This is a genomic window from Nonomuraea sp. NPDC050404 (assembly GCF_040655495.1).
GTDB lineage: Bacteria > Actinomycetota > Actinomycetes > Streptosporangiales > Streptosporangiaceae > Nonomuraea.
Genome location: NZ_JBFAKB010000004.1, coordinates 454,655 through 512,325, shown reverse-complemented (window position 1 = coordinate 512,325; position 57,671 = coordinate 454,655). Strand labels below are relative to the sequence as shown.

47 protein-coding genes and 1 pseudogene (2 of these 48 running past the window's edge) are annotated in these 57,671 nt (G+C 70.9%); 25 read left to right on the top strand and 23 right to left on the bottom strand.

What is annotated here, in order from left to right:
• The 5 genes from egtE to egtA form a co-directional block, all read right to left on the bottom strand.
• A protein-coding gene (egtE, locus tag AB0I81_RS13775) for an ergothioneine biosynthesis PLP-dependent enzyme EgtE (RefSeq protein WP_360655208.1) crosses the window boundary here: on the bottom strand, nt 1-474 show its beginning. Its footprint begins 828 nt before the window's first position; only the first 474 of its 1,302 coding nucleotides appear in the window; the start codon lies at nt 472-474; its stop codon lies off the left edge, out of view.
• Entirely contained in the window at nt 471-1,451 is a 981-nt protein-coding gene (gene egtD / locus AB0I81_RS13770; protein ID WP_360655205.1) for an L-histidine N(alpha)-methyltransferase, read from the bottom strand. Before egtD ends, egtE begins: the two co-directional genes overlap by 4 nt.
• 20 nt (nt 1,452-1,471) lie before the next feature.
• A complete protein-coding gene (gene egtC, locus AB0I81_RS13765; RefSeq protein ID WP_360655202.1) occupies nt 1,472-2,179 on the bottom strand; it encodes an ergothioneine biosynthesis protein EgtC in 708 nt (235 codons plus the stop codon).
• Between the two features lies 1 nt (nt 2,180).
• Nucleotides 2,181-3,473 (bottom strand): ergothioneine biosynthesis protein EgtB, encoded by a 1,293-nt coding sequence (egtB, locus tag AB0I81_RS13760; RefSeq protein WP_360655199.1) that lies wholly within the window; start codon nt 3,471-3,473, stop codon nt 2,181-2,183.
• A 171-nt stretch (nt 3,474-3,644) separates the two neighbouring features.
• Entirely contained in the window at nt 3,645-4,985 is a 1,341-nt protein-coding gene (egtA, locus tag AB0I81_RS13755; protein ID WP_360655193.1) for an ergothioneine biosynthesis glutamate--cysteine ligase EgtA, read from the bottom strand.
• A 124-nt stretch (nt 4,986-5,109) separates the two neighbouring features.
• On the opposite strand from egtA, the gene AB0I81_RS13750 reads away from it, so the two are divergent.
• A complete protein-coding gene (locus AB0I81_RS13750) occupies nt 5,110-5,538 on the top strand; it encodes a zf-HC2 domain-containing protein (RefSeq protein WP_360655189.1) in 429 nt (142 codons plus the stop codon).
• On the opposite strand, the gene AB0I81_RS13745 is transcribed toward AB0I81_RS13750, so the two are convergent.
• From AB0I81_RS13745 to AB0I81_RS13735, 3 genes are all read right to left on the bottom strand, one after another.
• The gene (locus tag AB0I81_RS13745; protein WP_360655185.1) at nt 5,504-5,782 is read right to left on the bottom strand and encodes a zf-HC2 domain-containing protein; all 279 of its coding nucleotides are present in this window, start codon (nt 5,780-5,782) and stop codon (nt 5,504-5,506) included. The genes AB0I81_RS13750 and AB0I81_RS13745 overlap by 35 nt on opposite strands.
• Nucleotides 5,783-5,821: 39 nt before the next feature.
• Nucleotides 5,822-6,472: an RNA polymerase sigma factor gene (locus tag AB0I81_RS13740; RefSeq protein ID WP_360655182.1), complete on the bottom strand. Its 651-nt coding sequence runs from the start codon at nt 6,470-6,472 to the stop codon at nt 5,822-5,824.
• Nucleotides 6,473-6,684: 212 nt separating this feature from the next.
• Entirely contained in the window at nt 6,685-7,830 is a 1,146-nt protein-coding gene (locus AB0I81_RS13735) for a TerC/Alx family metal homeostasis membrane protein (RefSeq protein ID WP_360655179.1), read from the bottom strand.
• A 221-nt stretch (nt 7,831-8,051) separates the two neighbouring features.
• On the opposite strand from AB0I81_RS13735, the gene AB0I81_RS13730 reads away from it, so the two are divergent.
• Entirely contained in the window at nt 8,052-8,654 is a 603-nt protein-coding gene (locus AB0I81_RS13730; RefSeq protein WP_360655176.1) for a helix-turn-helix domain-containing protein, read from the top strand.
• 98 nt (nt 8,655-8,752) lie between these two features.
• Here AB0I81_RS13730 and AB0I81_RS13725 read toward each other — a convergent pair whose 3' ends face one another.
• On the bottom strand, nt 8,753-13,267 hold the full coding sequence (locus tag AB0I81_RS13725) for a glycoside hydrolase family 2 TIM barrel-domain containing protein (protein WP_360655173.1): 4,515 nt from the start codon (nt 13,265-13,267) through the stop codon (nt 8,753-8,755).
• Nucleotides 13,268-13,463: 196 nt separating this feature from the next.
• On the opposite strand from AB0I81_RS13725, the gene AB0I81_RS13720 reads away from it, so the two are divergent.
• The 7 genes from AB0I81_RS13720 (at nt 13,464) to AB0I81_RS13690 (ending at nt 21,519) form a co-directional block, all read left to right on the top strand.
• On the top strand, nt 13,464-15,377 hold the full coding sequence (locus tag AB0I81_RS13720) for a primary-amine oxidase (RefSeq protein ID WP_360655169.1): 1,914 nt from the start codon (nt 13,464-13,466) through the stop codon (nt 15,375-15,377).
• A gap of 615 nt (nt 15,378-15,992) precedes the next feature.
• Entirely contained in the window at nt 15,993-17,549 is a 1,557-nt protein-coding gene (locus tag AB0I81_RS13715) for a pyridoxal-dependent decarboxylase (protein WP_360655166.1), read from the top strand.
• Nucleotides 17,546-19,093, top strand: a complete 1,548-nt coding sequence (locus AB0I81_RS13710; RefSeq protein ID WP_360655162.1) for a hypothetical protein — start codon at nt 17,546-17,548, stop codon at nt 19,091-19,093. The genes AB0I81_RS13715 and AB0I81_RS13710 overlap by 4 nt, the downstream gene beginning before the upstream one ends.
• Before the next feature lie 19 nt (nt 19,094-19,112).
• Nucleotides 19,113-19,676: a hypothetical protein gene (locus AB0I81_RS13705; RefSeq protein WP_360655159.1), complete on the top strand. Its 564-nt coding sequence runs from the start codon at nt 19,113-19,115 to the stop codon at nt 19,674-19,676.
• Between the two features lie 18 nt (nt 19,677-19,694).
• Nucleotides 19,695-20,480: a hypothetical protein gene (locus AB0I81_RS13700; RefSeq protein ID WP_360655156.1), complete on the top strand. Its 786-nt coding sequence runs from the start codon at nt 19,695-19,697 to the stop codon at nt 20,478-20,480.
• Nucleotides 20,481-20,512: 32 nt separating this feature from the next.
• Nucleotides 20,513-20,941 (top strand): hypothetical protein, encoded by a 429-nt coding sequence (locus AB0I81_RS13695; protein WP_360655153.1) that lies wholly within the window; start codon nt 20,513-20,515, stop codon nt 20,939-20,941.
• A 14-nt stretch (nt 20,942-20,955) separates the two neighbouring features.
• Complete coding sequence (locus AB0I81_RS13690; protein WP_360655150.1) at nt 20,956-21,519, top strand: hypothetical protein; 564 nt, start codon at nt 20,956-20,958, stop codon at nt 21,517-21,519.
• Nucleotides 21,520-21,581: 62 nt separating this feature from the next.
• Here the strand turns inward: AB0I81_RS13690 and AB0I81_RS13685 are convergent, their stop codons facing one another.
• From AB0I81_RS13685 to AB0I81_RS13665, 5 genes and pseudogenes are all read right to left on the bottom strand, one after another.
• A complete protein-coding gene (locus tag AB0I81_RS13685; RefSeq protein ID WP_360655147.1) occupies nt 21,582-22,130 on the bottom strand; it encodes an isochorismatase family protein in 549 nt (182 codons plus the stop codon).
• Between the two features lie 94 nt (nt 22,131-22,224).
• A complete protein-coding gene (locus AB0I81_RS13680; protein ID WP_360655144.1) occupies nt 22,225-23,232 on the bottom strand; it encodes a LacI family DNA-binding transcriptional regulator in 1,008 nt (335 codons plus the stop codon).
• Between the two features lie 91 nt (nt 23,233-23,323).
• Nucleotides 23,324-23,839: a hypothetical protein gene (locus tag AB0I81_RS13675; protein ID WP_360655141.1), complete on the bottom strand. Its 516-nt coding sequence runs from the start codon at nt 23,837-23,839 to the stop codon at nt 23,324-23,326.
• Complete coding sequence (locus tag AB0I81_RS13670; RefSeq protein WP_360655537.1) at nt 23,836-24,405, bottom strand: hypothetical protein; 570 nt, start codon at nt 24,403-24,405, stop codon at nt 23,836-23,838. The genes AB0I81_RS13675 and AB0I81_RS13670 overlap by 4 nt, the downstream gene beginning before the upstream one ends.
• A gap of 13 nt (nt 24,406-24,418) precedes the next feature.
• Nucleotides 24,419-24,745, bottom strand: a pseudogene (locus tag AB0I81_RS13665) (sigma factor-like helix-turn-helix DNA-binding protein); the annotation flags it as partial.
• Between the two features lie 258 nt (nt 24,746-25,003).
• On the opposite strand from AB0I81_RS13665, the gene AB0I81_RS13660 reads away from it, so the two are divergent.
• The 3 genes from AB0I81_RS13660 to AB0I81_RS13650 all read left to right on the top strand — a co-directional run bounded on the left by AB0I81_RS13660 (nt 25,004) and on the right by AB0I81_RS13650 (nt 28,924).
• On the top strand, nt 25,004-25,573 hold the full coding sequence (locus tag AB0I81_RS13660; RefSeq protein WP_360655138.1) for a hypothetical protein: 570 nt from the start codon (nt 25,004-25,006) through the stop codon (nt 25,571-25,573).
• 116 nt (nt 25,574-25,689) lie between these two features.
• Entirely contained in the window at nt 25,690-26,835 is a 1,146-nt protein-coding gene (locus tag AB0I81_RS13655) for a beta-1,3-glucanase family protein (RefSeq protein ID WP_360655135.1), read from the top strand.
• A 76-nt stretch (nt 26,836-26,911) separates the two neighbouring features.
• Nucleotides 26,912-28,924, top strand: coding sequence for an alpha-glucuronidase (locus tag AB0I81_RS13650; RefSeq protein ID WP_360655132.1), 2,013 nt, complete (start codon nt 26,912-26,914; stop codon nt 28,922-28,924).
• Here AB0I81_RS13650 and AB0I81_RS13645 read toward each other — a convergent pair.
• From AB0I81_RS13645 to AB0I81_RS13620, 6 genes are all read right to left on the bottom strand, one after another.
• The gene (locus AB0I81_RS13645; protein WP_360655130.1) at nt 28,918-29,598 is read right to left on the bottom strand and encodes a YesL family protein; all 681 of its coding nucleotides are present in this window, start codon (nt 29,596-29,598) and stop codon (nt 28,918-28,920) included. The two genes, AB0I81_RS13650 and AB0I81_RS13645, sit on opposite strands and share 7 nt — an antisense overlap.
• Before the next feature lie 257 nt (nt 29,599-29,855).
• Nucleotides 29,856-31,502 (bottom strand): sugar ABC transporter substrate-binding protein, encoded by a 1,647-nt coding sequence (locus tag AB0I81_RS13640; protein WP_360655126.1) that lies wholly within the window; start codon nt 31,500-31,502, stop codon nt 29,856-29,858.
• Between the two features lie 38 nt (nt 31,503-31,540).
• Nucleotides 31,541-32,419 (bottom strand): carbohydrate ABC transporter permease, encoded by an 879-nt coding sequence (locus tag AB0I81_RS13635; protein WP_360655123.1) that lies wholly within the window; start codon nt 32,417-32,419, stop codon nt 31,541-31,543.
• Nucleotides 32,416-33,399, bottom strand: a complete 984-nt coding sequence (locus tag AB0I81_RS13630; protein ID WP_360655120.1) for an ABC transporter permease subunit — start codon at nt 33,397-33,399, stop codon at nt 32,416-32,418. Before AB0I81_RS13630 ends, AB0I81_RS13635 begins: the two co-directional genes overlap by 4 nt.
• Complete coding sequence (locus AB0I81_RS13625) at nt 33,396-35,789, bottom strand: glycoside hydrolase family 3 N-terminal domain-containing protein (protein ID WP_360655118.1); 2,394 nt, start codon at nt 35,787-35,789, stop codon at nt 33,396-33,398. The genes AB0I81_RS13630 and AB0I81_RS13625 overlap by 4 nt, the downstream gene beginning before the upstream one ends.
• 321 nt (nt 35,790-36,110) lie before the next feature.
• Complete coding sequence (locus AB0I81_RS13620; RefSeq protein ID WP_360655115.1) at nt 36,111-39,698, bottom strand: BTAD domain-containing putative transcriptional regulator; 3,588 nt, start codon at nt 39,696-39,698, stop codon at nt 36,111-36,113.
• Nucleotides 39,699-40,032: 334 nt separating this feature from the next.
• Here AB0I81_RS13620 and AB0I81_RS13615 point away from each other — a divergent pair, with 334 nt between their 5' ends.
• The 6 genes from AB0I81_RS13615 to AB0I81_RS13590 all read left to right on the top strand — a co-directional run bounded on the left by AB0I81_RS13615 (nt 40,033) and on the right by AB0I81_RS13590 (nt 45,325).
• Nucleotides 40,033-40,911, top strand: coding sequence for an alpha/beta hydrolase (locus AB0I81_RS13615; protein ID WP_360655112.1), 879 nt, complete (start codon nt 40,033-40,035; stop codon nt 40,909-40,911).
• Between the two features lie 103 nt (nt 40,912-41,014).
• A complete protein-coding gene (locus tag AB0I81_RS13610) occupies nt 41,015-41,839 on the top strand; it encodes an ABC transporter ATP-binding protein (protein WP_360655109.1) in 825 nt (274 codons plus the stop codon).
• On the top strand, nt 41,836-42,690 hold the full coding sequence (locus AB0I81_RS13605) for an ABC transporter permease (protein ID WP_360655106.1): 855 nt from the start codon (nt 41,836-41,838) through the stop codon (nt 42,688-42,690). Before AB0I81_RS13610 ends, AB0I81_RS13605 begins: the two co-directional genes overlap by 4 nt.
• Nucleotides 42,687-43,517, top strand: a complete 831-nt coding sequence (locus tag AB0I81_RS13600) for an ABC transporter permease (protein WP_360655103.1) — start codon at nt 42,687-42,689, stop codon at nt 43,515-43,517. Before AB0I81_RS13605 ends, AB0I81_RS13600 begins: the two co-directional genes overlap by 4 nt.
• 24 nt (nt 43,518-43,541) lie before the next feature.
• The gene (locus AB0I81_RS13595; protein WP_360655100.1) at nt 43,542-44,555 is read left to right on the top strand and encodes an ABC transporter substrate-binding protein; all 1,014 of its coding nucleotides are present in this window, start codon (nt 43,542-43,544) and stop codon (nt 44,553-44,555) included.
• A gap of 8 nt (nt 44,556-44,563) precedes the next feature.
• Nucleotides 44,564-45,325 (top strand): fumarylacetoacetate hydrolase family protein, encoded by a 762-nt coding sequence (locus tag AB0I81_RS13590; RefSeq protein ID WP_360655097.1) that lies wholly within the window; start codon nt 44,564-44,566, stop codon nt 45,323-45,325.
• 3 nt (nt 45,326-45,328) lie between these two features.
• Here AB0I81_RS13590 and AB0I81_RS13585 read toward each other — a convergent pair whose 3' ends face one another.
• Nucleotides 45,329-46,654 carry an MFS transporter gene (locus AB0I81_RS13585; RefSeq protein WP_360655094.1) on the bottom strand — a complete coding sequence of 442 codons (1,326 nt, stop codon included), beginning with the start codon at nt 46,652-46,654 and terminating at the stop codon, nt 45,329-45,331.
• Nucleotides 46,655-46,779: 125 nt separating this feature from the next.
• Between AB0I81_RS13585 and AB0I81_RS13580 the strand changes: the two genes are divergently transcribed.
• Nucleotides 46,780-47,241 carry a hypothetical protein gene (locus AB0I81_RS13580; protein WP_360655091.1) on the top strand — a complete coding sequence of 154 codons (462 nt, stop codon included), beginning with the start codon at nt 46,780-46,782 and terminating at the stop codon, nt 47,239-47,241.
• A 32-nt stretch (nt 47,242-47,273) separates the two neighbouring features.
• Here AB0I81_RS13580 and AB0I81_RS13575 read toward each other — a convergent pair whose 3' ends face one another.
• Nucleotides 47,274-47,984, bottom strand: a complete 711-nt coding sequence (locus tag AB0I81_RS13575) for an IclR family transcriptional regulator (RefSeq protein WP_360655088.1) — start codon at nt 47,982-47,984, stop codon at nt 47,274-47,276.
• Nucleotides 47,985-48,072: 88 nt separating this feature from the next.
• Between AB0I81_RS13575 and AB0I81_RS13570 the strand changes: the two genes are divergently transcribed.
• From AB0I81_RS13570 to AB0I81_RS13560, 3 genes are read left to right on the top strand one after another with little or no spacing between them, the layout of a single operon-like run.
• A complete protein-coding gene (locus AB0I81_RS13570; RefSeq protein WP_360655085.1) occupies nt 48,073-49,212 on the top strand; it encodes an aminotransferase class V-fold PLP-dependent enzyme in 1,140 nt (379 codons plus the stop codon).
• Nucleotides 49,209-52,007: an FAD-linked oxidase C-terminal domain-containing protein gene (locus AB0I81_RS13565; protein ID WP_360655082.1), complete on the top strand. Its 2,799-nt coding sequence runs from the start codon at nt 49,209-49,211 to the stop codon at nt 52,005-52,007. Before AB0I81_RS13570 ends, AB0I81_RS13565 begins: the two co-directional genes overlap by 4 nt.
• A 25-nt stretch (nt 52,008-52,032) precedes the next feature.
• Complete coding sequence (locus AB0I81_RS13560) at nt 52,033-53,505, top strand: SLC13 family permease (protein WP_360655079.1); 1,473 nt, start codon at nt 52,033-52,035, stop codon at nt 53,503-53,505.
• Nucleotides 53,506-53,523: 18 nt separating this feature from the next.
• On the opposite strand, the gene AB0I81_RS13555 is transcribed toward AB0I81_RS13560, so the two are convergent.
• On the bottom strand, nt 53,524-54,318 hold the full coding sequence (locus AB0I81_RS13555) for an SAM-dependent methyltransferase (protein ID WP_360655076.1): 795 nt from the start codon (nt 54,316-54,318) through the stop codon (nt 53,524-53,526).
• Nucleotides 54,319-54,380: 62 nt separating this feature from the next.
• On the opposite strand from AB0I81_RS13555, the gene AB0I81_RS13550 reads away from it, so the two are divergent.
• From AB0I81_RS13550 to AB0I81_RS13540, 3 genes are all read left to right on the top strand, one after another.
• A complete protein-coding gene (locus AB0I81_RS13550) occupies nt 54,381-55,721 on the top strand; it encodes an FAD-binding monooxygenase (protein WP_360655073.1) in 1,341 nt (446 codons plus the stop codon).
• 209 nt (nt 55,722-55,930) lie between these two features.
• Nucleotides 55,931-56,242 carry an EthD family reductase gene (locus tag AB0I81_RS13545; protein WP_360655070.1) on the top strand — a complete coding sequence of 104 codons (312 nt, stop codon included), beginning with the start codon at nt 55,931-55,933 and terminating at the stop codon, nt 56,240-56,242.
• Between the two features lie 208 nt (nt 56,243-56,450).
• Nucleotides 56,451-57,671: the 5' end (the start) of an NPCBM/NEW2 domain-containing protein gene (locus AB0I81_RS13540; protein WP_360655067.1), read on the top strand. Its footprint extends 1,278 nt past the window's final position; 1,221 of the gene's 2,499 nt are visible here — the first part of the coding sequence; it begins with the start codon at nt 56,451-56,453; the stop codon falls past the right edge of the window.

The following is a 57,671-nucleotide window of genomic DNA, read 5'->3' as shown; positions in this document are numbered from 1 at the left end:
GGCATCGGGGTCGATCCTGGCCGCGCCGTCCACCGGCAGGTCGATGAGCCGCCAGCCACGCCGGGCGGCCAGGCGGCGCAGCAGCATGAGCGTGCTGCCGTACTCGGTGCGGGCGCAAGCGACGCGGCTGCCCGGCCCGAGCCGCCACCCGCCCAGCAGCGCCGCCATCGCCGCCGTCCCGCTCTCCAGGAACGCCACCTCCCCCGGCCCGGCCCCGGCCAGGGCGGCCAGGGCCGTGCGGGCCGGGGTGAGGTCGGGGACGGCGCCGTAGCCGCCTCGTTCGCGTTCCAGCCGCAGGTGCCCCATGACCGCGTCTAGCACCTGGTCGCTGGGCACGTTGCAACCCGCCGCGTCGAAGTGACCGGGCGGCGACACGCTACGCCCCGCCCGCCACGCCTCCGCCACCCGGTCGCCCGATCCCACGCCGGACGACTCGGTCACCCGGCCGCGCGACCCCACGCCCACCTCACTCATGCCTCGGCGAGCACCAGCGTGAAGTCTCCCGCGGGGTCGGTGTAGCGGCGGCGTACCTTGAAGCCCGCCGCCTCCAGCTCGGCCCGCAGCCCCTCCGGCCGGAACTTGGCGCTGATCTCGGTACGCATCTCCTCACCCTCGGCGAACTCCACCGCCAGCCCGAGCACCCCGACCCGCACCCGCATGGCCCGGCCGGCCCGCAGCCGCATCTCGATCCACTCGTGCTGCTCGTCCCACACCGCCACGTGCTCGAACGCCTCCGGCTCGAAGTCGGCGTCCAGTTCGCGGTTGATCACGCGCAGCACGTTCCGGTTGAACTCGGCCGTCACCCCGGCCGCGTCGTCGTAGGCCGCGACCAGCCGCCCGGTGTCCTTCACCAGGTCCGCCCCCAGCAGGAACGTGTCCCCCGGCTGCAGCGTGGCCCGCAGTTCCTTCAGGAACACCGCGCGGACGGCCGGTTCGAGGTTGCCGATCGTGCCGCCGAGGAAGGCCACCATGCGCCGCCCGTCCCTGGGCAGCAGCGCCAGGTGCCGTTCGAAGTCGGCGCACACCCCCTGCACGGCCAGCCCGGGGTAACGCCCGGCCACCCGCCGCGCCGCGGCTTCGAGGGTGACCACGTCCACGTCCACCGGCGTGTAGCCGCGCAGCGTGCCGGCCGCCGACATCGCGTCCAGCAGCAGCACGGTCTTCTCGCTGGTGCCCGACCCCAGCTCGACCAGCGTGTCCGCGCCGCAGGCCGCGGCCACGTCGGCGGCCCGCGCGCGCAGGATCGTCAGCTCGCGGCGGGTCGGGTAGTACTCGGGCAACCGGGTGATACGGGAGAACAGCTCGCTGCCCGTGGCGTCGTAGAACCACTTGGGCGGCAGCCACTTGGGCGAGGACGTCAGGCCGCTCGTGACGTCGTGTTCGAGGGCCTGGCGCAGGTAGTCGTGGTCAAGGTGGTTGGTCACGCTCACGGTTGACTGGCTGACAGGCATGAAGCCTCCTGAGGTCGGATTCACAAGGGCTGGACGTGTACGTCGTCACGGGTGACGGTCAACAGGCTGCGCTCGGGCACGGCCTGCCAGCCCGGCAGGTCATCGAACGGCTCGCTGGCCACCAGCACGCCGTCGGGAAGCCGGTGATGGAACAGGGTGTCGCCCCAGACGGTGGCGACGATCGACGTGCCGTCGCAGGCGAGCAGGTTGAGGCGGGCGGCGGGGTCCTTCTCCCCGGCCCGCAGGACGACCTCCGACAGCGCCTCCCCCAGGCCGGCCCCGGCGCGCCCGCGCCGGAACACGCCGGCGGCCAGCCAGGCGGCGTCGCAGGTGCTCTCCGCGCTGTCGGCGAGATCCTTGACGGCGTCGCGGACGACCCGGCCGTTGTGGCTGAGCAGCCACGTGCGGTCGGTGAACGGCGCGGTGGCGCTCTCCTCGATCGGCATGCCCACGGTGGCCGAACGCACGGCGGCCAGCAGGCACGTCGAACGGGCCACCTCGGCCAGGCCGGGCAGGTTGGCGTCGGTCCAGATGGGGATGGAACGCCGGTAGCGCACCGGCTCGGGCCGGCCGGGGACGTACCAGCCCATGCCGTACCCGTCGGCGTTGACCAGGCCGGCCCGCTGGCGGCGCGGCGCGTACGACTGCGTGAGCAGCCCGTGCTCAGGCCCCTGGATCAACGTGGTGAGCGGGCGCTCGGCGCCCAGCCACGCGGCGTGCCTGCACACCTCAGACCAGCTCCGACCGGGCGCAGCGGAAGCCGGTGAAGATCTGCCTGCGGATCGGATAGTCCCAGTTTCTGAACGTGGTCCGCACCGCCGCCGGATCGGCCGCCCACGAACCGCCGCGCAGCACCCGGTACTCCTCGCCGAAGAACACCTCGCTGTACTCCTTGTACGGGAAGCTCCGGAACCCCGGATAGCCGTGGAACCAGGACCCGGTCCACTCCCACACGTCCCCGAGCATCTGCTCGGCCCCGTACGGGGAGGCCCCCTGCGGATAGGCGCCCAGCGGGGCGGGATGCGCGGCACGGTGGCCGAGATTCGCCACGGAGGGCCCGGGAAGGTCCTCGCCCCACGGGTACCGCCTGGCCCGCCGCGCCTGAGGGTCCCAGCCGCACGCCTTCTCCCACTCGGCCTCGGTGGGCAGCCGCTTGCCGGCCCAGCGGGCGTAGGCGTCGGCCTCGTACCAGCTCACGTGCTGCACGGGCTCGTCCATCGGCACGGGCTCGTGCCGGCCGAAGCGCAGCCGCGACCACGAGCCGCCGTCCCTGCTCCAGAACAGCGGGGCGGTGATGCCCTTGCGCTGCCGCCACTGCCAGCCCTCCGGCGTCCACCAGCGCGGATCGTCGTACCCGCCCTCCTCGATGAACGCGACGTAGGCGCGGTTGCCGACGGGCAGCCGGTCGATCCAGTAGCCGGGCACGTCCACCCAGGTGGCCGGGCGCTCGTTGTCGTAGGCCCAGGGCAGCGTGTCGGTGCCCATGAGGAACGGGCCCGCGGGCACGTGCACCTCCTCGGGCCCCTCGGTACGGCCGGGCGGCAGCTCTCCGTCGCGGACCAGGCCGGGCTGCCGGGAGAGCTGCAGGGTGGCGAGCATGGTCTCGTCGTGCTGGTGCTCGTGCTGGATCACCAGGCCGAACACGAAGCCGTCGCGGTGCAGCGGGGTGGGGGCGTCCAGGTCGATGGTGTCGAGTACGTCGAGGACGCGCCCGCGTACCCCCTCGATGTAGCGGCGGGCCTCGGCCGGGCGCAGGAACGGCAGGGTGGGGCGATCCTTCCGGGGGGTCTTGAACGCGTCGTAGATGTCGTCGATCTCGGGGCGCAGCGGCGTGATGCCGGCGGCGGCGCGCAGCACCCACAGTTCCTCGTAGTTGCCCACGTGCGCGAGGTCCCAGACGAGGGGAGACATGAGCGGCGAGTGCTGGTTGACCAGCAGGTCGTCCTCGGCCTCCGTGTAGGTCAGCGACCGGTCGCGCGCCGCGATGAGCTCGGCGGCGATGCGTTCCTTGATGTCGTTCATGCTTGTGCGTGTCCTTCGTCGTCGGAGTCCGATGTCGGGTCCGTGTCGCGTTTCGTCGTCGTCGCGTTCGTCGTCGCGTTCGTCGTCAGGTCGGTGGCCGGATCAGTCGTCGAGTCGGGTCGGTGGGTCTGGGGCCGGTGGCCGGTCCGTTTGCCGGGGACGGTGGCCGGATCAGTCGCCGGGTCCGTGGTCGAGCCAGGCCGGGGTGCCGTGTCGTGGCGCCGGGCTCAGCAGGTAGGCCGCCGGGGAGCGGCCGGTCGTCACGTGCCGGTCGGCGAACGCGGCCACCGCGCCGACCAGGCCGGAGTCGGCGCCGACCCGGGGCAACACCTCCAGCGCCGCCCGGAAGCACACCTCAGCGGCCTTCCGCAGACGCGGGTCGGCCAGCCCGCAGCGCGCCGCCCGCTCCCACACCTCCCGGTACGCCGCCCGGCACGACCCGCCGCCCGAGTTCGCACTCGGGTCGAGAGTTGCCTCGACGGCGGCCATCGCGGCGTCGGCGGCCCGGTCGTCGGTGATGAGGGCCTGTGTCACCGCCACCGCCACCGGCCAGACCTCCGGATGTTGCGCGTCCAGATAGCGGACCTCCAGCCATCCCCGGGGCCGTACGGGAGGAAAGAGGGTGGTGGCGTGATAGGCGAGGTCCTCGAAGGTCGGCCGCCGCCCGCCCCAGCCCTCCGGCCCGCCACCACGCAACGCAGCGTCGCCCGGCAGCACGCCACCGCCCCGCGCAGTCCCCCCTTCCAGCCAGTCGCGGAACGTCGAGCCGTCGCGGACGGGCCGGTAGCGGTCGGTGTCCTCGCGTACGAGCATGAGCCGGGCGTCCAGCAGATACTCGGCCCAGTCGGCGGCGGGGTCGTCGCCGACGGGCACGGGCAGGGTCCTGGTGGGGTCGAGGTTGTCCCAGACGTTCTGACGGCCCGACATCCACCCGCACGGCCGGCCACCGCTCAGCGGCGAGTTGGCGAAGGCCGCCAGCAGCACGGGCCCGAACGCGTGTGCGCGCTCCCACCGGACGGCGGGCCGATCCCCCAGATCCAGGTTGACCTGGATCGACGCGGTCGAGCACATCATCAGCGACCCGTACGGCACACCGAGGAACTGGGCCATCGCCTCGTAGCGTGGCTCGTCGAGCTGACGGCAGGCGGGGCGGATGGGGTCGAGCCCCACCCCGGCCAGCACCAGCCCGGCGTCGCGCAGGGCTTCCCGCACCACCCTCACGTCGGCCGTCATCCGGGCCACCGCTTCCGTCAGCGGCCCCGCACCCCCTGACAGCTCAAGCTGGCCGCCGGGTTCAAAAGTGACTTTGCTGCCACCGGGCAGTTCCGCGGGCAGGGCGCGCCGGGCCCTGCCCATCGGGACGTGCCTGGCGGCGTCCGTACGGTCGAAGACCAAGAACTCCAGCTCGACGCCCACCTGGTCGTGGGCGGCGGGTCGGAAGCAGCGGCGCGCGTAGTCGGCCACCTCCGTGGCGTCGTGCAGCGGCGTGCTCTCGGCCGTAAGCCCGATCATCGTCTTCCCTTCGCCGGCGCCGCAGGCGTGCGCGGATGCGCACGGGACTACAGATCCGGCAGGCGCGAGATCGTTACAGACGAATTTCCGTGTAACGGATGAGGCCCGGCGGGCACTAGGTGTCATGGAGCAGGGATCTCTGGGCTGCGCCGAGGTGCTGGCGCTGCTCACGGACTATCTGGAGGAGGCGCTCCCGGCCGGTCGGCACCGGGTCGTCGCGCGACACCTGGGCGGCTGCCCGGCGTGTTCGGCCTGGCTGGCGCAGTTGCTCGCGACGATCGCCGCCCTGAGCTGCCTGCGGGGAGGCGCGATCTCACCGCCGGTGCTGGCGGCGCTGCGCGAGAGCTTCGGACGGCGGGACGGCGCGGGCCACGAGTGTGGCGAGGGTGGCCAGAGTTACAGGTGTGGCGAGAGCTACGGGGGTGGCGAGGGTTACGGGGGTGGCGAGGGCGACACCAGCGGGGTGGAGGGCGGCACCATCCGGACAGGCGTCATGGGCATGGGCGGCCGGGCGGGGGTCAGGGGCGGCGGCGGGTGCGGAAGGCGGACATGAGGCGGTCGCGCACGTCGGCGGGCAACTTCTCGGGGGGCTGGTCACCGAGGACCCTGATGGTGGCGCGGAACTGGTCGAAGTAGCGGCCGCACCCCTCACAGCAGGTCAGATGCGCGTGCACGCCTGCGTGTGAAGGCTGGTCAAGGGCGTCTTCAAGGTACGCGGTGAGAAGTTCCGCCAGTTCGTCGCAGGTGAACCGCTTCACGACGTTGACCGCCCTCGTCTCTGGGATGAACCGTTTCACTCATTGTCGCCGCTGTACGGGCCGAATGGACCCGCTGACTTATTCCGGCTGTTTGACGGATTCGTAGTAGTCGGCCAGCCAGCCCCGTACCGCCGTACGGGCGCGGTGCAGCAGCACCCGCTGGTTGGCCGGAGTGATCTCCAGGATGTCGCAAACCTCGTCGGAGGTGCACCCCTCCACATCACGCAGACTGATCACGACCCGCTGCCGGGGTGGCAGCCGGGCCAGTGCCCCGGCGATGAGCGCGCGCACCTCCCCCGCCAGCGCCTCGCCCTCGGGCGTCGGCCAGGCCGCGGCCGGCTGCGCCCGGCCGTCCCGCGCGGGGCCGGCCAGGCCCCGGAACAGGGCGCCGTCCGGAAACGGCGCCCCGTCCTGCTCGAACGCGCTCCACGGCAGGGTGCGGCTCTCCCGCACGCCACGCTTCTTCGCGGTGTTGACCAGGATGCGGAACACCCAGGTCTTGACCGAGGACCGTTCCTCGAAGGCGTCGATCCCGTCGACCACCGCCAGCCACGTGTCCTGGACGACCTCCTCGGCGGAGTGGTCGGTGGACACGTAGGACCTGGCGACCCGCAGCATGCCTCTGGACCAGGTGTCGAGCAGCGCCGCGAACATCGCCTCATCGCCGGCGCGCAGGGCCCTGACAACGACGTCATCCGGGGGCAGCGCACCGCCCACGAAAGACCCCACGATCGCTCCCCCTCCGGTCGAACGCTGGGACATCACTCCCAGAAGCCGGGCCCGGGCCCGGTGCCGTCCCGGCTTGGGACGGCACGGCCCAGGTTAGGCCTCCCCACTGACGTTTCCCCGAGGCGACGGGGCATAGCCATGTCAGATGCGTATTCTCGGCAAAGCGGTCCATAAGGTAAGCGGGACCTCACATCAGGGCGAACGCGTCAGGGCTAGCGCGATTCGTCGGCTGTCCTCCGCGCTGGACCACCGCGATCGTCCTCATCCGGAGAGTCCGCACGCGAGGAGTCCGCACCCGAGGGGTCCGTGCCTGAAGGGCCCTCGCTCAAGGAATCCGCGCCCAGGGAATCCGCGCCCGGGGAGTCGCCGCGCAGGCTGTCGCGTCGGTTGGCGAGCAGGCTGGTGATCGTGACGAGGGTCAGTACTCCCACGATCACCCCGAGCGAGGCCAGCGTGGGAATCTCCGGCACCCCGGGCCAGACGCCGTGCGCCCAGTGCAGGATCAGCTTGATCCCGATGAAGGCCAGGATGACGCTGAGCCCGTGGTTGAGGTGACGCAGCTTGGTCAGCACGCCCTGTAGCACGAAGTACAGAGCCCGCAGGCCGAGCAGGGCGAAGGCGTTGGTGGCGAACACGAGGAACGGGTCGTCGGTGACCCCGTACACGGCGGGCACGGAGTCCACGGCGAACACGATGTCGGTGCCCAGGATCGCGACCGCCGCCAGCGCCAGCGGGGTGAGCGCCAGCCGGCCGTTCTCGCGTACGGTCAGCCGGGAGCCACGGTAGTCGTCGGTGACCGGGACGAAGCGGCGCACCAGCCGTACCGTGCGCATGGGGGAGATGTCCACCTCCTGCTCATGGCCGCCCAGCACGTCCTTGAGGATCTTCCCGGCGGTCACGATCAGGATCCCGCCGAACAGCAGGAACGCCCACGTGCCGCTCTGCAGCGCCGCGGCGCCCAGGAAGATGAAGATCACGCGCAGGACGAGCGCCCCGACGATGCCGTACAGCAGCACCTGCCTGGCCAGGTCCTTCGGCACCGCGAAGGCCGTGAGCAGCAGCATGAACACGAACAGGTTGTCCACCGACAACGACTTCTCCACCACGAACCCGGTGAGGAACTCGACCGCGGCGACGTTGCCGTGGCCGGCCCACAGGTAGACGCAGAAGAGCACGGGCAGCAGCAGGTAGAAGACCGACCAGCCGACCGCCTCACGCATCCGCTCCTCGCGCTTGCGGCGGGTGAGCATGAGGTCGAGCAACAGCAGCAGCGCCAGGCCCGCCACCGTGACGCCCCAGAGGGTCGGAGACGCGATGGAACGCAGATCGGCGGCATACGAAAATGTCCCCGCGGACATGGGAAACCTCCCTCGAACGAATCAATCCCGTTCGAGGTCTCCTTCGCCCGTGCGGGCGGCCGTCCGGGGACGCGCGGGACGTCCGTACTGACCGGGCCGGCTCTTGGGAAGTACTCCCCTCGTTGCTTCAGACTAGGGCAAAGGGGGATATATCCCGACATCAGGGGTGCGGGGTGGGCCCGCGCTTGACGATTCTTTTGAACAGATTTTTAAATTCGCTCATGGGACGCATCGCTGGAGTCACCGCCGCCGAGACGCGTGAGCGGCTGCTGCGCGCCGCCGCCGACACCTTCGCCGAGCGCGGGTACGACGGCACGCGCGTGGCCGACATCGCCGCGGCGGCGGGGGTGAGCAACGGCGCCCTGTACGCGCACTTCGGCTCCAAGGCCGACCTGCTCCTGGCCGCGCTGCGGGAGCACGGCAGGCACCACCTCGCCAGCCTGCTCGCCGCCGATCCCGACCGGTCGGCCACGGACCTGCTGCTCGCCCTCGGCCGCAACCTGACCCGCCGCCGCGATCCCAGCGGCTATCTCGTCGTCGAGGCGCTGGTCGCGGCCCGCAGGGACGAGGACGTGGCCGGTCCGATGCGCGACTACGTGAGCGAGCGCGCCGGCTGGATCGCCGACCTCGTACGCGTCGCGCAGGCCGACAGCGAGATCGACCCGGAGCTGTCGGCGGACGCGGTGGCCCACTTCTGCCTCCTGCTCGGAATGGGCAGCGCACTGGTCACCCCGGACCTGCACGGAGCGGGCGACGAGGAGTGGGCCACGCTGCTCACCCGCGTCGTCACCGCCCTCGCCCCACCCCCCGCCACCCCCACCTAAACCGCCCTCGCCCCGCAACCCGAAACCCCAACCTAAACCGCCCTCGCCCCGCGACCCGAAACCCCAATCTGAGTCGCCCTCGCCCCGCGACCCGAAACCTAAGCGGGGGTGCAGGCGAGGCGGGCGGCGGCCCAGTCGCCGTGGTCGGCGCCGTTGCCGTTGCCGCCGTCCGTGATCCGCAGCTCCAGCAGTTCGCCGCCGGTCAGGTCGGCCGACACGGCCTCCGCGCCACCCGCCCCGGTCAGTACGCCGGTGACCGCGCGCCGCTGCCCGTCCACCCACACCTCGAAGGCCACGGACCCGCTGCCGCCCATCTCGTCGTCAACCCCGGCGTCGGCGCGGAACGTCGTGCACCGCCCGCCCAGCTCGATGGCCACCCGCGAAGGGGCGTGCGCGCCAATGCCCTTGGCGTAGGTCCGGCCGCCGATGGACAACGTCCTGCCGTCCCCGGCGGGCTGCTCGCCGTTGCTGCGGTCCCGTTCCACCGGCCCCCAGCCGTTCTCCTCCGCCACGAACGGCAGGTCGCTGGCCCAGACGCTGCCCGCGGGCAGCGGGGTGCGCAGCGCGGTGACGGCCCGCGCGGTGACGGGGAAGCCCGAGGAGGTGGCCGTGACGGTGGCGGTCAGCTCGTGCTCGCCGAAGTCGGCGTCCGCGGGCGGAGTGACGGTGAAGGCGGCCCGCGCGGGCGTGCCCTGGGCGATCCGGCCCAGGTCGGCCGTGGCGGGGGTGACCGTCCAGCCGCGCGGCACGGCCAGGGAGGCGCTCGCGCCGGTGAGCCCGTCCGCGCAGGCGGCCGCGACGGTCACGGTGATCTGCTCGGGCACGCCGGCCTCGGCGTTCCCGTCGCCGGTCGCGGTCACGTCCGGCGGGCAGGGCGCGCTCGCCTCGGAGTCCACCACGCCGCCGGCGGCGATCTCCCCGCCGGTGAGCGGGCGCAGCGTCAGCGTGTAGTCCTGCGTCCTGGTGGCGGGCACGCGGAACTCCTCAAGCACGGAGTTGGGCGTCTCGCCCATGCCGGTCTCGCCGATGGCGGCGTGCAGGGTGATCCAGTCGTCGTTGCGCACGAGGGGGAGCTGGAAGTCGTACTCGGCGCGGTCCAGCTCGTCGTACCGGGTGGCGCTGACGTCGATGCCGCCCTCGGCACGGCCGACGAGCAGCCCGGCGGCGCGGCCGTCGTTGAGGCTCAGCCAGCGCGAGCCGGTGTGGTTGCCGTGGGCCTGGGGGCGGGAGTAGCGCACGTACTCGTCATCCACCTTGCCGCGCCACACGCCGGTGAACGCGCCGCTGGAGCGGTCGTTGTACGTCTCGTGCGGCCCCTTGCCGTAGTAGGCCAGCTCGCGCATCGAGTCCGGCACCTTGACCTGGACGCCGACGCGCGGCAGGTACGGCAGCGTGGTCAGGCGGGACCCGCTCGGGTCCACGCGGTGCCGCAGGGTGATGGTGCCGCGCCCGTCGATGCGGTACGTCATGCTCTGCTCGAACGACAGCAGGCTCTCCATCCCGGGAGCGGCGGCCTTGCTGGTTACCTCGACAACGGCCGTGTCCCCGTCCATGGACGAGCGCACGCCGGTGATCTCCGTGCGCAGCCGGTCGAGCCCGGCCCGGTGCCAGACGTCGCGGTCGGCGGTGCCCCAGTCGTAGGTCTCGTTGCTGGTGGGCGGCCGGTAGACGTCGAGCGTCGGACCCTCGCGCAGCAGCTCGCGACCACCGGAGCGCATGGAGGCCAAGGTGCCCGCGTCGAAGCGGTAGCGCCAGCCATCACCCGCGACGGTCACGGTGTCGCCGTCGGCGCGCAGCGAGGGCGTGCCGGCGGGCGGCCCGGCGATGCCGGGCACGACCCGGCCGCCGAGAGCGAACTGCCGCCACCCGTACCGCCAGCCCTTGGGCGCCCAGGCGGGCGGGTCGGCGGCGACGGCCTCCAGGTTGAGCAGGCGCTGCCGGTCCGACGGGTTGGCGGGCGCGGCCCCGAGGTCGAGGTCGACGCTCGCCCCCGGGTCCAGCCGCAGGTCGCGGATGCCGGAGCGGAGCGTGCGGTCCACCTCGTCCAGGGACCAGCGCACCTTGACGCGCAGGGCGCCGGCGGGCTGCTCGTTGGTGACCCTGACCTTGCCCGTGGCGGGGTCGGCGGAGGTGAAGCGGACGGGGGCGTGCGCCCAGGCCATCTCGGTCGTCTCCGGCTGGAGGTAGCGGTCGGAGCCGACCAGGCCGTCCGTGCCCGACAGGCTCAGGCCGAGGCTGAGGAAGTCGCCGCGCCGCTCGTAGCGGTCGAAGACCAGGGCCAGCAGCGGGTCGCCGCCCGCCCCGAGCACGCGTACGTCGTCGATGAGGCCGCGGGCCAGCCTGGCGGGGGTGTTGTCCTGCTGGGTCTCGGCGTTGCGGCCGATGTTGACCTCGTACAGGCCGGGAGTGATCTTGCCGGTCTGGTCGGCGGTGGCGACGCGCGTGCCGTCGATGGACAGGCTCAGGCGCGTGCCGTCGTAGACGCCGGTGACGCGGTGCCAGGCGCCGTACCAGTCGTCGGGCACCTCGGCCGCGGCCACCGCACGGCCCGCGCCCGTGGTGACGCCGAACTCCAGGGTGCCGGAGTCGCGCATCTGCAGCCCGTACGCCTGCCCCTTGGTCACGATGGGGAAGCTGCCCGCCCACCGGCCCGGCTTGACCCAGGCGTCCAGCGTCACCGCCTCGCCGGTGAGGTCCAGCCTGCGGTCCCTGAAGACGCTCACGAAGTCGTCCAGGCTGGACAACTCGACGGCCTGCCCGCGACGGCCCTCGGCGGCGCGCGGTTTGCCGACGAGGAAGGTCTGGATGCGGTTGCCGGAGGAGTCGGGCGTGAACACCAGCGGCTGGCGCAGGTTGGCCTCGGCCCAGTCCCAGATGAAGCCGCCCTGCAACGACGGATGGCGGCGGATCAGCTCCCAGAAGCGGTCGAAGTTGCCCAGGCTGTTGCCCATCGCGTGGGCGTACTCGCCGAACACGACCGGGCGCGTGGTGGTCGTGCCGATGGAGCTCACGTAGCCGGGGGTGGGGTAGCGCGGGCCCCACACGTCGGCGTACGGGGCGTCGCCGTTGGGGTTGTTGGACTGGTGGTAGAGCAGGCGGGTGGGCTCGTTGGCGTCGGCCCAGCGCGCCATCGCGTAGTGGGCCGCGCCGAGCCCGGCCTCGTTGCCGGTGTCCCAGATGATGACGCTGGGGTGGTTCCTGTCCCTGGCGACCATGGCCCGGAAGCGGTCGGCGAAGGCGGCCTGCCACTCGGGGCGGTCGGCCAGGCAGTCGCGGGGGCACGACTCGCGCGAGTGGGTCTCGATGTCGACCTCGTCGGCGATCCACAGGCCCTGGCGGTCGGCCAGGTCGTACAGGTAAGGGTCGGAGGGGTAGTGCGAGGTGCGTACGGCGTTGATGTGCAGGCTCTTCATGAGTTCCACGTCGCGGCGCTGGGCCTGGCGGGTGACGTGGCGGCCGGTGTCCGGGTCGGTCTCGGCGCGGTTGGTGCCCTTGATGAGGATGCGTTCGCCGTTGACGAGCATCTGGCGGTCGCGCACCTCCACCTCGCGGAACCCGACGGCCTGGGCCGTGATGTGCAGCGGCCTGCCATCGGGGCCGAGGAGTTCCAGGGCCAGGGCGTACAGGGTGGGTGAGTCCGCGCTCCACTTGGCCGGGCCGGCCACCCGCGTGGTGAGCGTGGCGAGCCCGTCGGCGTCCACGGGCCCGGTGAGCGTGGCGACCTGCCTGCCGCGCGGGTCGGTCAGCGTGCCGCGCACACTGTGTCCGGCGGACGCGCCCGCGACCTGGACCTTCGCGGTCAGGGTGGCGTCGCGGTAGGCGGCGTCCAGGTCGGTGCTGATGTGCGCGTCGCGCAGCAGGGTCCGCGGGGTGGCGTACATCCAGACGTCGCGGAAGATGCCGCTGTAGCGCCACTGGTCGAAGTCCTCCAGGTACGAGCCCGCGCCCCAGCGGTGCACCTGCACGGCCACCCGGTTGGCCCCCGGGCGCAGGGCGTCGGTGACCTCGAACTCGGCGGGGGTGTAGCCGCCCTGGTCGTAGCCGACGTACTCGCCGTTGACCCAGACGAAGTAGCCGCTGGTGACGCCCTCGAACCGGAGGAACACGCGGCGGTCCGACCAGGTCTTCGGAACGTCGATCTGCCGGACGTACGCGCCGGTCGGGTTCACGTCGCGGGGCACCTTGGGCGGCTCGTCCGGCCAGACCTCCTCGGTGATGTTGCGGAACATCGGGTGGTCGGTGAAGTCGGACTGCCAGGTGTGCGGCACCTTGGCCACCGGCCAGCGCGAGACGTCGTGGCCTGCGGTGTGGAAGCCCTCGGGCACCTCCTCGGGCCGCTGGGCGAGGTTCAGCCGCCATTCGCCGTTCAGGGTGGCGATCCAGGGCGATCGGGCCTCGTGCCTGGCCACGTCCGACGCGGCCGTGCGCGCGTCGGCGTACGGCCGCAGCACGGCGTGCGGCGCCTGCTGGCCCTCCGCCACCATCCCGGGATCCTCCAGGTAGCGGTAGACGTCCACCGCCGCCCGCGCCGGGAGCACTGTCAGGAACGGGGTCAGGAGGGCCGCGACCGCGACCACGAGACGGATGAGCCTGGGTAACCACGCGTGGGACATCGCCGCTCCTGGTAAGAGGCGTGCTGAAGATGCTGCTGGCGCGCACTGACAAGAGGGTTGACTCGGGTTATGTCTAACATCACGCCGCACCGATGACAATCGATCGCCGATCTACTCCCGTACCCGGCCACCCTGGAAATCACCGCTCCCGTGGTGTTCGCTGACGGTGCCCCCGCCCCCGGCTTAGGGAGAGACCATGAGCATCACACCGCACCCCCTGGACCAGCTGTCCGCCGGTGAGATCGCGGCCGCCCGCAGCCTGCTCGCCGCCGCCGGGCTGGTCACGGAGTCCACCCGCTTCGCCTACGCCGGCCTGGAGGAGCCGGGCAAGGAGGAGCAGTTCGCGTACGTGCCCGGCGGGCCGATCGACCGCAGGCTGCGGGTCCTGCTGCTCGATCTGGCCGGCGCGCCGTCCCGCGACGTGATCGTCTCGGTCACCCGGGGGACGATCGACGCGAACCGGGTCCTGGACCCCGCCAGGGACGGCCAGCCGCCGGTGCTGGAGTCGGAGTTCGGGATCGTGGAGGAGGTGCTGGCCACCGACGAGCGGTGGATCGCCGCGCTCAAGACCCGAGGCCTGGACGTCTCCCAGGTCAGGGTCGCGCCGCTGTCGGCCGGCGTGTACGCGGGCGAGTACCCCGGCGAGTCGGGCCGCCGCATCCTGCGCGGGCTGGCCTTCGTGCAGGAGCACGAGCGGGACCACGCGTGGGCGCATCCGGTGGACGGCCTGGTCGCCTACGTGGACGTGCTCAACCGGGCCGTGGACCAGGTACTCGACTTCGGCGCGATGCCGGTGCCGGCCGCGCTGGGCAACTACGACGACCCCGCCGTCGCCGGGCCCGCGCGCACCACGCAGCGGCCCATCGAGATCGCCCAGCCGGACGGGCCCAGCTTCAGCCTCGAAGGCAACCTGCTGCGCTGGGAGAACTGGTCGCTGCGGATCGGGTTCGACGTCCGCGAGGGGTTGATCCTGCACCAGGTGGCCTTCGACGACCGGGACGCGGGCCGCGAGCGGCCGATCATCCACCGCGCCTCGATCGCCGAGATGGTGGTGCCCTACGCCGACCCGTCCCCGGTGCGCTCCTGGCAGAACTACTTCGACGTCGGCGAGTACCTCGTCGGCCAGTACGCCAACGCCCTGGAAGCGGGCTGCGACTGTGTCGGGGAGATCACCTACCTCGACGCCGTCATCGCCGACGAGCGCGGCGAGGCCCGTACCCTGCGCAACGCGATCTGCCTGCACGAGGAGGACTACGGCATCCTGTGGAAGCACACGGACCTGTGGGCCCGCTCCGCGGAGGTGCGCCGCCAGCGCCGCCTGGTGTTGTCCTTCTTCACCACGGTCGGCAACTACGACTACGGCTTCTACTGGTACCTCTACCTCGACGGCACCATCGCGTTCGAGGCCAAGGCCACCGGCGTGGTGTTCACCTCCGCCTACCCGGCCGGCGGGTCCGCGCACGCGGCGCAGGTCGCGCCGGGGCTGGGCGCGCCCTACCACCAGCACCTGTTCTGCGCCCGCCTGGACATGGCGGTGGACGGCCCGGTCAACCGGGTGGAGGAGGTCGAGGCGGCCCGGGTGCCGATGGGCCCGGGTAATTCGCGCGGCAACGCCTACACCTACCGCCGCACCCCGCTGACCAGCGAGAGCCAGGCCCGGCGTCTGGCCGACGCGAGCGTGGACCGCGTCTGGCACATCACGAACCCGGGCTCGCGCAACGCCCTGGGCGACCCGGTGGCATACGTGCTGCGCCCCGAGGGCAAGCCCGTGCTGCTGGCCGACCCGGACTCCTCGATCGCCCAGCGGGCCGCGTTCGCCACCCGGCACCTGTGGGTGACGGCCTACGACCCGGACGAGCGTTATCCGGCCGGCGACTTCGTCAACCAGCATCCGGGCGGCGCCGGGCTGCCGGCTTTCGCCGCCGCCGATCGCGATCTCGACGGCCGTTCCCTGGTCGTCTGGCACGTTTTCGGGCTCACCCACGCTCCCAGGCCGGAGGACTGGCCGATCATGCCGGTGGACCACACGGGCTTCACGCTCAAGCCGGTCGGCTTCTTCGACCGCAACCCGACGCTGGACGTTCCCGCCCACCACGGGCACGGCGAATGATCAGCGGATGATCGGCGCCGGCTGATCGTTTGCTCAGAAAAGGCCGAAACAACCGAAAAAACTCCGGGCCAGAGCGGACCGCGCACTTTCGGTCCGCCCTGGCCCGTGTTTTATTCATCCGGCCGGTCGCGGCACGCCCATCGGGAAATGTCGCACGCCGAAAATAACCTTCACGAATCCGCTGATCGCGGCACCTCCCGGCAATGGCAAACGTAAGGGCGTGACCAATGCGGGGGTATGCGGGCTTGATATTATCCTGGTCTGCCGCAGTCATCCGACGCCTATTGCGCTGGTGCCGGATCCATGTTTTGATCCCGGTTGTTTGCTCTTATGCCGGCCGCAACACCCCCCTCCACCGGGCCGGGTCACGGTAAGGATGCACAAAACTTCCTGACTGTAAAACCCGGACCTCCGCCCGGGGGAAATGGAGGAACCCCTTCGCATGCGGATCGCAGCATGGTCGCGAGCGCCCCGAGCCTGTTAGCCGACCATTAACACCGTTTTCATCCGAGGTATGAGAACGGCACGCCAGATTTCCACCTGTCACGTGGGGCCCGTTCGCCGTGCACAGAAAATCCATGCCCGAAAGTCAGGAAATATTCAACGGAGGCTGCCTTGACACAATCTCGGCCGCAGGAGCCGGAGCCCTCCCCCTGGTCCGCCGATCGGGGCGGGCTATCGCTCAAACCGTTCGATGTCCAGTTGTTCCGGGAGAGCTCCGAGACAACCGTGGCCAAGCTCGAGAAACATCTGGCCGACCTGTCCATCAAAGGACTGGCGCTGACAGAGCCCGCGGCGCTGTCGCGGGCGGCCAGGGCCCTGATGACGACGGAGCAGGAGAGCATCGCGCACTACGACGAGGAGAAGCTTTCCGCGATCATCGACCTGTACGTCCAGACCGGCATCCAGGTGCACTCCCCCGGCTACATGGGCCGGCAGTTCTCCAGCACCGTGCCGCTGGCCGGCGTCATCGACTTCGTCAGCTCGGTCGTGAACCAGCCGTCCTCGTTCTACGAGGCAGGCCAGCTCCCCAACGTGGTGGAGAAGATCATGGCCGACGAGCTCAACCGCTTCATCGGCTGGCCGCAGGACGGCTTCGCGATGATCACCACCTCCGGTGGCTCGCTGGCCAACCTGACCGCGATGCTGGCGGCCAGGAACGACAAGTTCCCCGGCTTCTGGTCGGAGGGCGGCGCGGCCTACCGGGGCCAGGCCCGTCCGGCCATCGCGGTGGGAGACGACGTGCACTACAGCGTCTCCCGTACGGCCGGCGTCATGGGCATCGGTGAGGCCCAGATCGTCCGGCTGCCGCTGAACGGCGCGCAGCAGATCGACATGAACCGGGTGCGGCCGGCGCTGGATGCCGCGGAGCGACGAGGGCTCCGCGTGTTCTGCCTGGTGGCGTCGGCGGGCACGACCTCGGTCGGCGCCTTCGACCCGATCGACAGGCTCGCCGAGGTCGCCCGGGAACGTGACATCTGGCTGCACGTGGACGGGGCGCACGGCGCGAGCCTGCTGGTGTCGGACAAGCTGCGGCACCGGTTGCGGGGCATCGACCAGGCCGACTCGCTGACCTGGGACGCGCACAAGATGATGTTCACGCCGGCGCCGTGCACGCTGCTGTTCTACCGGGAGAAGGACAAGAGCCGCCGCGCCTTCAAGCAGCGGGCCAGCTACGTGTTCGACGAGGAGCCGGACATCTACACCGCGCTGGACAGCGGCGGGAAGACCATCGAGTGCACCAAACGCCCGATGATCATGCCGCTGTGGGTCCTGTGGGCCATGTACGGCCGGGCCCTGTTCGCGGAGAAGATCGAGTACCTGTGCGGGCTGACCCGGGCGATCCACCGGATCCTCCAGGGCGAGCCCGACTTCGAGGCCGCGCACCAGCCGGAGTCGAACATCCTGTGCTTCCGCTACCGGCCCCGCTGGGTGCGCGAGCAGGACGTGCACCGCCTCCAGGTGGCCATCAGGGACCGGATCAAGCTCCGGGGCACCTTCTTCATCTCCAAGGTCGACGTGGACGGCGTCGCCGCGCTGCGCGTCGTCATGATGAACCACCTCATCACCGAAGAGCACTTCCGGATGCTGCTCGCCGAGATCAGGGCGGTGGGGCAGGAGCTGTCCGGCGACCGTAACGACACACACCAGCCAGTGGGGGGACGCCGATGAGCCCGAGGAACACCGCTACGACCCATGACCCGCACGAGCTGGCCGACCGGCTGATCCCGGACGACGAGCTGGCGCCGGGGTCGGTGGAGGCGGTGACCGGGCTGCCATCCTTCGCGGGCAAGATGGCCGCGTTCGAGCAGGCGTACCGGACACCGTACAGCGAGCTGCCCCACGAGGTGCAGGACGCTCTGGTGCTGCGCCGCCTGCGTCAGCTCGTCAACACCGTGCGGCTCAACCCCGCCTGGCGCGAGCGGCTGGAGGGCTGCGGCGTGGACGGGAGCGGCCCCCTGACGTTCGAGGACTGGCAGGCCGTCCCGCCGGCCGACAAGGACACCCAGCGCGATCTGTACATGGAGTCGCGGCCCGGCCTGGTCGTGCCGATCGACCGGGGCGGGTTCGAGGTCGTGGCGAGCGGCGGTACCAGCGGCGGCAGCCCGCTGGAGGTCGTCTACGCCCTGCGCGAGCTGCACGACACCTACCGGATCGCCGGCCGTTTCCTCGGCGACTACCAGCTCGCCGCCCACTTCGCGGACGACGGGGCGAAGTGGCTGTTCACCACGCTGGCCGACTACCAGATGTGGAGCAGCGGCACCATGGTGGGCGGCGTGTTGCAGCACGTGCCCGGCGTCAACTACATCGGCGCGGGCCCCGTCACCGCGGGCGTGCTGGAGCACATGTTCTCCTACCCGGGCCAGAAGGCGCTGATGGGCATCAGCGCCGGCATCGCGATCCTGAGCGATCTCGGCGCCGGGCTGAAGCGCGAGGCGAGGGAGAGCTTCCGGGTCGCGCTGTACGGCAGCGGCGTGCTGGCCCACCGCAAGCGGGCCGAGCTCAAGGCGGTCTACCCGAACCTGGTCATCCTCAGCTATTTCGCCGCGACCCAGGCCGAGACCATCGGCCTGCAACTCGCGGAGTCCGACCCGGCCCTGACGGCGGTGCCCGGCCTGCATCTCGTCGAGATCGTCGACGAGGACGGGCGCTGGGTCGGGGAGGACGAGGAAGGCGAACTGGTCGTCACGCGGCTGCACGCCCACGAGGCTCCGCTGCTGCGGCTCAAGCTGGGCGACCGGATGATCCGCCGGCCGGCGCTCGACGGCATTGGGCCGCGCGCCCAGCGGTTCGAGTTCGCCGGGCGTACCGGGGACGTGCTGCACATCGCCGACAGCCAGTACTCCGCCGCGCGGGCCTACGAGGCCGTACGCGAGGACCTGCGGCTGGCCACGCCGGTGGACCTGGACCAGGTGGCGCACGAGATCCAGTTCGTCAACCAGCGCGAGGACCGGGCGATCACGCTGATGGTGGCCGTGGACGACGTTCCCGCGATGACGTACATGACGGAGACCGCGCTCGGCCCCTACGGCGCGCACCACGTGTTCCTCAACGCGCTGCCGCGGTCGTTGTCGCTGTTCAACCAGGGAGAAGCCAATCCCGCCTCGATCGAGAAGACCGGCTACCGGTTCCACCTCCGGTTCGTGCCCCGGTCCTCGCCGGAGATCGAGCGCACGCACGTGGGCAAGGTGCCGCTGGTCCGAGACCGGGGCTGATCGAGAGAGGAGAACAGAAGTGGCCGTGAAACCGCAGGTGAGCATCATCGCCCTGGTGGACGTCATCGGGGCGCTCTCCAGCCGCTCGCTGCTCGACGGGAACCTGGTCATGATCGATGACGGGTCGTTCGCGAGCAGGGCGCAGGGGACGCCGGAGTTGTGCACCATCGTCCAGCCGGGGCAGGTCGTGCAGTGGACCGCGCTGGCCGTGGACCTGCAGACGCCGGTCGAGATCAAGAACATCGAGTTCCTCCGGCTGCAGCCGGCCGGCCAGCCCGCCTACCCGGCGCCGGCCCCCATGGGTCACCCGAGCGCGGCACTGCCTCCGACCGGGCCTCCATCACCGGCCGCGGCGCCCTACGCGACGGGTCCGGGGGCCTACCCTCCGGGACCGTCCGGTCCCGCGGGCGTGCTGGCCGCCCCCACCACGGAGAGCGAGAAGCTCGACCTCGAGATCTGGGCCGGGGTGGTGCCCTACTACATGGCGCCGGGAGTGGCCTACCGCTACCGGATGGAGTTCCAGATGTACGAAGGCCCGTACAGCGTCCTGTACGTCGAGACCCCCTCGCTGATGCGCATCTAGGGAAGGAAAAGAAGGCCAATGCCCCAGCAACTCGCGATCATCGTGCTCGTGGACATCGCCAACGCCCTGGAGATGAAGACGCTGGAAGGGAACACGTACCTGTTCGACAACATGAAGCTGCACGGCTCGGAAGGCGAGGGGACCGGCGAACTGGTGACCGCGATCCACGGCTCCTACTGGCGCGACGGGTCGCAGGCCACCGAACAGGTGCTGAACTGGCTGCCGTACAGCCTGGGCTCGATCCCGCCGACGGTCCCGCGCGGCTATGAGGCCGAGCGGGCGCGCCAGACCGACCGCCAGGCCCTGACCGAGCTCGAGTCCATGGTGGCCAAACCCGGCAGCCAGGGCACTCCGGAAGCCACGCTCACCCAGATCCAGCAGACGATCGGCACGAGGGTCAAGACCACCAAGCGCACACGCGGGCCCGCCGGCCAGAAGGTCCTGGACGTGACGGGCAACGTCATCTCCTACGACGGCGCGGCGGCGCACAGCTATCCGCCGCCGGTGATCACCGACGTCTACGGCGAGGCGGTCGACAAGAAGATCATGTATCCGGCGGAGTACGGCTCCCCGGACATGGTGACCGACGGCTGGTACTGGTCCGCCACGGTGGACTCCACCCGCCCCGGCACCTACACCTACACGATGGCCATCCAGCTCCACCGGCTGCTGTTGCAGGGCGGGGACTGGATGTGGGAACCGGTGGACCTGACCTGCGACTCCAAGCTGCGGATCACCTCGGAGCCCAAGCGCAACGCCTTCACCAAGTCGGGCCTGGGCCTGCTGCCCATCCCGCCCGCCTGACGCATCCGCCACGCATCACGAAGGAGGAAACCGTGCCCCCGAGAGCGAAGACGCGGGAAAACGGCAGAGCGCCGATCTCGATCACCGCGGTGCTGGACGCCGTGGGCGCCCTGGCCGCCGGCACCGTGCGCGGCCAGCTCTACATGTACGACACCAACAAGGCGGGCGGCTCGACCGGCTTCGGCACCGAGGAGCTGCGGACCAGGGTCCGGGCGGGCGACCGGGTGTTGTGGAACTGCCTGGCGCTGGAGTGCGAGGCGTTCGTCGGGATCGCCGGCATCGACATCGACAGAAGCGTGATCGAGCCGGAGCGGCAGGTCTACCCCGGCACCGACGTCGCGTACTGGATCGGGACCGTGAAGAAGGACGACATCGACGTCGTCCCGTACAAGATTCATTTCCTCGTGGGAACGAGGGCCGAGCCGATCACCACCACCCTGTCGCCCACGCTGGTGGGCTGAAAGGAGGAACGCTGATGGTCATGCCAAGCACCCGGGCGCGCGCCGGCACCATCGAGAAGCAGAACCCAGGACAGCTGAACTCCGTCCAGCTCAATATCGTCACGCTCGTGGACATGGAGAAGGCGGTCGAGCACAAGTCCCTGGCCGGCGCCATGTACATGGTGGACAACAGCATCGGCGGCACGGGACAGGGCACCGCGAAGCTGGAGACGGTCTGCAAGCCGGGGCAGGTGCTCAACTGGATCATCCGGCCGATCGACATGGAGCGGCGGCGGGACGGCACCTGGCCGCCCATGCCCAAGATCAACAACATCGTCTTCCTGGACACCGAGGCCGGTGACGAGGAGGACGTCGCGGAGAAGAAGGTCTGCATCGAGCTCAAGGTCTACGGCGGCCCCGACCGTATGCGGGACGCGCTGACCCCCGTCTACTACTACTGGGCCGGCACCGTGCTGAGCACGGCCAAGCCGGGCGTCTACCGCTACCGGCTGGTGGTCGAGCTGGAGCAGGACGGCAAGAAGGAGCGGGTCTACCTGAACACCGAGGGCCACCCCGCGATCAGGGTGGTCTCGATCTGAGAAGGCTTTGAGTGCCGGGGAGACCGCGGGCTCCCCGGCACTCAAGGGTCAGGTCGTGAGGGTCAGGTCTTGCCCGCGAGAAGCGCGACCGCGTCCTCCGTGGTGGTCACCGTCGAGAACACCGCGCCCTGGATCGCGCCGACGGTCCGGTGCAACTCCTGGGCGGTCAGGTTGCCGAGGCTGAATTCGCTGATGGCGTCGTCGACGTAAAAGACTTTGTATCCGAGCTGTACCGCCTCGCGCGACGTCGTGTCGCAGCAGATGAACGAGGTGAATCCGCAGATCACCATTCGATCGACCTGCTGGGCGCGCAGGAACCGGTCGAGATCCGGATTCGAGAACGACCCGATGTAGTGCTTGGTGAGCACTAATTCGTCCGACGCCGGCCGGACGCTGTCGATGAAGTCGATCCCCGGGCTGCCCGCGTCGAAACTCTGATCGCCGGGCACCTTGCTGATGTGGCGAATGTGCACCACCGTTGCGACGTCGCTCGATCGCGCGGTTTCCAGGAGGCGCCTGATGTTGCCTATCGCCTGGTCGAATCTCTCGACGGGCAGCGTCCCGGAACTGGAGTATTCCTTCTGCGCATCGATGACAAGGAGTGCAATCATGCTTCTCCTTCGGATGACGGCTTTATGCCGACCGAGGTATTTCCCGGACCCGGCGGAGAATAACCGGCCGCGCCGGTGACAAAATAATTCGCGCTCAGCCGGGCGCGTCCGTCGAGGTGCGGGCCACCAGGTCGGGCTGGAAGATGATCTGGCGGTGCTCGTGGTCGTCGGGCCGGTTGGCCTCTTCGAGCAGGAGCAGGGCGGCGGTCCTGCCGAGTTGCTCGCGCGGCTGCCTGATCGACGACAGCGGCACGGCGGCCGCGGCGGCGAAGTCGATGTCGTCGTAGCCGAGGATGGCCAGGTCCGCGGGCACCCGCAGGCCGCGCAGCGTCATCTCCTGCAACACCCCGATCGAGACGAGGTCGTTGGCGCAGAAGACGGCCGTGGGCCGCTCGCCGGGAGGCAGGGCGGCGATCTGCTGGCCGGCGGCGCGGCCGGTGGCGACGGTGAGGTCGGGCAGGGTGATCACGGTCAGCGTGTCGTCGGGTCCCAGCACGCTCGCCAGGCCGTCGCGCCGCTCGCGCACCTGGCGGACGGTGAACGGCCCGCCGGCGAAGGCGATGCGGCGGTGCCCGCGCTCACGCAGGTGCAGGCCGGCCAGCCGGCCGCCGAGCAGGTCGTCCACGGCGACGGCGCAGCCGCTGCTGTGCCTGGCCGAGCTGTCGAACTGCACCACCGGGATGCCGCGCGAGACCAGCCTGCGCAGCCGCTCCTCCTCGCCGCTGTCGTTCACCGGCGTGATCAGCAGGCCCAGCGGGCGCTGCTCCTCGAAGGTGTCCAGCAGTCCGGCCTCGCGGGCGGCGTCCTTGTTGCTGTTGAAGACCATCACGGTGACGTCGGCCTGCTGCGCCGCGGTCTCGACGCCGCGCAGGACGTCGATGAAGAACGGGTTGCCCAGGTCGAGCGCGACCACCCCGATGGTGCGGCTCCGCCCCGCGCGCAGCTGACGGGCGGAGCCGTTGCGCACGTAGCCGAGCCGCTCGATCGCGGCCCGCACGCGGCGCCGGGTGTCGGGGGCGACCGCCTCCGGCCGGTTCAGCACGTTGCTCACGGTGCCGACCGAGACCCCGGCGAGGCGGGCGACCTCTTTGATGCTCGACATCGTTCCTCATGTCCGTGAGCCGCGCGGCCGACTGTGATCATAGCGCAGCGGCTCCGTGCCGTATTGGAACGATTTTGTCACCCCGGGCGGGCTACTTCGCGTCGGGGACGGCCGGCTTGTCGTTCGTCCAGCCCGCCTCGTACGTCGTGTCCCTGTTCTCGACCAGCGACTTGCCGCCGGGCACGCTGTCGATCATCTCGACGTGCGTGGCCAGCAGCGTCATGGCCTTGTCGTCCACGACGACCTGCTGCCTGGTCGAGGAGCCCTTGGTCGTGTACGTCGGCAGGCCCAGCTTGCGGCCGGTCCTGCCGAGCGAGTCCTTGACCCGGCCCAGGTCGGTGACGCCCTTGGTGGCCTTGACCGCCTCGTACGCGGCGCCGCGCACCTTCTCCGTCAGCGGGTACTGGTACAGGAGGTCGCGGAGGTACTCGGTAATGAACTCGGCGACCTTGCCGTCCACCCACTTCCTGACCCCGGCGGCGTCGCCGGGGATCTGCTTGACCCGCCAGTACGCGCCCTCCGGCTCCGCCGCCTGCGCGGGCGCACCGCTCAGCACGACACCGGCCACGGTGGTCACGGCGGCCACGGACACGATCGCGATCTTCACTTCGACTCCTTCAAGGGGTTGTCATCCGTCCAGACGCTCTCCCGGATCGCGGTGTACTCCAGGAGCCGCCCGTCGGGGGCGGTACGCGTCTCTATCGACAAGGGCATTCCGGTGGCGGGATCGATCACCAGCCGGGTACGGGTCTGGCCGGCGTACCGGCTGACGGGATACTCCGCCGAGGCGTACTCCAGGCACTCGCCGGACCGCCCGAGCACGTCCGTCACCCGGCCGGCGGCGCTCATTCCCGGCAGCGAGGCGAGCAGCCGGTAGGCCGCCGCCCTCGTCTCGCTCGTCACCGGGGCGTAGACCAGCAGCCGGACGACGTTGTCGGCCAGCGTGCGGTCGTCCACGCCCTCCCCGTACAGGGCGCGCAGGCCCTCCGGGATGTCCGGGACCTCGTTCATCCTGGTCAGCGGCTTGCCGGCGAGCACGATGCGGAAGTCCCAGTCCTCGCTCGACCAGGTCCTGGCCTTGCCCGCGGACCCGCTGACCACGTTCTCCGCCTCTTCGGGCAGGATCAGGCCGGGCGGACCGTCCGCATAGGTCCAGGACGCCCAGGGCGGCACGGAGCTTCTTGCGCACGCGAGACAGGCGGGAGCCGACGGTGCCGTACGGGATGCCGAGCGCTGCGGCCACCTCGTCGTGGCTCAGCCCGCCCAGCGCGCTGAGCAGCAGCACGTCGCGGTCGCCGGCCGGCAGCCCGTCCAGTTCGGCCGCGAGCCGCCCCTGTGCGTTCGCGGCGTCCACGCGGCTGATGACGTCTTCCTCGTGGCCGTGCTCGACGGCGGCCTCCCCGCCGAGCCGCCGCCCCAGGTAGGCGTGGATCTCGGCGAAGTGCCGGTCGTAGATCTCGCCGAACCGCTCCGGCCTACGGTACGACGCCTCCACCAGGTCCGCATCGCTCATCGCCCCCGTCTGATCGGCGAAGCGGCGCAGAGCCGTCACGTTGGCAGTCACACCTGTTCTCAACCGCTGGGCGAAACTCTTTCACGTGATCTGGCTCACACTGTCAGCGCTCTCACGTCGGCATTCACCCTGAGGGCGGTTCACTTGTGCCAAATGGGTGCCCGCCGGATCACCGATGGTGATCTTGACCAGCGGAATCATCCATGCCTAGATCAGTAAGGTTCGCCCGCCCGTCACCCCCCGGAGGACAGCCCTCAGATGCCGAACGAACCGGCCATGGAGCGGCGGAGCCGCCGGGGAACGGCGCTGCGGATCGCCGCATTACTCGTCGGCGTGCTCAGCCTGGCGCTCGCCGCCGTCCTCATCGGCCTGCCCAACAACTTCCGCACCCTCGACCCCCTGCCCGTCCCCGACCGTGACGGGGAACGCAGCCGGGGGCCGGTCGCGGCGCTCAGCGCACTTCCGACGGCCGCCCCGATCGACAGCCCTGCCGGACCGAGTCCTGCCAAGGCCCCGGCGACCACTACCCCGCCAACCGCCACCCCACCGACCACCGCCTCACGGACGACGGCCGGTGCGGCCACGCCGTCACCCACCCCTTCCGCCACCCCGGGCACCGCGCGCGGCGCGCGCGCCGTGCCGCCCGCCGAGGGCCACGCCGCACCCAGGGAAGTGACGAAGATCCTGCCGGGCCGCCCGCGCCGCAGCGGGAAGGCGGTTCTCCGCCCCACCAGGACCGCGACCGCGACGCCTGGACGCGTCCGGCCCGCCCTGCCGAAGTGGGCGAGGCTGCCGAACTCGATCAAGGGCAGAGGGCCCGCGAAGTAACCGGCACGCCCTCTTTCCCAAAGCGCTTGACAGCTTCGCATTACTGAAAAGAAACTTAACCGAAATTCGAGAGAGCGCTCTCTTGCGAAGCCCACCGCTGAGGAGTCGATTAACCGATGATCACCAGACGGGCACTGCTGGCCGGCGCGGCGGCCACCCCCATCCTGGCGCTCGCCCAGCGCGCCGAAGCCGCAACCACTCTGCCCATGACCATCGTCAACCACACCAACCGCTACGCCAACAACGCGATCCACCTCTACGTCGTCGGCACCGACCAGGCCACGGGCCGGCAGGTCTACGTCAGGGCCGACGGGACCAAGGTGCCGGTCTCGCTCTCGCTCAACGGCCCCGGCGGGTTCGCCGACCTGTCCATCCCGCTCGCCGCGAACGGCGACACGCGCGTCACGCTGCCGCACATGTCCGGCCGCGTGTACGTCTCCATGGGCCAGAAGATCAAGTTCAAGGTCGTGACGGACGGCAACGGCCGGCCCGCGCTCCAGCACCCCGCCGGCTGGGTGAAGTCCGACCCCAGCTACAACGTGCTGCACGACTTCATGGAGTTCACCTTCGACGGCACCGGCATGTACTGCAACACGACCATGGTGGACATGTTCAGCATCCCCATGGAGCTGCGCCTGGCCGGGCAGGCCACCCAGACCAGCGGCACGCTCGTGCAGAACGGCCGCGACCAGATCTTCGCCGGCATCGCGGCCAGGCCCAACTTCAAGCCGCTCATCGTGGGCGACAACCTGCGCGTCATCGCCCCCGGCCACGCCATCGACGCCGGGATCTTCCCCGCGAACTACCTCGACTCCTACATCACCCAGGTGTGGAACAAGTACGCCTCCACCGGCCTGCGCGTGGTGGCGAACGGCGTCACGTACACGGGCCGGGTCTCCGGCGGGCGGCTCGTCTTCGACAAGGGCATCCGCGCCTTCGCCAAGCCCAGCACCCGCGACGTGTTCTTCTGCAACGGCGCCCTGCACTCCGACGGCGTCTCCGGCCCGATCGCGGCCATCCTCGGCGCCGGATTCAACCGCACGACCCTGGTGAGCCACCCGAACCAGCCGACGACCGACCCCGCCACGTTCTACAAGACCACGCTCACCAACCACTACGCGCGTGTCCTGCACGCCAACACCCGCAGCGGCAAGGCCTACGGCTACCCCTACGACGACGTCGCCGACGGCTCCACCTACATCCAGGACCACGGGCCGACCTCGATCAGGCTGCGGCTCACCCCGTTCAACGGGGCCGCGTGAGGCGGTAGGGGGCGATTGCGCGGGCAACGGTAGATTCTGGCGTATTGCCTGCTCGCCGAAGTTTTGAGGAGCCCCCGTGACCATTCCCCGCCTGACCGACGCGCATCCCGCCTGGTTGCCTCCCGAGGCGCTGCGCGCGGTCGGCTCGCGCCGCGTGCTGGTGCTCGCCGACGAGTCGGCACTGGCGCAGACCGTGCGGGCCGAGGTGGCCGACGCCTGTGAGCGGCACGGCGGCACGGTGGCCGCGCCCGGCGGGGAATTCGACCTCGTGCTGGCGCTGTCGGCCGGTTCGTTGCCGCCCGTGGCGGAGGCGATGAAGGGGCAGGAGATCGGTGACGAGGGCTTCGTGCTGGGCCGCCGTGACGGGGTCACGGCGGTGCTGGCCGACGACCCGGCCGGGCTGCTGTACGGGTTCTTCCAGGTGGTCCGGCTCGGCGAGGAGGCGTTCGGCGCGGACCGGCCGGCCGAGGCGCACCGGCCCGCGCTGCGCCGGCGCATGCTGGACCATTGGGACAACCTCGACGTGCACCCGGTGATGGGCCAGGTCGAGCGCGGCTACTCCGGCGGGTCCATCTTCTGGCGGAACGGCTCCGCGCGCGCGGACCTGACCCGGGTACGCGCCTACGGCCGGCTGCTGGCGGCCTCGGGCGTCAACGCGGTCGCGATCAACAACGTCAACGTGCACGCCACCGAGGCCCGCCTGCTGACCGACCGGCTCGGCGAGGTGGCCGCCATCGCGGCGGAGCTGCGCCCGTACGGCATCAGGGTGCACCTGTCGGTCAACTTCGCCTCCCCCATCGCGCTCGGCGGCCTGGACAGCGCCGACCCGCTGGAGGAGGGCGTGCCGGAGTGGTGGGCGGCCACGACGAAGCGGGTGTACGAGACGATCCCCGACTTCGGCGGCTACGTGGTCAAGGCCGACTCCGAAGGGCAGCCGGGGCCGTTCGCGTACGGGCGCGACCACGCCGACGGCGCCAACATGCTGGCCGACGCGCTGGCCCCGCACGGCGGCGTGGTGTTCTGGCGCGCGTTCGTCTACGACCACCGCCAGGACTGGCGCGACCGCTCCACCGACCGGGCCCGCGCCGCCCACGACCACTTCGCGCCGCTCGACGGGCGGTTCAGGGACAACGCGATCGTGCAGGTCAAGTACGGCCCGATGGACTTCCAGACGCGTGAGCCGGTCTCCCCGGTGATCGCGGCCATGCCGAACACCCGGCTGGCGGTGGAGTTGCAGGTGACGCAGGAGTACACCGGCCAGCAGCGGCACGTGTGCTACCTCGGCCCGCTGTGGAGCGAGGTGCTCGGGTTCCGCTTCTGGGGGCACGGCGAGCGCACGGTGGCCGACGTGGCCACGAAGGGCGGCCTGATCGCGGTCTCCAACGTGGGCGACGACCCGTACTGGACGGGCCACCCCCTCGCCCAGGCCAACCTGTACGCCTTCGGCCGCCTGGCCTGGTCACCGGGCCTCGACCCGGCCGCCCTGCTGGACGAGTGGATCGGCCTGACCTTCCCCGGCGGGTCGGAGGTGGTGCGCGAGACCCTGCACACGATGATGGACGGCTCCTGGCACACCTACGAGCGCTACACGGCCCCGCTGGGCGTCGGCTTCATGGTCCGCCCCGGCCACCACTACGGCCCCGACGTGGACGGCTACGAGTACACGCCGTGGGGCACCTACCACTTCGCCGACCGCGACGGCGTGGGCGTGGACCGCACCCGCGCCACGGGCACCGGCTACACCGGGCAGTACCCGGCGCCGTGGTCGGAGGTGTACGAGTCGCTGACCGAATGCCCCGACGAGCTGCTCCTGTTCTTCCACCACGTGCCCTACTCGCACGTGTTGCAGAGCGGCACGACGGTCGTCCAGCACATCTACGACACCCACTTCGCCGGGGCCGAGGAGGCGGCCGGCATCCGGGCGGCCTGGGAGAAGGTGGAGGGTGAGGTGGACGCGGCGCTCCACGCGCGGGTCAGGGAGCGGCTCGACGAGCAGGTGCGGTCGGCGCGGGAGTGGCGCGACCAGGTCAACACCTACTTCCTGCGCAAGTCGGGCGTCCCCGACGAGCACGGGCGGCGCATCTACTGACGGGTGAACCTCTGCTCGACCTCGGTGATCATCGCGCGGGCGTTCCACAGGAGCGTCGCGGTGAGCACCGAGGCCAGCAGGGCCAGCGCCGCCTCCGTGGCGTACAGGGTGACGCCGGCCGCCACGATGAGCAGGCACGCGTTGGCCAGGGTGGCGGCGGGGAAGCGGCCCAGCGAGTAAGCCGCCAGCTTGGCCACGTCCACGGCCCTGAAGGCGAACAACGAGGTGATGACCAGCGCGTTGGCCACCCAGAGCGTGGCTCCGGCGGCGAGCACGACCAGCAGGGCCGCCCACCAGCCGGGCACCCCGGCGGCCGAGAAGTTGCCCAGGTTCGTCCCGACGAGGGTCAGCACCAGCAGGTAGGGCACCCAGATCTGCATGGCCGCGCCGAAGTTGAGCTTGTAGCCGCGCCAGAAGGCCGTGGCCGGGCGCAGTTCGGTCAGCTCCCTGCTGCGGTGGCGCAGGGCGTACAGGGCGGCCGAGAGTGCCGGGCCGGTGGGCAGCAGGCAGACGGCCATCAGCGGGACGCCCCCGTTGAGCAGGACCAGCACCACCAGTCCCGGCGCGGCGGTGAGCAGGACCAGCAGTTCGACGATCAGCAGGGTGTAGATCAGCGCGGAGACCCGGGAGAGCGGGCCCGTGCCGAATCGCCGCGCGCCCGGCACGTCGCTCATCTTTCAGCCTCCTACAGGCCCAGGGTCCTGCTGTCGTCCCACCACGGCGGGGTCTCGTCCGCCACCGGGGTGAGCTCGACGAGGGTGACCTCGTGGCGGTCGAGCGTCAGGTCGAGGTCGGCCCGCCCGCCCGTGACCGGCAGGTTCCGGTGGCGGCGGACCGGTTCCGCCGCTTCCCGGAGGATATCGAGCTGTCCGGGCAGAGGTGACCGGCCGGGCCGCCCCGGCAGGAGGGGGTGGCCCGGCCCGGAGGGGGATCAGCCGCCGTGGTTCTTCTTGAACCGCTCGTAGGCGCCGTTGACGAGGGTGACGTACTGGGTGGAGTTCTTGGCCTCCAGCTCCTTGGCGTAGGCGTCCCACTCGGCGAGGTCGCGCTCGCCGAGGATGAACTTGAGCGAGTTCTGGGTGACGTGGTCCTTCAGCGGCGTCTCCCAGAGCGAGACCTGCTCGCGCTCCTCCTCGGTGAGCGGCGCGGCCGGCTCGACCGGCCAGGGCTTCCTGGCGTTCATCACGTTCTGGAACTCCATCTCCTCGTCCGAGAACGTGGACTGGAGCAGCTTGGTGGGGCCGCCGTAGGCGAACACGCCGTTGCCGAAGCCGAAGTCCTTCTGCAGGTGCTTCTTGCCGTCGGGGTTGAGGCCGACGTAGTCGACGTCGTCGGCCAGCTTGTACTTGCCGTCGGCGTCCTTCGTGAACGTGGTGCCCTCCACGCCCCACTTGGCGAACTCCAGGCCCGCGTCGGAGTACCAGAGCCAGTCGATGAACTGCATCATGGCGACGAAGTTCTTGTTCTCCAGAGCCTTCTTGGAGATCATGAGGCCGTTCTCCATCCGGCTGGCGATCTTGTACTCGCCGATGGGGCCGACCGGCACCGGGATCTTGACGATCTTGGCGTCCTTGTTGTTCTCGGTCAGCGCGGCCCGGTAGTCGTTGATCAGCGACTGCGCGTTGGTGCTGATCACGAAGGACTTGCCGGAGACGAACTTCTGCTTGGCGGCGTCGTCCTGCTGGGTGAAGCTCTCGGGGTCGAGCAGCTTCTCCTTCACCAGCTTGTTGAGGTACTCCAGCGTCTGCTTGTACTGCGGCATGGCGCCGGTGTAGACGAACTTGCTCTGCGCGGCGTCCCACATCGTGTGCTGGTAGTCCCAGCCGCCCTTGCTCCCGTACGCCTGCGCGATGAGCTTGATCAGGTTGCCGCCCGGGGTGGGCACGCCCCACCGGTCGGTCATCGGGTACAGGTCCGGGTACTCGGCCTTCATCGCCTTGAGCATGTTGTAGAAGTCGTCCAGCGTCTTGGGGACCTCCAGCTTCAGCTTCTCCAGGATGTCGGTGCGCACCGCGAAGGAGTAGTCGGTCCAGATGCCCTCGTGCAGGCCGGGCAGCAGGTAGATCTTGCCGTCCGACTGCATGATCTGGTTCAGCTCGGGCTGGAGCTGCCACTTGGCGACCTTGTCCCGGAAGTTGGGCATCAGGTCGAAGTGGTCGCTGACCGGCAGGATCGCGCCCGAGGAGACGAACGTCTCCTCCGCCGGGTGGTACGTCTTCGGGATGATCAGCGGGGCGTCGCCGGCGCCGATGAGCAGGCCGCGCTTCTTCTCGTAGTCGCTGAGCGGCACCTCGACCGGCTTGATCGTGACGTTGGTGCGCTTGGTCAGCTCCTGCCAGAACAGCCAGTCACCCTTGTTCGGATAGAACGGGTGGTTGTTGTAGAGCGCGTCGAACGACACCGGCTCGGTGGCCTTGAACTGCTGGCCGACGGCGTAGCCCGACATCGAGCCCGCCTTGTTGGCCGACTCGGCCGCGCCCTTCGCCGGGGTCTCGCCGTCGCTGCCGCAGGCGGTCAGGGCCAGGGAGGCGAAGGCACCGAGGCCGATGATCGCCTGACGCCGCGAAATCTCGCGCATGGGGGGATCCTTTCTGAGTGGGACCGACGCCGGGAGGGTCAGCCCTTGACCGCGCCGAGCATGACGCCGGAGACGAAGTACCGCTGGACAAAGGGGTAGATCACCAGGATCGGCAGGACGGTGAGGACGATCGTCACCGCCTGGATGTTGGCGGCCGCCTGCGTGACGTCCGAGGCCGCGGCGCCGAAGGAGTCGGCGCCGGTGGCGCCCGCGATGAGGTTGCGCAGGTAGACCGTCACCGGGAACAGGTTCGACTCGTTCATGTAGAGGAACGCGGGGAACCAGGAGTTCCAGAACGAGACCGCGTAGAAGAGGATCATCGTGGCCAGCACCGCCTTGGACAGCGGCAGCACGATCTTCCACAGGATGCCGTAGGTGTTCAGGCCGTCGATGGCGGCGGCCTCCTCCAGGTCCTGCGGCAGGCTCTCGAAGAACGCCTTCATGACCAGGAGGTTGAAGACGCTGATCGCGTTGGGCAGGACGATGGCCCAGATGGAGTTCTTCATGCCCAGGCTGCTGATCAGCACGTAGTTCGGGATCAGGCCGCCGGAGAAGAACATGGTGAAGACCGCGACGCCGATGAGGACCTTACGGCCCTTGAGGTGCTTCTTGGACAACACGTACGCGTAACAGGTCGTCAGCACGATCGCGATGAACGTCGCGACCACCGTGTACAGGACCGTGTTGCGGTAGTTCGTCCAGAACATCGGGTCCGAGGCCACGATCTTGTACGTCGTGAGGTTGAACCCCTTGGGCCACAGGTTCACCTCACCCGCGCTGATCGCGCTCTGCGAGCTGAACGAGCGGGCCACGATGTTGACGAACGGGTAGAGCGTCACCACCACGACCAGTGTCAGGGCCAGGCCGTTGAACCACTGGAAGACGCGGTAACCGCGGGTCACGTCATGCGTTGTCACCACAGGCTCGTCCCAACTGTGCGGCGGGAGATCACATTGGCCGAGAGGATCAGGACGAGGCCGACCAGCGCCTCGAACAGGCCGATGGCGGCGGCGTAGCTGAAGTTGCTGGACTCCAGGCCCATCCGGTACACGTACGTGGAGATCACGTCGGCGGTCGGGTAGGTCAGCGGGTTGTACAGCAGGAAGACCTTCTCGAAGCCCACCGCCATGAACGTGCCGATGTTGAGGATCAGCAGCGTGACCGCGGTCGGCCGGATGCCCGGCAGTGTGACGTGCCAGATCTGCCGCCACCGGGTGGCGCCGTCCATCTTGGCGGCCTCGTAGAGCTGGCCGTCGATGGTGGTCAGCGCGGCCAGGTAGAGGATCGTGCCCCAGCCGACGGTCTGCCAGACCTCCGAGCCGACGAAGATCGTACGGAACCAGTCCGCGTCCTGCATGAACGAGATCTTCTCGGTGCCCACGTAGGCCAGGAACGCGTTGATCGGCCCGTCGATCGACGTCAGCTGCATGACGAGGCCGGCCACGATCACCATCGACAGGAAGTGCGGCAGGTACGACACCGACTGCAGGAACCGCTTCAGCGTGCGCCGCCGGACCTCGTTGAGCATCAGGGCCAGCACGATCGGCAGCGGGAAGCAGAAGATCAGGGTCAGCGCGCCGAGGATCAGCGTGTTGCTGAACACGTTCCAGAACGTCGGGTCGCTCAGGAACATTTTCACGTAGCGCAGGCCGACCCATTCCTCGCCGAAGATGTTGCCGCCCGGCTCGAACTTCCTGAACGCGATGACGTTGCCGATCATGGGCGCGTACTTGAAGATCAGGAAGAACAGCAGCGGCAGGATCGCTAGCGAGTAGAGCTGCCAGTCACGGCGCAGCGCGCGCCCCCAGGAGCTGCCACCCTTGCGCCGGCGGCGTCCCGGCCTGACCACGGGCTCGCGTGGCGTCGTGCCGGCACTCAGCGTTTCGGATGTGGTCATCCTCGGCCCTCCGGACTGTCGCGGTCGATCTGCACCGGCGCCGTGAGGTGCCGCCGGTGGCCCACCTCGCGCTCGGGGCCCGTCAGGCGCAGCGGCAGGGTCGCCACCGCCTCCGCGCACGAGCGGCCGAGCCGCAGCTCGACGTCGCCCGGCTCGACGATGCGCCGGCCGCGCGTACCGGTGAACGAGGTGAGGTCGGCGGGCACGGTGAAGCTCACCCGCGCCGACTCGCCCGCCTCCAGGGGGACGCGGGCGTAGCCGATCAGGCGGACCACCGGCCTGGTCGTCTGCGCGACCGGGTCGTGCAGGTAGAGCTGGACGACCTCCGCGCCGGCGCGCGGGCCCGCGTTGCGCACGGTGACCTCCACGGCCACCTCACCGTCCACGGCCCACTCGGTGACCCCGCCGGTCACCTTGCCGTCCGCCGCCCGCTCGGTGACCCCGCCCTGTACGTGCGCCTGGCTCCACTCGAACGTGGTGTAGCTCAGGCCGTGGCCGAACGGGTAGGCGGGCGTCGGGTCCACCGACGACACGTCGCTGCGGCGGCCGAGCGGCGGGGCCAGGTAGGTCGCCGGCAGGCCGCCCGCGTCGCGCGGCACGCCGACCGGCAGCCGGCCTGACGGGTTCACCGCGCCGGTCAGCACCTCGGCCAGCGCCTGGCCGCCGCGCTGGCCGGGGAAGAAGCCGTACACGACGGCCTTGGCCGCGTCCGTCCCGGGGCCGAGCGCGTACGGGCGGCCGGCCAGCAGCACCAGCACCACCGGGGTGCCGGTCGCGAGCACGGCCTCGACCAGCTCGGCCTGCACGCCGGGCAGGCGCAGGTCGGCGGCGTCGCAGCCCTCGCCCGAGGTGCCGCGCCCGAACAGCCCGGCGCGGTCGCCGACGGCCAGCACACACACGTCGCTGCGCTCGGCCAGGGCCACCGCCTCGGCGATGCCGGAGGTGTCGTCGCCGGTGATGTCGCAGCCCTTGGCGTACATGAGGTCCCCGCCGAGCGCCTCGCGCAGCGACGGCAACTCCATCCCGAGCCCCTTCTCGGGGTGCGGGCCGACGTGCAGCGGGAAGGTGTAGCAGCCCAGCATCGCCATCGGGTCGTCGGCGACCGGGCCCACGAGCGCGATCCGCCGCCCCTCGGCCAGCGGCAGGACGCCGTCGTCGTTGCGCAGCAGCACGATCGCCTGCCGGGCCAGGCGCAGGGAGATCTCCTGCCCTTCCTCGTCGTCGAGCCTGACCTCCGCCGCCGGGCCCGGCAGCGGCTGCCAGTCCTCATCCAGCAGGCCCTGCTCGGCCTTCTGCGTCAGCACGCGGCGCAGGGCGCGGTCGATCAGCGCCTCGTCCACCGTGCCGGCCTTGACCGCCTCGACGAGCGGGGCGCCGAAGGTGTCCACCGTGGGCAGCTCGACGTCGATCCCGGCCCTGAGCGCGAGCCCGGCCGCGGCACCGCCGTCGGCGGCGACCCGGTGCAGGCGCTCCAGGAACCGGATCGCGAAGTAGTCGGCGACCACCGTGCCCTCGAAGCCCCACTCCTCGCGCAGCAGGCCGGTCAGCAGGCTCTCGTCGGCCGCCACCGGCATGCCGTCGATCTCGGTGTAGGAGTGCATGACCGAGCGGGGGCGGCCGTGGCGCAGAGCGATCTCGAACGGCGGCAGCACGACGTCCGCCAGCTCCCGCCGCCCCATCGGGACCGGGGCCAGGTTGCGGCCGCCGCGGGAGGCAGAGTAGCCGGCGAAGTGCTTGAGGGTGGCCACGATGCCCGCGCCCTCCAGGCCGCGCACATAGGCCGCGCCTATGGTGCCGACCAGGTACGGGTCCTCGCCGATCGTCTCCTCGGTACGCCCCCAGCGGTAGTCCCTGGTCACGTCCACCACCGGGGCCAGACCCTGGTGGATGCCCGCGGCGCGCATGGAGCGGCCGATCCGCCCGGCCATCTCCTCGACCAGCTCGGGATCGAAGGCCGCGCCCCAGCTCAGCGGCGTCGGGTACACGGTCGCGCCCCAGGCCGCGAAGCCCGTCAAGCACTCCTCGTGCACCTGCGCCGGGATCCCGAACCGGCTTGCCTTGACGATCTCGGCCTGGGAGACCGCCAGCGAGCGCGCCCCGGCGACCGGATCGACGGCAGCGGTCCCGAACGGGCGCGTGAGCTGGCCGAGGCCCAGCCGGATGGCCTCGCCCCACTCGGGTCCCGGGCTCATGTCGGTCTGGTGCGGCGCGACCCCGCCGCCCGACGCGTCCGCGCCGACCCACACCCCGACGAGCTGGGCGATCTTCTCCTCAAGGGTCATGAGCGGGACGAGCGCGTCGGCGCGTTCGGCGGGCGAACGCTCGGCGTCCCGCCACGGCTCGCTCTCGCCGGGCGCCGAGCGCGTGTCGATTGGTTCCTGGCCCCTCATGCCATCCCTTCGGCCATGACGGCGCCGCCCCCGCGGCGAGGGCGGGGGGTGTTACGCGGGGGTGACGCCGAAAGTTTCAAGCTGATTTGTTTAATATTGCGGCAACATAAGGGTGCCGTTGTGGCGTGTCAAGAGTGGGGCCAACCTGCTAAGTTGCAGATCCTCCCGGATGGCGGGTCCGACCAGATCGGAGGCTGGTGCGGGCTTGGGCGGGCGTTAAGTTGCCCGAAACTTTCGGAAACTCAAGGGGCGCACGATGACGCACCCCGCACCTTCGCGCTCCGTACCAGGTCGCCTCGGCGCCCCGTGACGACATGCAGACTACAGGCGCCCCCGCAGCCTCCCCGCGCGGGCGGCGGCTGACCAGTGTGGTGCTCCCGCGCGGTCGGCCACCGCCTCCGCAGTCCGGAAATGTCGGGCGGCGAGGTCGTGGTGTCCGAGTGCGGCGGCCAGCCGCCCGAGGTACAGCGCCACCGGGCCGAGCGTGACCATCCCGCTCCCCGCCCCGGCCAACTCCCCCTCCGCGGGCAGCAGCAGCCCGTAGAGGCGCTCCATCACCGCCCGGCCGGCCGTCTCGATCGCGGCCGTGGCGTGCAGGCAGGTCCTGGCCTCGAACAGCAGGTCATGCGGGGAATCGGGGATCCTCAGGGCAGCGGCCACCGCCTCCTCCCGCCGCCCGAGAGCGAACAGCACCAGCGGACGCCCCCACCTCTCGTACGGGCCCCACCCGCCCCCCGCCAACCCGGCACCCCCCGCGGGATCGAGAGTGCCCTCCCCCAACTCCAGGCACAGCAGGGCCAGCGGCAGAATGCCCTCCTCCACGCCGGGCATCCCGGTGCCGCTGAGCCGGATGGCAGCCGTACGGTATGCCGCGCGCGCCTCCTCGCTCCGGCTGCCCTTCACCGTGCGCCGGAGCGCGGCGTACCAGGTGGTGAACACGCCCACCAGCGGCAGGTCGTACCGTTCGGCGAGCCGGTCGGCCGCGGCGGCGTGCCGGTCCGCCGCTTCCAGGTCGGCGAGCGCGGACCTGGCCTGGACCAGGATCAGCCGCCCGAGCACCTCGAACGTCACCAGCCCGTCGTCACCGGCGGCCAGGCCGAGCAGTTCCTCCCCGATCGCGGCCCGCTCGGCGGCGAGTCCGGCCCGCTGGAAGGTCTGCATGTAGCGGCCGTTGAGCGCGTACGCCAGCAGGGTGCGATCGCCCAGGCGGCAGGCGATGCCCTCGGCCGCGCGCGCCGCCTCGTCTCCCCTGCCGCCCGGGTCGGCGCGGCGCTCCATCGCGATCGTGATCAGCAGGCGGGCGCGTTCGGCGTCGTGGCCGGTGGGAGGCAGGGCGGACAGCGTACGCTCGGCGGCGTCGGCCAGCCGGGCGGACAGCTCCGGATCGTCATTGGCCGTCCAAATGGCGGGCACGTCGAAGGAGCCGATGACGCCGGCGGTCAGCACCGGATCGCCGAGCGTCTCGGCCACCTCCACCGCCTCGCCCCGATACCGCCGCGACTCCTCCAGCCTCCCGCTCACCGCCAGCGCCCTGACCAGCCCCATAACCGCCTCCAGCCGAGCCGACGCCCCGCTGGTACGGACCACGCGCCCGCCCTGCCCACCACCCGCACCCTCACGGCCCGTACCGCCGATGTCTTCGCCCCGGGCGGTGGTCGTGCGGTCCAGGGCCGCGAGCGTCGCACGCCACAGCCGGGCCGCCTCATGCGGGGCTGACCTGCCTTCCGCGCGTTCTGCGGCGGCGCGCGCGTAGTGGGCGGTGCGGGCGGCGTCGGCCCTGCCCTGCGCGCGAACGCAGTGGTGGGCGATGGTCTCCACGTCGCCGGGCCGGACGCGTTCGACGATCTCGGCGGCTGCGGCGTGCCAGCGGGCGCGCCGGGCACGCGTGACCTCGTCATAGAGCGTCTCGTGCACCAGCGCATGAGCAAACCGCAACCGATCAGCATCCCGCAACCAGTCGGCGTCCGCCGATCGGTCGGTGCCCTGTTCGACGAGGAAGCCGGCGAGCAGGGCCGACTCGATGGAGTCGAGCACCTGGTCCTCGTCGCCTCCTGCCAGCGGGATCAGCACGTCGAGATCGACCTCCTGGCCGACGACGGCCGCCTGGTGGAGGTGGGTGCGCGCCGTCGGCGGAAGGGCGGCCAGGCGGTGCCGGATGACGTCGCGGACGCCGGCCGGGACAGTGAGGAGGGCCGCGTCGCCCTCGCCTTCCCACAGGCGGATGAGCTCCCGTACGAAGAAGGGGTTCCCTCCGCTGCGCGCGTGGATCGTACGCGCGGCGGCGTCGGACGGCTCGCGGCCCGTGGTGGTCCGGACCAGCTCGCGTACCTGAGGTTCGGTCAGGCCGCCCAGGTAGACGCGCGCCGGTTCGGTACGCGCGGCCCGCCCCAGCGCGTCGGCCAGTTCGGCGGAGATCTCGGTCGAACGGTACGTACCGACGATCAGCACGGGCGCCGATCCCAGGTCGGTGGCCAAGGTGGTCAGCAGGGCGAGGGTCTCCTCGTCCGCCCAGTGCAGATCGTCGAACACCAGCAGCAGCGGACCCCGCCCGGCCACGGCGGTCAGGTCGGCGGCGATGGCGCGATGCCGCCTGAACCTCGCGGCCAGCGGAGCCTCCCCGGATTCCTGTCCTCGGCCGGATGGCATCGGCACGTCGGGGTCTGGGGTGAGTGCGTGACCGGCGCGGGCAAGGTCTTCGCGCATCTGGGTCCACGGCCAGGCGGTGGGCGCGCCCTGCAGTTCGGGACTGGCGCCCCATGCGGTGGTCCAGCCGCCGGACTCCAGGCGTCGTGCCAGCATCCCGGCCAGCGAGGTCTTGCCCGCACCCGCCGCACCGGACACCAACACGAGCCGCGTCCGCCCATCCGCCACGACCTCCGCCGCCACGCCGCCCAGCCCGTCCAACTCCACCTCCCGCCCAACAAACGCACGCCCACCCGACCCCCCGCCCCGCCCCGCGAACCCACCGACGGGAGGGAGAGGTGAGGTCCCGTGAGACGGAGGTGGGCCGATGGGCGCGGGCCCGTGAGACAGAGGTGGGTGGATGGGTGCGGGCGCGTCAGGCGGACGTGGGCCAAGGGGCGCGGGCCCGTGGGACGGAGGTGGGTGGATGGGTGTGGGCGGGGTGGGGTGGGAGGGGGTGGTGGCGGTGAGGTGGGGGGCGTGGGTGAGGATGTCGGATTCGAGTTGCCGCAGGCCCTCTCCCGGGTCCAGCCCGAGTTCGGTCCGTAGCACCGCCCGGGCCTGCCGCAACTGGGCCAGTGCATCGCCCTGCCGGCCCGTCCGGTACAGCGCCAGGGCCAGCAGCCGCCACCCGTCCTCCCGCAGGGGATGCCCGGCGACGTGCGCCTCCAGATCGGGCACCGACTCGGCGGCCCGTCCGGAGGCCAGCGCCGCCTCGGCTCGGCGTTCCACGGCCAGCAACCGCAGCTCGTCCAGCCGGGTGGCCTCGCCGCGCGCCCAGTCCTGTTCGGCGAACTCCGCGTATGCCGGCCCTCGCCAGAGCCCCAGTGCCTCGTCGAGCAGTACGCGGGCCTCCGCCGCCGCACCGCCGGCCAGCAGGCGGGCGGATTCGGTGATCGCCGACTCGAACCGGTGGGCGTCCACCGCTCCTGGCTCGGCACGCAGCGCGTAACCGGGTGGCGAAGTGACCAGGAGCCGGGAGGGGGTGCGGGGCGGGCGGTCGGGTTCGAGTGCCTTCCTCAGCTCCCCGACGAAGGTTTGCACGGCTCCGAGCGCGCCCTCATGTGGCTCCTCCCACAGGTCTCCGATCAGCCACGACACCGGTACGACCCGGCCCCCGGCGATCAGCAGGCGGGCCAGGACGGCGCGGTGCCGCAGGCCCTTCAGCCGGACCGGGCCGCGCTCGTTCTCGGCCGTCAGCGGGCCCAGCACCCCGAAAGTCACCATCGCGCCCCAACTTATCCGCCCACGAGCGCCAAACCACGAGGGCCGCTCCGTGATCGCCCTCTCGGAAGCTCCCCGTCTCGGGAGCTGCGGGTTCAGGAGGCGGGTGGGGGCGGGGCGGGTGGGGGCGGGTGCTGACTCGGTGCTGACCAGGTGCTGATTGGGAGGCGGCAGGTTGAGGGGCAACGGCCGGGCCGCCCGACGAAGGCCGCACAACAAAGGCCGTACCCACCGGACCGGACCCGCCAGGCCCGACACCCCGAGCCCGACACCCCGAGCCCGACACCCCGGGCCCGACACCCCAGGCCCGACACCCCGACGAAGCAGGAGACCCGATATGTCACCGCACATCACCGGATTCACCCAGCGCCGCATCACCGTGGCCGACGGTGTGGCGCTCAACGTCGCCGTAGGCGGCTCGGGCAGCCCCATCGTGCTGCTGCACGGCTTCCCGCAGACCCACCTGATGTGGCGGCACGTGGCCGTGGACCTGGCCGCCGACCACACCGTCATCTGCCCCGACCTGCGCGGCTACGGCGACAGCGACAAGCCCGCCGACCCCGAAGGCCGCGCCTACGCCAAGCGCACGATGGCCGCCGACGTCGTGGCGCTGGCCAGGCAACTGGGGCACGAGCGGTTCGCGCTGGCCGGTCACGACAGGGGCGCGCTGGTCGCCATCAGGGCCGGGCTCGACCACCCGGACGTCATCACCCACCTGGCCTCGCTGGACGTGCTGCCCACGCTGGACTCCTGGGATGTTCTGCACGGGCGTGCGGCAGCCGTGGGGTTCCACCTGTTCCTGATGGCCCAGCCACCCGGCCTGCCGGAGAAGATGATCAGCGGGGCGGCGGACGCGTTCTTCGGCCACTTCCTGGACCTGTGGGCGAACGACCCGAACGCGATCCCCGCCGACGTGCGCGCCGCCTACCTCAAGGCCTCCCGCGAGGCGGTGCCCTCGATCGTGGCCGACTACCGGGCCACCGCCACGATCGACGTCGAGCACGACGAGGCCGACCGGCGCGACGGCAGGCGACTGGGCATGCCGGTGACGGTGATGCAGCAGGACTGGGGGTCGGCGCTGGGGTTCGACGCGGCCGAGAGGTGGCGGGTCTGGGCGCGGGACCTCGATCACCGTACGGTCTCCTGCGGTCACTTCATGGCCGAGGAGGCCCCGGCGGAGGTGGTCAAGGCGTTGCGCGAGCTCCTGGCGCGATAGAGGCTCGCACAAGCGCGAAAGCGGGCGATAAGGCGCGATAGGTGCTCTTGATCTCTTCGGTAGACGGTCTACCATCTTCGGTATCCAGTATGGAGCTGATCGAATGGTTGATCCGGCGAAACCACCACTCGAAGAGGCCATCCGCCTGGAGGCGGTCTACAAGGCGTTCGTCCCCCGGGGCTCCCAGGGATTCCGGGGACGTACCGCACAGCCCCTGTTAGCCCTGGAGGACGTCGGCTTCGCCGCGCGGCCGGGCGAGTTCATCAGCCTGGTCGGGCCGTCGGGCTGCGGCAAGTCCACCATCCTCAACCTGCTCGCCGGCCTGACCCAGCCGTCGGCCGGGCGGGTCGTGCACCACGGCAGGCCCGTGAGCGGGGTGAACACCGAGGTCGGCTACATCACCCAGGACGACAACCTGCTCCCGTGGCGCTCGATGTTACGCAACGTGGAGTACGGCCTGGAGCTGCGCCGCGTGCCCAAGGACGAGCGGCGCAGAAGGGCCCGCGAGTTCATCGAGCTGGTCGGCCTGGCCGGCTTCGAGAACCACTATCCGCACGAGTTGTCCGGCGGCATGCGCAAGCGGGCCGGGATCGTGCGCACGCTCGCGTACGACAGCGACGTCGTCCTGATGGACGAGCCGTTCGGCCCGCTGGACGCGCAGACCCGGGTGATCCTCCAGGACGAGCTGCTCAAGCTGTGGGAGCTGCGCCGCCCGACCGTCCTGTTCGTCACCCACGACCTGGTCGAGGCCATCGCGCTCAGCGACCGGATCATCACCTTCACCTGCCGCCCCGGCCGCATCAAGCGGGACTACGAGGTGGGCCTGCCCCGGCCCAGGGACGTCTTCCACATCCACGACCTGCCGCAGTTCCGGGAGCTGTACGACGCGCTGTGGGACGACATCCGCATGGAGATCGCGGCGACATGACGATCCCGGACGCCCGCGAGGCCACCAGGAACGCCGCCGCCGAGGTGCTCGGCCGGGCCGCCGAGCGGTCGAAGGCCGCCGCGGCCGGGGAGCGGCGGCTGGTGCGGACCGGGATCGTGCTGCTGGGCGCGGCGCTGTTGCTGCTGTGGGAGTTCGGCGCGCCGCTGGTCGTGCAGCCGCGGTACGTGAGCAGCCCGTCCGAGGTGGCCTCCCGCCTCGTGGAGCTGGTACTCGATGGGCAGTTGTGGGGGCACATCGGGGTCACGCTCGGCGAGGCGGGCGCCGGCTACCTGATCGGCATCGCGGTCGGCCTGGTGGCGGCGCTGGTCCTGGTGGCGGTGCCGGCGCTGGACGAGATCGCGGGACCGTTCCTGGCGGCCTTCTACTCGATCCCGAAGATCGCGCTGGCGCCCATGTTCATCATGTGGTTCGGCCTCGGGCTGCTGCCGAAGATCCTGCTGGCCGCGCTCATGGTGTTCCTGATCGTGCTGGCCAACACCATGGCGGGGGTGCGGGGCATCGAGCCGGGGCTGGTCGAGGTGGCGCGGGTGATGGGGGCGCGCGGGGCGGGGCTCGTGCGCACGATCATCCTGCCGGGCGCGGCGCCCGCCGTGGTGGCGAGCATCCGGCTGACGTTCTCGCGCGCCATGGTCGGCGCGATTCTCGGCGAGTTCATCGCGGCCACCCAGGGGCTGGGCTTCCTCATCGTACGTTCGTCGCGCCAGTTCGAGACGGCGACCGTCTTCGCCGGGATCGTGGTCGTGGCGGCGCTGGTCATGCTGGTCAACGCGCTGATCAGGGCCGTGGAGGCGCGAGCCCTGCCGTGGTCCTCAGAAAGGCCGCACGGATGAGTCAACAGGTGCTCGACGATGTACGGCGGCGCGGGGCGCGGCACCGCAGGACCCGGCGCGCGATCGTCTGGGCCGGGCGGATCGGGCTGGCGGCGGGGGCCGTGGTGGCGTGGGAGCTGGCCTCGGGCACGCTCGTCAGGCCGTTCTTCGTCAGCAGCCCGTCGGCGGTGGCCGAGCGGCTGGCCGAGTGGTTCGGCTCGGCGGACTTCTGGTTCCACGCGCGGTTCACGCTCACCTCGACCGCGCTGGGCTTCCTGATCGGCGCGGCGCTCGGGGTGCTGCTGGCCTGGCCGCTGGCGCTGCGCCGGGTGGCCTACCGGATCGTGGAGCCGTACTTCCTCATCGCGTACTCGGTGCCGGCGGTGGCGCTCGGGCCGGTGTTCATCCTCTGGTTCGGCATTGGGCTGGCGCCCAAGATCGTGCTGGCCGCGTACTTCGTCTTCTTCGTGGTCTTCATCAACACCGTCGAGGGCATCAGGCAGGTGCCGCAGGGGTTGATCGACGTCACCCGCGTCATGGGCGGCGACCGGTGGGCCACGATGCGGTCGGTGCTGCTGCCGGGCGCGCTGCCGTACGTGCTGGCGGCCCTGCGGGTCACGCTGCCCGCCGCGATGATCGGCGCGGTGGTGGGCGAGTTCATCGCCTCCAACCGCGGCATCGGCTACCTGACCAGGGCGGCGGCGGGGCGCTACCAGACCGCGGGGGTCATCGCGGGAACGATCGTGCTGGCCGCGATCGTGCTGCTGCTGTCCATGTCCCTGCGTCCCCTGTCCCGCGTGCTGCGCTGGCGGCCCGAGATCAGGCTGCGCGGCGACGACGCCCTGTAAATCGACGCACTGAAGGAGGTTCCCATGAGAGCGCGGTTGGCGGCGGTCGCGGTGCTCCTCGCCGCGGTGAGCGGGTGCGGCGGGTCGCAGGAGGAGGCGGCCAAGAAGATCACGATCGTGTCGGCGCCGAACGTCTTCCTCTCCGCCCTGTACGTCGCCCAGGACGACGGCCTGTTCGCCAAGGAAGGTCTCACGATCGAGATCGTGGAGGTGGAGAGCGGCAACGACAGCATGGCCGCGCTCGCCTCCGGCCAGGCCCAGTACGCCGACGTCGGCTTCGAGGACCTGGCCGAGCTGAGCAGGGCGGGCGACGACTCGGTGGTCATGGCGCACGACATCCTGAACCGGGTGACGCTCACGCTCGTCATGCGCAAGGAGGCCGCCGAGCGGGCGAAGGTCACCGGGACCTCGCCGCTGCGCGACCGCCTGCTCGCGCTCAAGGGGCTCAAGATCGGCATCACCTCGCCGGGCTCCCCCACCGACACCTACATGCGCTACTACCTGGGCTCGGTCGGCCTCGACCCGGAGCGGGACGTGGAGCTGGTGCCGCTCGGCGGCGGGTCCGCGCTGCTGGCCGCGCTGGAGAAGGGCCAGATCGACGCCTACCACCTGTCGCCGCCGACCCCGTACGTGGCCGCGGAGAAGGGCTTCGGCGTGGTCCTCATCGACGGCCCCAAGGGTGAGGTGCCGGAGCTGGACAAGTTCGACTACACCGCCTGGGCCACCTCGCGGCAGTGGGCCGAGGAGAACGCGGAGACCGCCGCCGCCTTCAGCCGGGTGCTGACGCAGGCGACGGCGAAGGTGAAGCAGCAGCCGGACGCGGTGGCCGGCCAGATCATGGACGACCTGGGCAGCAGCGACCGGGCGACGGTGCTGCGCACGGTGCAGGCGATGAGTTCCGCGTTGTCCGAGAAGGGGTGTTTCGACCCGGCTGTCGTACAACGCACCCTTGATGTCATGCTCAGGCTGAAAATCCTCGAGGAGAAGGCGGACGCGGCCGAGGGCCGCCTCTGGACGAACAAGTACAACGGCTGCTGAGGAGCAAGATGCGCATCATCAGGTACGACGACGCCGGCACCGCGCGCTGGGGAGTGCTCGACCCCGACGGCACGGTACGCGCCGCCACCGGCGACCCGTACACGGAGCTGGTCCCCGGAGCCCCCGTCGAGGGCGAGGTGCGCCTGCTCGCCCCCGTCACCCCCAGCAAGATCCTCTGTGTGGGCCGCAACTACGCCGACCACGCGGCCGAGTTCGGCAACCCGGTGCCCAAGGAGCCGCTGATCTTCATGAAGCCGCCGTCCTCGATCGCCGCCCCCGGCGACGAGGTCGTCTACCCCGCGCTGTCGGGGCGGCTGGACCCGGAGGCCGAGCTGGTCGTGGTGATCGGGCGGCGCGGGCGGCGGGTCGCGGCCGAGGACGCGATGGGGCTGGTGTTCGGCTACACCATCGGCAACGACGTCACCGCCCGCGACATCCAGAAGAGCGACCCGCAGTGGACGCGCGGCAAGGGCTTCGACACCTTCTGCCCGCTCGGCCCGTACGTGGACACGGAGTTCGACCCCACCGACGTCCGCGTGACCTGCACGGTCGGCGACGAAGTCCGCCAGGACGGCCGTACGGCGGACTTCATCTTCGACATCCCCACCCTGATCGCCTACGTCTCGGCGTTCACCACCCTGGAGCCGGGCGACATCATCATGACCGGCACGCCGCCCGGCGTGCGCCCGGTCCGGCCGGGCGACACGATGACGGTGGCGGTCGAGGGGCTGGGCGAGTTGTCCAACCCGGTGGTGGCCGAGCAGGCGTGAAGGTCAGCGGGACTGCGCCTCGTCGTACTCGACGGAGTAGTCCTGCTGGGAGCGGTCCTTGAGCAGGTACGCCGCCACCACGCTGATCGCGCCGCAGATCGCCATGTAGATCGCGATCGACAACGAGCTCTGGTAGGTGGCGTACAACCAGACGGCGATCAGCGGCGCGGGCCCGCCGGCCGTCACCGAGGCGAGCTGGTAGCCGAGGGACGCGCCGCTGTAGCGCAGCCGGCCGGTGAAGCTCTCGGCGATGAACGTGGCCTGCGGGCCGTACTGGATGTCGTGGATGGGCGCGGCCAGCACGATGGCCAGGAAGACCAGGGCGGGCACGCGGGTGTCCAGCAGCGGCCAGTAGATGAACGACCACACCACCATCAGCGCGGCGCCGATCATGTAGAGCCGCCTGCGGCCCACGAGGTCGGAGATGTAGCCCCAGAACGGCACGGTGACCAGCGAGACGAGACCCGCGACGATCACGTACGTGTAGACGTCGCTCGGCGCGAAGCCCAGCGTCCTGGTGGCGTAGGAGAGGATGAAGACGGTGAAGATGTAGAACGGCGCCTGCTGGCCGGTGCGCAGCAGCGCGCTGAGCACGATCTCCCGCCAGTTCTTGGCGATGACCTGCCGCACCGGCACCCGCTCGACCCGGTTCTCCCGCACGACCTTGGCGAAGACCGGCGTCTCCAGGATGCCGAGCCTGATGTACAGGCCGACGCCCGCCATCACGAGGCTGAGCAGGAACGGGATGCGCCAGCCCCAGTACGGGTCCAGCGGCTCGAACACCTGCAACGCCAGGTAGCCGAGCACCAGGCCGACCGGCACGCCGAACTGCGGCCAGCTCCCGAGGAAGCCGCGCCGCCCGCCGCGCGTCTTGCCCCACTCGGTCGCGAGCAGCACCGAGCCGCCCCACTCGCCGCCGACGCTGATGCCCTGCAGCAGGCGCAGGAGCGTGAGCAGGACGCCGCCCCAGATGCCGATCTGCTCGTAGGTGGGCACCAGGCCGACGAGCGCGGTGGCGATGCCCATGGTCACGAGGGTGATGATCAGGGTGGCCTTGCGGCCGATGCGGTCGCCGTAGTGGCCGAAGATCGCCGCGCCGATGGGGCGGGCGGCGAAACCGCCGAAGTAGGTGCCGAGGGCGAGCAGGAGTCCGGTGGTCTGGTCGCTCTGGGGGAAGAACAGCTCCGCGAAGATGGTGGTGGCGGCGAAGCCGTAGAGGAAGAAGTCGTACCACTCGATCGAGGTGCCGACGGCGGAGGCGACCACCGCCCGGACCAGTTGACGTCGTTTCTGCTGTCCTGTCGCGTCGAGTCCTTGCTGCTCGGCCATCTACCGCTCCTGGGGTAGGTCCCGCGTTACCGGTGACGGTACATCACAGATCATCAACGGTCACCATGGTTGGAGGCAGGGTTCGGGGGTAGCGGACGGTGACGTTCGGTGAGGGGGGCAGTGCGATGCGTTCCATCGTCTCCGCCGTGATCGTCGTGGCCCTGGCGTCGGCCGGCTGCGCGAACGCGGGTTTCGACAAGGCCAACTCGACGCCGCAGAACGAGGGCGCCAACGCCGACGTGGGCACGACCCTGTCCCTGCGCAACGCCTTCCTGCTGGGCAGCGCGGATCCGGCCACGCCCGCCGCCCAGCAGCCCCTGTACGCGGTGCTGGTCAACGACGGCGGAAGGCCCGACCAGCTCGAACGCGTCACCGTCGAAGGCGGCGGCAGCGTGCGGCTGGCCGGTCCTGTCACGCTCCAGCCCGGCCAGGCGTACGGCACCGGCAACCGGCCCATCGGCACGGTCAGCGGCGCGCGCGGCGACACGGTGCCGATGACGTTCACCTTCCGCGAGGCCAAGTCGGTGCGGGTGATGGTGCCGGTCAAGCCGAAGACGGGCCAGTACGCGCAGCTCGGTTCGGGTTGAGGTGACGCCGCCCCTCGGCCGGGGAGCACCCGTCAGCCGAGCGTCTCACCCAGTGTCCTGGCGGCCCGGGTGACCAGCTTGCCGTACTCCGCGCGCAGTTCCTCGGTCATGCGGCTGGCCGGGGTGGAGATGCTGAGGCTGGCGATCGGGCCGGCCGGGCCCGGGATCGCGGCGGCCACGGCGGCGATGTCGGAGCGCCACTCGCCGCGGTTGTCGGCGTACCCGCGCTCGATGACCGCGTCCAGTTCGGCCCGCAGCGCCAGCGGGTCGGTGATCGTGGTGTCGGTGTAGCCGGGCAGCTCGGCGAGCGGGCGGCCGAGGTGCGCCAGGACGGCCTTGCCGTTGGCCGAGGCGTGCAGCGGCAGCCTGATGCCCAGCGGCAACACGATGCGCAGCGGCTTGTCGGTCTCCAGCCGCTCGATCAGCACGACCGCGTCGCCCTCCGGCACCATCAGGTGAATCGTCTCGCCGGTGCGCTGGCGCAACTCCTCCATGACGGGCACGGCCGCGTCACGCAGGCCCAGCTCCGTGGAGCGTGCCACCCGCAGGGCCTTGCTGGTCACCTGCCAGCGCGTGACCTCGCCGCCGGCGGGCTTGATCCAGCCGGCCTCGTGCAGCGTCTTCAGCGAACGCTGCACCGTGCTCTTGGGCAGGCCGAGCCCGCGCGACAGCTCGCCCACGCCGACGGGCTGGCGGGCGGCGACCTCTTCGAGCACCCGGAGGGCGTTGATCACGTTCTGCATGCATTGACTCCTCTGCGGGCTGATTTTAATGTTAATGAACCGCACCACGGCACACCGTGCCGTGAGATGGCACGGAGGTGGAAAGACAGTGGGCCGGCACTTCCTGCAGATCCCCGGGCCGACCAACGTTCCCGACCGGGTGCTGCGCGCGATCGCCCAGCCCACGATCGACCACCGGGGGCCGGCGTTCGCCGCGCTCTCGGGCGAACTGCTCGAACGGCTGAAGCCCGTCTTCAAGACGGCCGGGCCCGTGGTCGTCTACCCGTCATCCGGGACGGGGGCCTGGGAGGCGGCGCTGGTCAACACGTTGTCGCCGGGTGACAAGGTGGTGGCGTTCGAGACCGGGCACTTCTCCTCGTTGTGGTGTGAGATGGCCACCAGGCTCGGCCTGGTCGTGGACCTGATCCCCGGCGACTGGCGGCATGGCGCCGACCCGGACGCGCTGGCCGCGCGCCTGACGCCCGACGTGGCCGCCGTCATGGTGGTGCACAACGAGACCTCGACCGGCGTGCGCAGCCGGATCCCGGAGATCCGCGCCGCCCTCGACCGGGCCGACCATCCGGCGCTGCTGCTGGTGGACACGATCTCGTCGCTGGGCTCGATGGACTACCGCCACGACGAGTGGCGGGTGGACGTGACCGTCGGATGCTCGCAGAAGGGGCTGATGTTGCCGCCCGGCCTCGGGTTCAACGCGGTCAGCGCGAAGGCCCTGGCCCATCGGGGGCGGCTGCCGCGCTCGTACTGGGACTGGGAGCCGATCATCGCGGCCAACCGGCAGGGCTTCTTCACCTACACCCCGCCCACCAACCTGCTGTACGGCCTGCGCGAGGCGCTCGCCATGCTGGAGGAGGAGGGCCTGGAGGCGGTCTTCGCCCGGCACGACCGGCACGCCGAGGCGACCAGGCGCGCCGTGCGGGGGTGGGGCCTGGAGGTGCTCTGCGCCGACGAGCGCGAACACTCCAGCTCGCTCACCGCCGTGCTGATGCCGGACGGGCACGACGCCGACGCGGTCAGGCGGCTGATCCTGCAGCGGTACGACATGTCGCTCGGCACCGGGCTGGGCCGGCTCGCCGGGCGCGTCTTCCGCATCGGGCACCTCGGCCACTTCAACGACCTGATGCTGGCGGGCACGCTGAGCGGGGTGGAGATGGGGTTGTCCCTGGCCGGGGTGCCGATCAAGGAGGGCGGGGCACGGGCGGCACTGTCCTACCTGGAGGGTGTCGGGTGAATCTGGCGCGAACGCTGGCCCCGCTGCTGGCCGGCGATGTCCGGGACGACCCCTACACCAGGCACCTCTACTCCTCCGACGCCAGCATGTACGCCATCGAGCCGCTGGCCGTCGCCTTCCCCAAGGGCGCCGACGACGTACAGGCGCTGGTGGCGGCCTGTGGCGAGCTGGGCGTGCCGGTGTTGCCGCGCGGCGCGGGCACCAGCCTGGCCGGGCAGACCGTGGGCGCGGCCGTGATCGTGGACTTCTCCCGGCACATGAACCGCATCCTGGAGATCGACGGCAGGACCGCGCGGGTGCAGCCCGGCGTGGTGCAGGACCAGCTCAACCGGGCGGCGGGGAAGCACGGGCTGATGTTCGGCCCGGACACCTCGACCAGCAACCGGGCCACGATCGGCGGCATGATCGGCAACAACTCGGCCGGCAGCCACTCCATCCTGTACGGCTCCACGATCGACCACGTCCAGGCCCTGCGCGTGGTGCTGGCCGACGCCACCACGCCCGACCTGGCCACGGACGCCCGGCTGAACGCGGCGGTGGCGGAGGTGCTGGAAGGGCTCGACCTGTCGGGGTTTCCCCGCTTCTGGCGCCACTCGGGCGGCTACCGCCTCGACGCCGCCGCACTCGGTCTCGCGGGCACGGCCGCCGGCAGCGGCCACCCGGACCTGACCAAACTGATCGTCGGCTCGGAGGGCACGCTGGCCGTCGTGACCGAGGCCACCGTGGGGCTGGTGGAGCGGCCCCGGGCCAAGGCCATCGCCGTCGGCCACTTCACCTCCACCCCCGCCGCCATCGCCGCCACCGCCGACGCCCTCGCCTTCGACGCCGCCTCGGTCGAACTGCTGGACAAGGCCATCCTCGACCTGTCCAGGCAGCGCGTGGACTACGCCGGGCTGGGCGACATCCTGGAGGGCGACCCGCGGGCGCTGCTGTTCGTGGAGTTCTTCGGCGACGCGCCCGACGAGGTGGCCGACCGCGTGGACAAGCTGGCCGCCACCTGGAAGGCGAACGGCCACGGCTACCACACGCTCAGGGCGGTCACCACGCAGCAGCAGTCGGCCGTGCTCAAGGTGCGCAAGGCCGGGCTCGGCCTGCTGATGGCCTCCAGCGTGGGCAGCCGCAGGCCGCTGGCCTTCGTGGAGGACACGGCCGTGCCGCCGGAGCGGCTGCTGCCCTACGTCGAGGAGTTCGCCCGCATCCTCGACCGCCACGGCCTGCGGGCCGGCTTCTACGGCCACTGCTCGGTCGGCTGCCTGCACATCCGCCCGTTCGTGGACCTGCGCGTACCGGGAGAGATCGCCGCGATGCGGGAGGTGGCCGAGGAGATCGCCGACCTGGCCGCCAGGCACGGCGGCGTGAACTCCAGCGAGCACGGTGACGGGCTGGCCCGCTCCGAGTTCAACCGGCGCCTGTTCGGCGATCGTGTCTACGAGGCGATGCGGCAGGTCAAGCACGTCTTCGACCCGCACAACCGGCTCAACCCCGGCAAGATCGTGGACGCGCCGCCGATGACCGACCACCTGCGGGACCCGGCGATGCCCGCGCCGCCCCCGCTCGCCACCACCCTGACGTTCGCGAACGGCATGCACGGCGCGGCCGACCGGTGCATGAACGTCGGCGTGTGCCGCAAGGACGACACGGGCGTCATGTGCCCGTCGTACATGGCCACCCGCGAGGAGGAGCACTCCACCCGCGGCCGGGCCAACGCCCTGGTCAAGGCCCTTTCCGCACCGGATCCCCGCCAGGCGCTCGGCGACGAACGGCTGCACGGCATCCTCGACCTCTGCCTGGAGTGCAAGGCATGCCAGTCGGAGTGCCCGCTCGGGGTGGACATGGCGGCGCTGAAGAGCGAGTTCCTGCACCAGTACCAGGGCGTGCACGGCGTGCCGCTGCGGGCGCGGCTGTTCGGCGCGATCAGGACGCTCAACCGGCTCGGCTCGGCGACCGCGCCGGTGTCGAACTGGCTGGCCGGAGCCGTACGCGGGCCGCTCGGCCTGAGCCGGCGCCGACCGCTCCCCCGCTTCCACCGGACCAGCCTGACCCGCTGGTTCGCCCGCAGAAAACCTAAGGAGAGCGGCCGGGAGGTCATCCTGCTGGCCGACTCCTTCACCACCTACAGCGAGCCCGCCATCGGCCGCGCCGCCGTCGAGCTGCTGGAGCGCGCCGGCTACCGGGTCCGCCTGGCCGCCGAGGGCTGCTGCGGCCGCTCCAGCATCTCCAAGGGCCTGCTCGACCGGGCCCGCACGATGGCCTCGGACATGGTCGGCCGCCTGGCCGCCTCCGACGCCCCGATCGTCGGCCTGGAGCCGTCCTGCCTGCTGACGCTCAAAGACGAGTACGCCGCCCTGCTCCCCGGCGACCCCCGGGTGAAAGCGGTGGCGGCCCGCGCCGGGCTCGTACCGGAACTGCTCACGGAAGCCATCGACGAAGGCGCGCTGGAGCTGGGCGAAGCGCTGCGCGGGCGCGAGATCCTGCTGCACGGCCACTGCCACGAGAAGGCCGTCACCGGCACGGCCGCCACCCGCGCGCTGCTGTCCAGGATTCCCGGAGCGGAGGTGACGGAGATCGACGCCGGCTGCTGCGGCATGGCCGGATCGTTCGGTTTCGAGGCCGAGCACTACGACCTGTCCATGAAGATCGGCGCTCTCCGGCTCTTCCCGGCGATCGCCGCATCCTCACCCGACACCCTGCTCGCGGCCACGGGGGTCTCCTGCCGCCAGCAGATCGCACACGGCGCGGGACGCGCCGCGCGCCACCCGGTCGAGCTCGTCCACTGGGCGGCCGGCCTGCCATAACGTTCGGGGGAGATCGGAGTACGCAGTGTCCGCAGAGCTCCTGTCCATTCTCGCCCTCATTGTCATGTTCGTCGTGGCCACGCTCTTCCCCGTCAACCTCGGAGCGCTGGCCCTCGTCGGCGCCTTCCTGGTCGGCACGCTGGCCGCGGGCATGGAGACCGACGTCATCCTGGACGCGTTCCCCGGCAGCCTGTTCGTGATCCTCGTCGGGGTGACGCTGCTGTTCGCGATCGCCACCAACAACGGCACGGTGGACTGGCTGGTACGGGCCTCGGTGCATCTCGTACGGGGCCGGTTGGCGGCCATCCCGCTGGTCGTGTTCGCCATCTCGGCCCTGCTGACGGCCGTGGGGGCGCCTGCGCCGGCCGTGGCGGCGATTCTGGCGCCGATCGCGTTCGGGTTCGCGGCCGACTATCGGATCCACCCGATGCTGATCGGGCTCATGGTCGCGCACGGGACGCAGGCGGGCGCGTTCTCACCGATCAGCGTGCTCGGCGGGATCGTGAACGGCGTCACCAGGGAGTCGAACCTGCCCGGCAACAACCTGGTGTTGTTCCTGTCCAGCTTCGCGTTCAACGCCGCCGCGGCGGTGGCCGTCTACTTCGTCTTCGGCGGCCGTGACCTGGTACGGCGCGGCGCCATCGACACGACCGCGCCCTCCGCGTCCTCCACATCCTCCACGTCCTCCACATCCTCCACATCCTCCACATCCTCCACATCCTCCGCGAGCGGAACCACAGGCTCAGGCGGGACCGGGGGCGCGGAGGGAACGCCCGCGAGCGGGTCTTCAACCAGCGGCACGAGCGGGGGCGGGGTCGGCACCGCAGCCACCGGCACGGGCGAGGGCGGGGTCGGCACCGCGGTCGCCAGGGACACCGCGACCGGCGGCAGCCTGCGGCTCACCCCGCACCAGGCCCTGACGCTGACCGGCATCCTGGGGCTCTGCGTGGCGGTGCTGGCGTTCAAGCTGGACGTCGGCCTGACCGCCGTCACCGTGGCCGTCATCCTCTCCCTCACCTCCCCCAAGTCCAACAAGGGCGCCGTGGAGAAGGTGGCCTGGCCGACCGTGCTGCTGATCTGCGGCGTCGTCACGTACGTGGGCGTTCTCCAGGAGATCGGCACCGTGGACTACGTCGGCTCGGCGGTGGCCGCGATCGGCATCCCGCTGCTGGTGGCGCTGCTCATCTGCTACGTGGGCGGCATCGTGTCCGCCTTCGCCTCGACCGTGGGCATCCTGGGCGCGCTGGTGCCGCTGGCCGTGCCGCTGCTGTCGCAGGGCACGCTGGGGCCGATCGCCATGATCGCCGCGCTGTCGGTGTCGTCGGCGATCGTGGACGTCAGCCCGTTCTCGACGACGGGGGCGCTGCTGGTGGCCAACGTCAGGGGCATGGAACGGGACGTCTTCTACCGCAGGCTCCTGGCGTACGGCGGCGTGATCGTCGCGGTCGGCCCGCTGGCGGCCTGGGCCGTACTGGTGGCACCGGGCTGGCTCGGCTAGCGACCCCGGCCCGCGAACCTACGGTTTGCGGGCCACGCCGCCCAGCCACCACGAGGTGGCGTCGTCCGCCCCGAGGTTGCGGCGCCACTGCCCCACCCCGACCACACCGGGCTCCACCTGCTCGAACCCGTCGAAGAGCCCCTCGATCTCCTTGCGCGAGCGGAAGAACAGCCCGCCGTTGTAGAGCGCCCTGGTCTGGGCGATACGCGGATCGTCCGGCACCCCGCCGTCGGACAGATGCGTGATCACCACGTGGCTGCCGGAGGGCAACCGGTCGAGCAGGCGCCGTACGAGCCCGGCCGGGTCGTCGGAGTCCGGCACGAAGTGCAGGATGGCGATGAGGATCACCGCCACGGGCCGGTCGAGGTCAATTAGCACGTTCAGCTCGGGCGCCGACAGGATGGCGTCGGGATCGCGCGCGTCCCCCGCGACGACGGCGGTGCCGGGGCGTCCGCCGAGCAGCGCGCGGGAGTGGGTGAGCACGACCGAGTCGTTGTCCACGTAGGCGACCCTGGACCCGGGATCGATGGCCTGCGCGACCTCGTGGACGGGACGCTCGGCGGGGATCCCCGCGCCGATGTCCACGAACTGGCTGACGCCCGCCTCGGCGACCAGGTACTTCACGGCGCGGACCAGGAACTCCCTGTTCTCCATGGCCGCGACGCGGACCTCGGGCGCCATCGAGAGCACGGTTTCGGCGGCGGCCCGATCGACGGCGAAGTTGTCCTTTCCGCCGAGGAAGTAGTTGTAGATCCTCGCGGCGTTCGGGGTCTTGGCGTCGACCCCCGCTAACCCGCTCTCATTCTCGGACATATCGCCGAGGATAGATCACTTGGGCCTTGGCAGACATGGGTTACATAAGGGATCTTGAGCGAATGGACCACGCGGTGGTGTTCGGCGCCGGGCTCGCGGGGCTACTGGCCGCGCGGGTGCTGGCCGACAGGTACGAGCGGGTCACGATCGTCGAGCGCGACCGGCTCACCGAGGGGCCCCGGCGGGGCGTGCCACAGGGCAGACACGCGCACGCGCTGCTGCCGCGCGGCCAGCAGATCATCGACGAGCTGTTCCCTGGGGTGGTGGCGGAGCTGGAGGCGGCGGGGGCGGTGCCGTACCGGCCGCTTGAACAGGCCCGCATGGTGCTCGGCGGGCAGCGCATGTGCCGGGCCTCGACGCCGCAGCGCGGGCTCGCGCTGACCCGCCCCTTCCTGGAGGACCACGTACGCCGCCGCCTGCTCGCCCTGCCGGCCGTCGAGTTGCTCGACGGCTGGGACGCCATCGCCCCCGTCATCGAGTCCGGCAGGGTAACCGGCGCCAGAATCGGCCGCAACGACCACGACCACGCGACCGATGGAACGCCTGACCCGGGCGGGGAGCGGGTGCTTGAGGCCGATCTGGTCGTGGATGCGATGGGCCGGGCCGGGCGGGCGGCGACCTGGCTGGGCGAGGCGGGTCTCGAACGGCCGCCGGTCGAGGAGGTCGAGGTCGGCGTCGGCTACGGAACCTGCTATCTCGACCTGCCGGCCGACGCGCTGGGCGGCGACCTGCTGGTCCTCATCGGCGCAACGCCGCAGAACCCGCGCGCCCTGGCGCTGTTCCGCGTCGAGGGCGAGCGCTGGATCCTCAGCGCGGGCGGCATGTGCGGCGACCACCCGCCCACCGACCCGGCCGGCTTCCTCGACTTCGTGGCCACCGTGGTCCCGGAGTCGATGCCGGACGTACTGCCCGCCCTGCGAGCCGCCCACCTGCCGGAACAGGTGACACCGGCCCGCTTCCCGAAGGCCGTGCGCCGCCGCTACGACCGCCTGCGCGGCCGGCCGCTGCCGGGCCTGATCGCGGCCGGCGACGCCACCTGCAGCGTCGATCCCCTGTACGGCCAGGGCATGAGCGCCGCCGCCCTCCAGGCCATCGCCCTGCGCGACACCCTCGCCCAGGGCCGCGCCGACCTGGAACTCCGCTACTTCCGCGCCGCCATGCGCGTCACGGAACCCGTCTGGCAACTCGCCCTCACCGCGGACCTCGCCTTCCCCGGCGTCCCCGGCGAGCCCGCGCTGCTGTCTCGGATGATCGGCCGGTACGTGGCCCGCGTCCAGCGCGCCGCCACCCGCGACCCATCGTGCGCACTGGCCTTCGCCCGCGTCATCGGCCTCATCGACCCCCCTTCCGCCCTGATGCGCCCATCCATCCTGCGCCAGACCGCCATCCACGGACGGCGCTGAACCCGACCGACGCTGCACCTGGACGACGCTGCACCTGGACGACGCCGCACCCGGACGACGCTGCAGCCGGACGGCACTGAACCCGGGCGGCGCTGCAGCCGGACGGCGCTGAACACCGGACCGGCACTGACCTCACCTCGAACCGCCTCTATCGCGCGAGCCGGGGCGGGGGTTTCATCGAAGGCACACCCCTGATTCTGGAGGCGGCAGTGGCTTTCCAGCTCATCGTGCTCTACAACCACCCGGAAAGCGCCTCGGCGTTCGACAAGCACTATGACGAGACGCACTCCCAGCTCGCGGCCCGCATGCCGGGCGTGCGCGCGTACACGACCATGCGGCCCGCAGCCACCGGCGGCGATCGGCCGGCCTACCACCTCGTCGCCGTGCTGACCTTCGACGACGAGAAGTCCTTCAACACGGCCGCGGCCAGCGAGGAGGGCAAGGCCGCGGTCGCCGACCTGGCGAACTTCGCCGGGGCGGGCGTCACGCTGCTCACCGGACCGGCCGGCACGGTCATCTGACGGCACCCGGCGGATCGCCGGGCTTAACCGATTCACGGCGATCCGCCTGGTTCGTGTAATTGAACTTACATGAACCAGTTAACCAAGATCTTGACGCCCGTCACTCCCGTCTATAGCGTCCCCATTCGCTACCGCATGTCACCTCTGGAGGCGCATGATGCGGAAACGGGGACGGCCCTTACGCTCCTTCGCGGCCCTCGTCTCGTCCTTGGCTCTCCTGGCGTCCTCGGCGCTCACCTGGCCCGCCCAGGCCGCCGCCGTACCATCACCGCCGGCACTGGCGGCGACGCCGCCCATGGGTTTCAACAACTGGAACGCGTTCGGCTGCGACGTCAACGAGACACTGATCAAGGAGACGGCCGACGTGTTCGTCTCCAGCGGCCTGAAGGACGCCGGCTACCAGTACGTCAACATCGACGACTGCTGGTCCCTGCGCGAGCGCGGCCCGGACGGCAGGCTGGTGCCCGACCCGGCGAAGTTCCCGAACGGGATCAAGGGCGTCGCGGACTACGTACACGGCAAGGGGCTCAAGCTCGGCATCTACGGCGACGCCGGCACCAAGACCTGCGCCGGCTACCCGGGCAGTCTCGGCCACGAGGAGATCGACGCCCAAACCTGGGCGGACTGGGGCGTCGACTATCTCAAGTACGACAACTGCAACAACCAGTCCGACGGGTCGCAGGCGGACTACATCCGGCGCTACACCGCCATGCGCCAGGCCCTGGACAAGACCGGGCGGCCGTTCGTGTACTCGATCTGCGAGTGGGGCACCTCGCAGCCGTGGACCTGGGCGAAGGGGGTCGGCCACCTGTGGCGTACGACGGGTGACATCAGCGACAACTGGGCCAGCCTGCGCTCGATCATCAGGCAGAACGCGCCGCTGGCCGCGTACGCGGGACCCGGCCACTGGAACGACCCCGACATGCTGGAGATCGGCAACGGCGGGATGACGGACACCGAGTACCGCACCCACATGAGCATGTGGGCCATGATGGCCGCGCCGCTGATCATCGGCACCGACCTGCGCAAGGCCACCCCGCAGACCCTCGCGATCCTCGGCAACCGGGACCTCATCGCCATCGACCAGGACCGGCTCGGCGTCCAGGGCGCCGTCGTCTCCGACGGGAACGGGCTCATGGTGCTGGACAAGCCGCTCGCCAACGGCGACCGGGCCATCGCGCTGTACAACTCCACCGACTCCCTGGCCACGATCAGCGTCGCGACGGCCGATACGGGGCTGCGGCGCGCGGGCGCGTACCGGCTGACGGACGTCTGGACGGGCCGTGCTTCGCAGGTCAGATCCACGATCTCGGCGGGCGTCCCCGCACACGGAACCGTCGTCTATCGGGTACGGCCACTGCGCGACCCCGCGACCGTGGCCCCCGCGGTCGCGGTCGGCGCGGAACTCGGCACCGTCGTACCAGGCCCG

What these genes read in the sequence shown, in the direction of transcription:
- AB0I81_RS13630 (WP_360655120.1), bottom strand. Translation starts at nt 33,399, where the DNA reads ATGACCACATCCGAAACGCTGAGTGCCGGCACGACGCCACGCGAGCCC.
- AB0I81_RS13640 (WP_360655126.1), bottom strand. Translation starts at nt 31,502, where the DNA reads ATGCGCGAGATTTCGCGGCGTCAGGCGATCATCGGCCTCGGTGCCTTC.
- AB0I81_RS13600 (WP_360655103.1), top strand. Translation starts at nt 42,687, where the DNA reads ATGAGTCAACAGGTGCTCGACGATGTACGGCGGCGCGGGGCGCGGCAC.
- AB0I81_RS13605 (WP_360655106.1), top strand. Translation starts at nt 41,836, where the DNA reads ATGACGATCCCGGACGCCCGCGAGGCCACCAGGAACGCCGCCGCCGAG.
- egtA (WP_360655193.1), bottom strand. Translation starts at nt 4,985, where the DNA reads ATGATCGGGCTTACGGCCGAGAGCACGCCGCTGCACGACGCCACGGAG.
- AB0I81_RS13685 (WP_360655147.1), bottom strand. Translation starts at nt 22,130, where the DNA reads ATGATTGCACTCCTTGTCATCGATGCGCAGAAGGAATACTCCAGTTCC.
- AB0I81_RS13590 (WP_360655097.1), top strand. Translation starts at nt 44,564, where the DNA reads ATGCGCATCATCAGGTACGACGACGCCGGCACCGCGCGCTGGGGAGTG.
- AB0I81_RS13730 (WP_360655176.1), top strand. Translation starts at nt 8,052, where the DNA reads ATGGGACGCATCGCTGGAGTCACCGCCGCCGAGACGCGTGAGCGGCTG.
- AB0I81_RS13585 (WP_360655094.1), bottom strand. Translation starts at nt 46,654, where the DNA reads ATGGCCGAGCAGCAAGGACTCGACGCGACAGGACAGCAGAAACGACGT.
- AB0I81_RS13555 (WP_360655076.1), bottom strand. Translation starts at nt 54,318, where the DNA reads ATGTCCGAGAATGAGAGCGGGTTAGCGGGGGTCGACGCCAAGACCCCG.
- AB0I81_RS13620 (WP_360655115.1), bottom strand. Translation starts at nt 39,698, where the DNA reads ATGGTGACTTTCGGGGTGCTGGGCCCGCTGACGGCCGAGAACGAGCGC.
- AB0I81_RS13720 (WP_360655169.1), top strand. Translation starts at nt 13,464, where the DNA reads ATGAGCATCACACCGCACCCCCTGGACCAGCTGTCCGCCGGTGAGATC.
- AB0I81_RS13725 (WP_360655173.1), bottom strand. Translation starts at nt 13,267, where the DNA reads ATGTCCCACGCGTGGTTACCCAGGCTCATCCGTCTCGTGGTCGCGGTC.
- AB0I81_RS13690 (WP_360655150.1), top strand. Translation starts at nt 20,956, where the DNA reads ATGGTCATGCCAAGCACCCGGGCGCGCGCCGGCACCATCGAGAAGCAG.
- AB0I81_RS13645 (WP_360655130.1), bottom strand. Translation starts at nt 29,598, where the DNA reads ATGAGCGACGTGCCGGGCGCGCGGCGATTCGGCACGGGCCCGCTCTCC.
- AB0I81_RS13660 (WP_360655138.1), top strand. Translation starts at nt 25,004, where the DNA reads ATGCCGAACGAACCGGCCATGGAGCGGCGGAGCCGCCGGGGAACGGCG.
- egtD (WP_360655205.1), bottom strand. Translation starts at nt 1,451, where the DNA reads ATGCCTGTCAGCCAGTCAACCGTGAGCGTGACCAACCACCTTGACCAC.
- AB0I81_RS13580 (WP_360655091.1), top strand. Translation starts at nt 46,780, where the DNA reads ATGCGTTCCATCGTCTCCGCCGTGATCGTCGTGGCCCTGGCGTCGGCC.
- AB0I81_RS13625 (WP_360655118.1), bottom strand. Translation starts at nt 35,789, where the DNA reads ATGAGGGGCCAGGAACCAATCGACACGCGCTCGGCGCCCGGCGAGAGC.
- AB0I81_RS13735 (WP_360655179.1), bottom strand. Translation starts at nt 7,830, where the DNA reads ATGTCCGCGGGGACATTTTCGTATGCCGCCGATCTGCGTTCCATCGCG.
- AB0I81_RS13680 (WP_360655144.1), bottom strand. Translation starts at nt 23,232, where the DNA reads ATGTCGAGCATCAAAGAGGTCGCCCGCCTCGCCGGGGTCTCGGTCGGC.
- AB0I81_RS13550 (WP_360655073.1), top strand. Translation starts at nt 54,381, where the DNA reads ATGGACCACGCGGTGGTGTTCGGCGCCGGGCTCGCGGGGCTACTGGCC.
- AB0I81_RS13655 (WP_360655135.1), top strand. Translation starts at nt 25,690, where the DNA reads ATGATCACCAGACGGGCACTGCTGGCCGGCGCGGCGGCCACCCCCATC.
- AB0I81_RS13615 (WP_360655112.1), top strand. Translation starts at nt 40,033, where the DNA reads ATGTCACCGCACATCACCGGATTCACCCAGCGCCGCATCACCGTGGCC.
- AB0I81_RS13610 (WP_360655109.1), top strand. Translation starts at nt 41,015, where the DNA reads ATGGTTGATCCGGCGAAACCACCACTCGAAGAGGCCATCCGCCTGGAG.
- AB0I81_RS13595 (WP_360655100.1), top strand. Translation starts at nt 43,542, where the DNA reads ATGAGAGCGCGGTTGGCGGCGGTCGCGGTGCTCCTCGCCGCGGTGAGC.
- AB0I81_RS13710 (WP_360655162.1), top strand. Translation starts at nt 17,546, where the DNA reads ATGAGCCCGAGGAACACCGCTACGACCCATGACCCGCACGAGCTGGCC.
- egtB (WP_360655199.1), bottom strand. Translation starts at nt 3,473, where the DNA reads ATGAACGACATCAAGGAACGCATCGCCGCCGAGCTCATCGCGGCGCGC.
- AB0I81_RS13750 (WP_360655189.1), top strand. Translation starts at nt 5,110, where the DNA reads ATGGAGCAGGGATCTCTGGGCTGCGCCGAGGTGCTGGCGCTGCTCACG.
- AB0I81_RS13575 (WP_360655088.1), bottom strand. Translation starts at nt 47,984, where the DNA reads ATGCAGAACGTGATCAACGCCCTCCGGGTGCTCGAAGAGGTCGCCGCC.
- AB0I81_RS13700 (WP_360655156.1), top strand. Translation starts at nt 19,695, where the DNA reads ATGCCCCAGCAACTCGCGATCATCGTGCTCGTGGACATCGCCAACGCC.